The sequence below is a fragment of the Sporosarcina aquimarina genome, from assembly GCF_033253705.1.
GTDB lineage: Bacteria > Bacillota > Bacilli > Bacillales_A > Planococcaceae > Sporosarcina > Sporosarcina aquimarina.
The window spans coordinates 1-56364 of the sequence record NZ_JAUBDH010000005.1; the positions used below are offsets into that span (position 1 = coordinate 1).

At 41.1% G+C, this 56364-nt stretch carries 58 protein-coding genes, 19 tRNA genes, 2 rRNA genes and 1 riboswitch (1 of these 80 only partly in view); of the genes, 62 read left to right on the forward strand and 17 right to left on the reverse strand.

Annotated elements, in window-relative coordinates:
• From QT716_RS09005 to QT716_RS09105, 21 genes are all read left to right on the forward strand, one after another.
• Window positions 1-129: ribosomal RNA gene (locus QT716_RS09005) — 23S ribosomal RNA — on the forward strand; the annotation flags it as partial.
• 153 nt (window positions 130-282) lie between these two features.
• A 5S ribosomal RNA gene (rrf, locus tag QT716_RS09010) occupies window positions 283-398 on the forward strand.
• 23 nt (window positions 399-421) lie between these two features.
• Window positions 422-497, forward strand: a tRNA-Val gene (locus tag QT716_RS09015).
• 7 nt (window positions 498-504) lie between these two features.
• A tRNA-Thr gene (locus QT716_RS09020) sits at window positions 505-580 on the forward strand.
• A gap of 8 nt (window positions 581-588) precedes the next feature.
• Window positions 589-664 (forward strand) — tRNA-Lys (locus QT716_RS09025).
• A gap of 33 nt (window positions 665-697) precedes the next feature.
• Window positions 698-779 (forward strand) — tRNA-Leu (locus QT716_RS09030).
• An 8-nt stretch (window positions 780-787) separates the two neighbouring features.
• Window positions 788-862: transfer RNA gene (locus QT716_RS09035), tRNA-Gly, on the forward strand.
• Window positions 863-904: 42 nt separating this feature from the next.
• Window positions 905-981 (forward strand) — tRNA-Arg (locus QT716_RS09040).
• Between the two features lie 25 nt (window positions 982-1006).
• Window positions 1007-1083 (forward strand) — tRNA-Pro (locus QT716_RS09045).
• 12 nt (window positions 1084-1095) lie between these two features.
• Window positions 1096-1171 (forward strand) — tRNA-Ala (locus QT716_RS09050).
• A gap of 21 nt (window positions 1172-1192) precedes the next feature.
• Window positions 1193-1266: transfer RNA gene (locus QT716_RS09055), tRNA-Met, on the forward strand.
• Between the two features lie 6 nt (window positions 1267-1272).
• Window positions 1273-1349 (forward strand) — tRNA-Ile (locus QT716_RS09060).
• A gap of 18 nt (window positions 1350-1367) precedes the next feature.
• Window positions 1368-1460 (forward strand) — tRNA-Ser (locus QT716_RS09065).
• A 98-nt stretch (window positions 1461-1558) separates the two neighbouring features.
• Window positions 1559-1633: transfer RNA gene (locus QT716_RS09070), tRNA-Met, on the forward strand.
• Window positions 1634-1636: 3 nt separating this feature from the next.
• Window positions 1637-1712 (forward strand) — tRNA-Asp (locus tag QT716_RS09075).
• A 31-nt stretch (window positions 1713-1743) separates the two neighbouring features.
• A tRNA-Phe gene (locus QT716_RS09080) sits at window positions 1744-1819 on the forward strand.
• 5 nt (window positions 1820-1824) lie between these two features.
• A tRNA-Gly gene (locus QT716_RS09085) sits at window positions 1825-1898 on the forward strand.
• Window positions 1899-1904: 6 nt separating this feature from the next.
• Window positions 1905-1978 (forward strand) — tRNA-Ile (locus QT716_RS09090).
• Window positions 1979-1982: 4 nt separating this feature from the next.
• Window positions 1983-2057 (forward strand) — tRNA-Asn (locus QT716_RS09095).
• A gap of 7 nt (window positions 2058-2064) precedes the next feature.
• A tRNA-Ser gene (locus tag QT716_RS09100) sits at window positions 2065-2155 on the forward strand.
• Window positions 2156-2164: 9 nt separating this feature from the next.
• Window positions 2165-2236: transfer RNA gene (locus tag QT716_RS09105), tRNA-Glu, on the forward strand.
• 43 nt (window positions 2237-2279) lie between these two features.
• Here the strand turns inward: QT716_RS09105 and QT716_RS09110 are convergent.
• Both QT716_RS09110 and QT716_RS09115 read right to left on the reverse strand, forming a co-directional pair.
• Complete coding sequence (locus tag QT716_RS09110) at window positions 2280-3008, reverse strand: TraR/DksA C4-type zinc finger protein (protein WP_317935728.1); 729 nt, start codon at window positions 3006-3008, stop codon at window positions 2280-2282.
• A gap of 252 nt (window positions 3009-3260) precedes the next feature.
• A complete protein-coding gene (locus QT716_RS09115) occupies window positions 3261-4178 on the reverse strand; it encodes a 1,4-dihydroxy-2-naphthoate polyprenyltransferase (protein ID WP_317935729.1) in 918 nt (305 codons plus the stop codon).
• 157 nt (window positions 4179-4335) lie between these two features.
• Here QT716_RS09115 and QT716_RS09120 point away from each other — a divergent pair, with 157 nt between their 5' ends.
• From QT716_RS09120 to QT716_RS09140, 5 genes are all read left to right on the forward strand, one after another.
• Entirely contained in the window at window positions 4336-5724 is a 1389-nt protein-coding gene (locus tag QT716_RS09120; RefSeq protein ID WP_317935730.1) for an isochorismate synthase, read from the forward strand.
• On the forward strand, window positions 5717-7435 hold the full coding sequence (menD, locus tag QT716_RS09125; protein ID WP_317935731.1) for a 2-succinyl-5-enolpyruvyl-6-hydroxy-3-cyclohexene-1-carboxylic-acid synthase: 1719 nt from the start codon (window positions 5717-5719) through the stop codon (window positions 7433-7435). The genes QT716_RS09120 and menD overlap by 8 nt, the downstream gene beginning before the upstream one ends.
• Complete coding sequence (menH, locus tag QT716_RS09130) at window positions 7425-8249, forward strand: 2-succinyl-6-hydroxy-2,4-cyclohexadiene-1-carboxylate synthase (protein WP_317935732.1); 825 nt, start codon at window positions 7425-7427, stop codon at window positions 8247-8249. The genes menD and menH overlap by 11 nt, the downstream gene beginning before the upstream one ends.
• A 17-nt stretch (window positions 8250-8266) precedes the next feature.
• Window positions 8267-9085, forward strand: a complete 819-nt coding sequence (gene menB, locus QT716_RS09135; RefSeq protein WP_317935733.1) for a 1,4-dihydroxy-2-naphthoyl-CoA synthase — start codon at window positions 8267-8269, stop codon at window positions 9083-9085.
• Window positions 9086-9147: 62 nt separating this feature from the next.
• Complete coding sequence (locus QT716_RS09140) at window positions 9148-10602, forward strand: o-succinylbenzoate--CoA ligase (RefSeq protein WP_317935734.1); 1455 nt, start codon at window positions 9148-9150, stop codon at window positions 10600-10602.
• Window positions 10603-10642: 40 nt separating this feature from the next.
• On the opposite strand, the gene QT716_RS09145 is transcribed toward QT716_RS09140, so the two are convergent.
• Both QT716_RS09145 and yidD read right to left on the reverse strand, forming a co-directional pair.
• Window positions 10643-11617, reverse strand: a complete 975-nt coding sequence (locus QT716_RS09145) for a metal ABC transporter solute-binding protein, Zn/Mn family (RefSeq protein WP_317935735.1) — start codon at window positions 11615-11617, stop codon at window positions 10643-10645.
• Between the two features lie 92 nt (window positions 11618-11709).
• Window positions 11710-11937 (reverse strand): membrane protein insertion efficiency factor YidD, encoded by a 228-nt coding sequence (gene yidD / locus QT716_RS09150; RefSeq protein ID WP_317935736.1) that lies wholly within the window; start codon window positions 11935-11937, stop codon window positions 11710-11712.
• 104 nt (window positions 11938-12041) lie between these two features.
• On the opposite strand from yidD, the gene QT716_RS09155 reads away from it, so the two are divergent.
• The 6 genes from QT716_RS09155 (at window position 12042) to QT716_RS09180 (ending at window position 15858) form a co-directional block, all read left to right on the forward strand.
• Window positions 12042-12491, forward strand: coding sequence for a Dps family protein (locus tag QT716_RS09155; RefSeq protein WP_317935738.1), 450 nt, complete (start codon window positions 12042-12044; stop codon window positions 12489-12491).
• Between the two features lie 52 nt (window positions 12492-12543).
• A complete protein-coding gene (locus QT716_RS09160) occupies window positions 12544-12726 on the forward strand; it encodes a putative motility protein (RefSeq protein ID WP_317935739.1) in 183 nt (60 codons plus the stop codon).
• A 133-nt stretch (window positions 12727-12859) separates the two neighbouring features.
• Window positions 12860-14179: an NAD-dependent malic enzyme gene (locus tag QT716_RS09165; RefSeq protein ID WP_317935740.1), complete on the forward strand. Its 1320-nt coding sequence runs from the start codon at window positions 12860-12862 to the stop codon at window positions 14177-14179.
• A gap of 61 nt (window positions 14180-14240) precedes the next feature.
• Window positions 14241-14570, forward strand: a complete 330-nt coding sequence (locus QT716_RS09170; protein ID WP_317935741.1) for a transposase — start codon at window positions 14241-14243, stop codon at window positions 14568-14570.
• 54 nt (window positions 14571-14624) lie between these two features.
• Window positions 14625-15080, forward strand: a complete 456-nt coding sequence (locus QT716_RS09175; protein ID WP_317935742.1) for an NUDIX domain-containing protein — start codon at window positions 14625-14627, stop codon at window positions 15078-15080.
• A complete protein-coding gene (locus tag QT716_RS09180) occupies window positions 15070-15858 on the forward strand; it encodes an alpha/beta hydrolase family protein (protein WP_317935743.1) in 789 nt (262 codons plus the stop codon). Before QT716_RS09175 ends, QT716_RS09180 begins: the two co-directional genes overlap by 11 nt.
• A gap of 43 nt (window positions 15859-15901) precedes the next feature.
• On the opposite strand, the gene pckA is transcribed toward QT716_RS09180, so the two are convergent.
• Window positions 15902-17488, reverse strand: coding sequence for a phosphoenolpyruvate carboxykinase (ATP) (pckA, locus tag QT716_RS09185; protein ID WP_317935744.1), 1587 nt, complete (start codon window positions 17486-17488; stop codon window positions 15902-15904).
• Between the two features lie 168 nt (window positions 17489-17656).
• Window positions 17657-17776: riboswitch (SAM riboswitch) on the forward strand.
• A gap of 198 nt (window positions 17777-17974) precedes the next feature.
• Between pckA and metK the strand changes: the two genes are divergently transcribed.
• On the forward strand, window positions 17975-19177 hold the full coding sequence (gene metK / locus QT716_RS09190) for a methionine adenosyltransferase (protein WP_317935745.1): 1203 nt from the start codon (window positions 17975-17977) through the stop codon (window positions 19175-19177).
• A gap of 51 nt (window positions 19178-19228) precedes the next feature.
• On the opposite strand, the gene QT716_RS09195 is transcribed toward metK, so the two are convergent.
• Window positions 19229-19741 carry a gamma carbonic anhydrase gene (locus QT716_RS09195; protein ID WP_317935746.1) on the reverse strand — a complete coding sequence of 171 codons (513 nt, stop codon included), beginning with the start codon at window positions 19739-19741 and terminating at the stop codon, window positions 19229-19231.
• 106 nt (window positions 19742-19847) lie between these two features.
• Between QT716_RS09195 and QT716_RS09200 the strand changes: the two genes are divergently transcribed.
• From QT716_RS09200 to nhaC, 9 genes are all read left to right on the forward strand, one after another.
• The gene (locus QT716_RS09200; RefSeq protein WP_317935747.1) at window positions 19848-20642 is read left to right on the forward strand and encodes an alpha/beta hydrolase; all 795 of its coding nucleotides are present in this window, start codon (window positions 19848-19850) and stop codon (window positions 20640-20642) included.
• Between the two features lie 16 nt (window positions 20643-20658).
• Complete coding sequence (lepB, locus tag QT716_RS09205; protein WP_317935748.1) at window positions 20659-21186, forward strand: signal peptidase I; 528 nt, start codon at window positions 20659-20661, stop codon at window positions 21184-21186.
• A gap of 82 nt (window positions 21187-21268) precedes the next feature.
• On the forward strand, window positions 21269-21448 hold the full coding sequence (locus tag QT716_RS09210; protein ID WP_317935749.1) for a hypothetical protein: 180 nt from the start codon (window positions 21269-21271) through the stop codon (window positions 21446-21448).
• A 127-nt stretch (window positions 21449-21575) separates the two neighbouring features.
• Window positions 21576-23717 carry an ATP-dependent helicase gene (locus QT716_RS09215; protein ID WP_317935750.1) on the forward strand — a complete coding sequence of 714 codons (2142 nt, stop codon included), beginning with the start codon at window positions 21576-21578 and terminating at the stop codon, window positions 23715-23717.
• Window positions 23714-24088: a fluoride efflux transporter FluC gene (locus QT716_RS09220; protein ID WP_317935751.1), complete on the forward strand. Its 375-nt coding sequence runs from the start codon at window positions 23714-23716 to the stop codon at window positions 24086-24088. The genes QT716_RS09215 and QT716_RS09220 overlap by 4 nt, the downstream gene beginning before the upstream one ends.
• A complete protein-coding gene (locus QT716_RS09225) occupies window positions 24085-24450 on the forward strand; it encodes a fluoride efflux transporter FluC (protein WP_317935752.1) in 366 nt (121 codons plus the stop codon). Before QT716_RS09220 ends, QT716_RS09225 begins: the two co-directional genes overlap by 4 nt.
• A gap of 66 nt (window positions 24451-24516) precedes the next feature.
• The gene (locus QT716_RS09230; protein ID WP_317935753.1) at window positions 24517-26556 is read left to right on the forward strand and encodes a catalase; all 2040 of its coding nucleotides are present in this window, start codon (window positions 24517-24519) and stop codon (window positions 26554-26556) included.
• Window positions 26557-26650: 94 nt separating this feature from the next.
• On the forward strand, window positions 26651-27403 hold the full coding sequence (locus tag QT716_RS09235; RefSeq protein ID WP_317935754.1) for a thermonuclease family protein: 753 nt from the start codon (window positions 26651-26653) through the stop codon (window positions 27401-27403).
• Between the two features lie 310 nt (window positions 27404-27713).
• Window positions 27714-29111 (forward strand): Na+/H+ antiporter NhaC, encoded by a 1398-nt coding sequence (gene nhaC / locus QT716_RS09240; RefSeq protein WP_317935755.1) that lies wholly within the window; start codon window positions 27714-27716, stop codon window positions 29109-29111.
• 45 nt (window positions 29112-29156) lie between these two features.
• On the opposite strand, the gene QT716_RS09245 is transcribed toward nhaC, so the two are convergent.
• Window positions 29157-29687 carry an isoprenylcysteine carboxyl methyltransferase family protein gene (locus QT716_RS09245; protein ID WP_317936016.1) on the reverse strand — a complete coding sequence of 177 codons (531 nt, stop codon included), beginning with the start codon at window positions 29685-29687 and terminating at the stop codon, window positions 29157-29159.
• A 10-nt stretch (window positions 29688-29697) separates the two neighbouring features.
• Window positions 29698-30774, reverse strand: a complete 1077-nt coding sequence (locus tag QT716_RS09250) for a type III polyketide synthase (protein WP_317935756.1) — start codon at window positions 30772-30774, stop codon at window positions 29698-29700.
• 180 nt (window positions 30775-30954) lie between these two features.
• On the opposite strand from QT716_RS09250, the gene QT716_RS09255 reads away from it, so the two are divergent.
• Window positions 30955-31260, forward strand: a complete 306-nt coding sequence (locus tag QT716_RS09255) for an AraC family ligand binding domain-containing protein (protein ID WP_317935757.1) — start codon at window positions 30955-30957, stop codon at window positions 31258-31260.
• 56 nt (window positions 31261-31316) lie between these two features.
• On the opposite strand, the gene QT716_RS09260 is transcribed toward QT716_RS09255, so the two are convergent.
• Window positions 31317-31754, reverse strand: a complete 438-nt coding sequence (locus QT716_RS09260) for a YaiI/YqxD family protein (protein ID WP_317935758.1) — start codon at window positions 31752-31754, stop codon at window positions 31317-31319.
• A gap of 137 nt (window positions 31755-31891) precedes the next feature.
• On the opposite strand from QT716_RS09260, the gene QT716_RS09265 reads away from it, so the two are divergent.
• The 10 genes from QT716_RS09265 (at window position 31892) to QT716_RS09310 (ending at window position 39564) form a co-directional block, all read left to right on the forward strand.
• Window positions 31892-32122: a hypothetical protein gene (locus QT716_RS09265; RefSeq protein WP_317935759.1), complete on the forward strand. Its 231-nt coding sequence runs from the start codon at window positions 31892-31894 to the stop codon at window positions 32120-32122.
• 129 nt (window positions 32123-32251) lie between these two features.
• Complete coding sequence (locus QT716_RS09270) at window positions 32252-33634, forward strand: leucyl aminopeptidase family protein (protein WP_317935760.1); 1383 nt, start codon at window positions 32252-32254, stop codon at window positions 33632-33634.
• 235 nt (window positions 33635-33869) lie between these two features.
• A complete protein-coding gene (locus QT716_RS09275) occupies window positions 33870-34424 on the forward strand; it encodes a GNAT family N-acetyltransferase (protein ID WP_317935761.1) in 555 nt (184 codons plus the stop codon).
• A 43-nt stretch (window positions 34425-34467) separates the two neighbouring features.
• Complete coding sequence (locus QT716_RS09280) at window positions 34468-34863, forward strand: DUF4181 domain-containing protein (RefSeq protein WP_317935762.1); 396 nt, start codon at window positions 34468-34470, stop codon at window positions 34861-34863.
• A 58-nt stretch (window positions 34864-34921) separates the two neighbouring features.
• The gene (locus QT716_RS09285) at window positions 34922-35272 is read left to right on the forward strand and encodes a DUF2200 domain-containing protein (protein ID WP_317935763.1); all 351 of its coding nucleotides are present in this window, start codon (window positions 34922-34924) and stop codon (window positions 35270-35272) included.
• 241 nt (window positions 35273-35513) lie between these two features.
• Entirely contained in the window at window positions 35514-37784 is a 2271-nt protein-coding gene (locus tag QT716_RS09290) for an excinuclease ABC subunit UvrA (RefSeq protein WP_317935764.1), read from the forward strand.
• Between the two features lie 448 nt (window positions 37785-38232).
• Window positions 38233-38454, forward strand: coding sequence for a hypothetical protein (locus QT716_RS09295; protein WP_317935765.1), 222 nt, complete (start codon window positions 38233-38235; stop codon window positions 38452-38454).
• Between the two features lie 66 nt (window positions 38455-38520).
• Window positions 38521-38733, forward strand: a complete 213-nt coding sequence (locus tag QT716_RS09300) for a DUF6980 family protein (protein WP_317935766.1) — start codon at window positions 38521-38523, stop codon at window positions 38731-38733.
• A gap of 116 nt (window positions 38734-38849) precedes the next feature.
• Window positions 38850-39029 carry a hypothetical protein gene (locus QT716_RS09305; protein WP_317935767.1) on the forward strand — a complete coding sequence of 60 codons (180 nt, stop codon included), beginning with the start codon at window positions 38850-38852 and terminating at the stop codon, window positions 39027-39029.
• Window positions 39030-39144: 115 nt separating this feature from the next.
• Complete coding sequence (locus QT716_RS09310; RefSeq protein ID WP_317935768.1) at window positions 39145-39564, forward strand: hypothetical protein; 420 nt, start codon at window positions 39145-39147, stop codon at window positions 39562-39564.
• A 465-nt stretch (window positions 39565-40029) separates the two neighbouring features.
• On the opposite strand, the gene QT716_RS09315 is transcribed toward QT716_RS09310, so the two are convergent.
• From QT716_RS09315 to QT716_RS09325, 3 genes are read right to left on the reverse strand one after another with little or no spacing between them, the layout of a single operon-like run.
• Window positions 40030-41127 carry a Ger(x)C family spore germination protein gene (locus QT716_RS09315; RefSeq protein ID WP_317935769.1) on the reverse strand — a complete coding sequence of 366 codons (1098 nt, stop codon included), beginning with the start codon at window positions 41125-41127 and terminating at the stop codon, window positions 40030-40032.
• Window positions 41102-42244, reverse strand: coding sequence for a GerAB/ArcD/ProY family transporter (locus QT716_RS09320; protein ID WP_317935770.1), 1143 nt, complete (start codon window positions 42242-42244; stop codon window positions 41102-41104). The genes QT716_RS09315 and QT716_RS09320 overlap by 26 nt, the downstream gene beginning before the upstream one ends.
• A gap of 4 nt (window positions 42245-42248) precedes the next feature.
• Entirely contained in the window at window positions 42249-43724 is a 1476-nt protein-coding gene (locus QT716_RS09325; protein ID WP_317935771.1) for a spore germination protein, read from the reverse strand.
• A gap of 1165 nt (window positions 43725-44889) precedes the next feature.
• Here QT716_RS09325 and QT716_RS09330 point away from each other — a divergent pair.
• The 3 genes from QT716_RS09330 (at window position 44890) to QT716_RS09340 (ending at window position 47101) form a co-directional block, all read left to right on the forward strand.
• The gene (locus QT716_RS09330) at window positions 44890-45399 is read left to right on the forward strand and encodes an RNA polymerase sigma factor (RefSeq protein WP_317935772.1); all 510 of its coding nucleotides are present in this window, start codon (window positions 44890-44892) and stop codon (window positions 45397-45399) included.
• Window positions 45380-46021 carry a hypothetical protein gene (locus QT716_RS09335; protein ID WP_317935773.1) on the forward strand — a complete coding sequence of 214 codons (642 nt, stop codon included), beginning with the start codon at window positions 45380-45382 and terminating at the stop codon, window positions 46019-46021. The genes QT716_RS09330 and QT716_RS09335 overlap by 20 nt, the downstream gene beginning before the upstream one ends.
• A 558-nt stretch (window positions 46022-46579) precedes the next feature.
• Window positions 46580-47101, forward strand: coding sequence for a PBECR4 domain-containing protein (locus QT716_RS09340; RefSeq protein WP_317935774.1), 522 nt, complete (start codon window positions 46580-46582; stop codon window positions 47099-47101).
• A gap of 707 nt (window positions 47102-47808) precedes the next feature.
• Here the strand turns inward: QT716_RS09340 and QT716_RS16270 are convergent.
• On the reverse strand, window positions 47809-47910 hold the full coding sequence (locus QT716_RS16270) for a DUF1563 domain-containing protein (protein ID WP_144036124.1): 102 nt from the start codon (window positions 47908-47910) through the stop codon (window positions 47809-47811).
• 2 nt (window positions 47911-47912) lie between these two features.
• Here QT716_RS16270 and QT716_RS09345 point away from each other — a divergent pair, with 2 nt between their 5' ends.
• From QT716_RS09345 to QT716_RS09355, 3 genes are all read left to right on the forward strand, one after another.
• Window positions 47913-48107 (forward strand): helix-turn-helix transcriptional regulator, encoded by a 195-nt coding sequence (locus QT716_RS09345; protein WP_040286076.1) that lies wholly within the window; start codon window positions 47913-47915, stop codon window positions 48105-48107.
• A 1-nt stretch (window position 48108) separates the two neighbouring features.
• On the forward strand, window positions 48109-48582 hold the full coding sequence (locus tag QT716_RS09350; RefSeq protein ID WP_317935775.1) for a hypothetical protein: 474 nt from the start codon (window positions 48109-48111) through the stop codon (window positions 48580-48582).
• Between the two features lie 225 nt (window positions 48583-48807).
• Window positions 48808-49080, forward strand: coding sequence for a glycosyl transferase (locus QT716_RS09355; RefSeq protein ID WP_317935776.1), 273 nt, complete (start codon window positions 48808-48810; stop codon window positions 49078-49080).
• Window positions 49081-49549: 469 nt separating this feature from the next.
• On the opposite strand, the gene QT716_RS09360 is transcribed toward QT716_RS09355, so the two are convergent.
• From QT716_RS09360 to QT716_RS09370, 3 genes are read right to left on the reverse strand one after another with little or no spacing between them, the layout of a single operon-like run.
• Window positions 49550-50497 (reverse strand): TRM11 family SAM-dependent methyltransferase, encoded by a 948-nt coding sequence (locus QT716_RS09360; RefSeq protein ID WP_317935777.1) that lies wholly within the window; start codon window positions 50495-50497, stop codon window positions 49550-49552.
• Window positions 50494-51072 (reverse strand): hypothetical protein, encoded by a 579-nt coding sequence (locus tag QT716_RS09365; RefSeq protein ID WP_317935778.1) that lies wholly within the window; start codon window positions 51070-51072, stop codon window positions 50494-50496. Before QT716_RS09365 ends, QT716_RS09360 begins: the two co-directional genes overlap by 4 nt.
• A 52-nt stretch (window positions 51073-51124) precedes the next feature.
• Window positions 51125-52027, reverse strand: a complete 903-nt coding sequence (locus QT716_RS09370; RefSeq protein ID WP_317935779.1) for a cation diffusion facilitator family transporter — start codon at window positions 52025-52027, stop codon at window positions 51125-51127.
• A 279-nt stretch (window positions 52028-52306) separates the two neighbouring features.
• Here QT716_RS09370 and argH point away from each other — a divergent pair, with 279 nt between their 5' ends.
• Window positions 52307-53644, forward strand: a complete 1338-nt coding sequence (gene argH / locus QT716_RS09375; protein WP_317935780.1) for an argininosuccinate lyase — start codon at window positions 52307-52309, stop codon at window positions 53642-53644.
• Between the two features lie 87 nt (window positions 53645-53731).
• Here argH and QT716_RS09380 read toward each other — a convergent pair whose 3' ends face one another.
• Window positions 53732-54511, reverse strand: coding sequence for an enoyl-ACP reductase FabI (locus QT716_RS09380; protein WP_317935781.1), 780 nt, complete (start codon window positions 54509-54511; stop codon window positions 53732-53734).
• 175 nt (window positions 54512-54686) lie between these two features.
• Here QT716_RS09380 and QT716_RS09385 point away from each other — a divergent pair, with 175 nt between their 5' ends.
• Window positions 54687-55094, forward strand: coding sequence for a YugN family protein (locus QT716_RS09385; protein ID WP_317935782.1), 408 nt, complete (start codon window positions 54687-54689; stop codon window positions 55092-55094).
• An 89-nt stretch (window positions 55095-55183) separates the two neighbouring features.
• Window positions 55184-56364: the 5' portion of an NlpC/P60 family protein gene (locus QT716_RS09390; protein WP_317935783.1), read on the forward strand. The gene runs 373 nt beyond the window's last position; only the first 1181 of its 1554 coding nucleotides appear in the window; it begins with the start codon at window positions 55184-55186; the stop codon falls past the right edge of the window.

Sequence of the window (56364 nt, forward strand, 5' to 3'; positions counted from 1 at the left end):
CCTCAAGATGAGATTTCCCATTACGCAAGTAAGTAAGATCCCTCAAAGATGATGAGGTGGATAGGTCTGGTGTGGAAGCATGGCGACATGTGGAGCTGACAGATACTAATCGATCGAGGACTTTCCCAAATATAAGTTAAAGAATTGCATGATTATTTTGAGTTTCAATGTTGATTTTATCCAGTTTTGAATGAACAAAAGTTCTTTCAAAAAAGTATTGCATATTACATAGTATGTAGTATATAATAGTAAATGTCCTTGAAATAGGACATGCACACATTGTCTGGTAATGATGGCGAAGAGGTCACACCCGTTCCCATACCGAACACGGAAGTTAAGTTCTTCAGCGCCGATGGTAGTAGGGGGCTTCCCCCTGTGAGAGTAGGACGTTGCCAGGCAAGCGCAGCAATGCGTGATATATGGAGGATTAGCTCAGCTGGGAGAGCATCTGCCTTACAAGCAGAGGGTCGGCGGTTCGAGCCCGTCATCCTCCACCATATTTGTGCCGGTGTAGCTCAACTGGTAGAGCAACTGACTTGTAATCAGTAGGTTGAGGGTTCAAGTCCTTTCGCCGGCACCACTTAGTACGAGCCATTAGCTCAGTTGGTAGAGCATCTGACTTTTAATCAGAGGGTCGCAGGTTCGAATCCTGCATGGCTCACCATTTCTTAATTAGATTTAAGGACTACAATAATATGCGGGTGTGGCGGAATTGGCAGACGCGCTAGACTTAGGATCTAGTGCCTTCGGGCGTGGGGGTTCAAGTCCCTTCACCCGCATCTCCTATGCGGAAGTAGTTCAGTGGTAGAATACGACCTTGCCAAGGTCGGGGTCGCGGGTTCGAATCCCGTCTTCCGCTCCACTGTATAACCTTAAAATACTAAGTGAATCATTTTTCATATATGCGCCCGTAGCTCAATTGGATAGAGCGTCTGACTACGGATCAGAAGGTTGTGGATTCGACTTCTGCCGGGCGCGCCAACTTTTAACTCATAAGATTTAAACCCGGGAAGTAGCTCAGCTTGGTAGAGCACTTGGTTTGGGACCAAGGGGTCGCAGGTTCGAATCCTGTCTTCCCGACCATCTTTTCAAAGAGGGGCCTTAGCTCAGCTGGGAGAGCGCCTGCCTTGCACGCAGGAGGTCAGCGGTTCGATCCCGCTAGGCTCCACCAATTCACTTTAATAAATTTCTTGGCGGCGTAGCTCAGCTGGCTAGAGCGTACGGTTCATACCCGTGAGGTCGGGGGTTCGATCCCCTCTGCCGCCATCTAAAGGACCTTTAGCTCAGTTGGTTAGAGCAGACGGCTCATAACCGTCCGGTCGCAGGTTCGAGTCCTGCAAGGTCCACCAGTATTGCTTTTACCGTATGGAGGTATACCCAAGTTCGGCTGAAGGGATCGGTCTTGAAAACCGACAGGGGTGTCAAAACCCGCGGGGGTTCGAATCCCTCTACCTCCTCCATTTTTACTTCTTTTGTTACTTGAATATCAGTAATTCGTAACTTTGCATAAGACAGAACTTTGAGCGTCATTCAGACTATGTCTTCTAAATAACATTATCGCGGGGTGGAGCAGTGGTAGCTCGTCGGGCTCATAACCCGAAGGTCACAGGTTCAAATCCTGTCCCCGCAACCAAATGGTCCCGTGGTGTAGCGGTTAACATGCCTGCCTGTCACGCAGGAGATCGCCGGTTCGATCCCGGTCGGGACCGCCATTTTTCATACATAGTCAACATGACGATATGTGGCTCAGTAGCTCAGTCGGTAGAGCAAAGGACTGAAAATCCTTGTGTCGGCGGTTCGATTCCGTCCTGAGCCACCATACTTGCGGGTGTAGTTTAGTGGTAAAACCTCAGCCTTCCAAGCTGATGATGAGGGTTCGATTCCCTTCACCCGCTCCAATTTAAGGGCCTATAGCTCAGCTGGTTAGAGCGCACGCCTGATAAGCGTGAGGTCGGTGGTTCGAGTCCACTTAGGCCCACTATTCCGCAGTAGCTCAGTGGTAGAGCAATCGGCTGTTAACCGATCGGTCGTAGGTTCGAGTCCTACCTGCGGAGCCATATTTTCGGGGAAGTACTCAAGTGGCTCAAGAGGCGCCCCTGCTAAGGGTGTAGATCGCGAAAGCGGTGCGAGGGTTCGAATCCCTCCTTCTCCGCCATATTTGTTTGGCCCCTTGGTCAAGCGGTTAAGACACCGCCCTTTCACGGCGGTAACACGGGTTCGAATCCCGTAGGGGTCATACGTAAAAGTTCCTAGCTGCATTTGCAGCTAGGAACTTTTTTTTAGTTATCCGTGTAACTGTCTTTTCGCCGATAAGGGATATCTCCTAATTCTGACTCCAAACCCTCTTCATCCAGTTCTTGTTCGTACTCTAAAGTTGTATCTCCTCGAACGATACCAGATGGTTCGCCTTCCATGTTACTTGTTGCAATTACATCGATGTCCTCTGTACTTTCGTCTTCAACCGCAGTATCGTATAACGATTCATAATCATCGTGGTCGCCCGTAAAATCAGACGGGGTTTCAGATGTTCCTGACTTCGCAATTGCTTCAAAGCTGTCAATCCCATCCTCATATGCTCCATCACGTCTGTCAGCAAATGTATTTGGGTTCGCCATCTTCAATAAATCATCTTCCACTGGACGGTCGTCTGGAACTTCCTGGACAGCGTCCTCTACGCAGAATGTCGTATATGGAATCGCTTCTAAACGCTCGTAGGGAATTTCTTTGCCGCAAACTTCACAAACTCCGTAAGAACCTTCGTTCATTTTTTCTAACGCTTGTTCTACTTTCTCTAGTTCTGAACTAGCATGTACGTTAAGAGCTCTGTCTTTCTCACGATCATATAACTCCGTCCCCATATCAGCAGGGTGATTGTCGTAAGTGGATAGCTCCCCGACTTCTTCTTGGGCACTTTCTTCCACATCTGTTCTATTTTCTGTCGCTGTAAGATCGTCCTGCAAGCGAAGTAATTCTTTTTTTAAGCTAGTCGTTTGTTCTTTTGTTAACATTGTGGTCACGTCCTTTATGGATTTACGTTCTATTATGTTTCGAAACAGCAAATTTACTTACACATCTGCTGTTAATTCAATGATTTCCTTTTTAGCGATGTTATTAAACCTTTTGCAGGTCATTTGTATTTTTCTCATTATCATGGAAAAAGTACCTAACGAGGGGAATGTGTCTGTAATTAATAAGAAAAGCAAAGAGGCTGTTAACATAGTCAGTACTAACTAACGTGTTAACAGCCTCTTTTTAAGTTTTTAATTTGAGATCAGATGTCCTATTAATAATCCGATGGCAAGTAGCAGACAGAAGAACGTGTTTGTTTGTGCTGTGTACTTCATAGCAGGCATCACTTGCAAAGGAAGTTCAAATTTCTTGAAGATCTGAATAGCGGTTATTGGTTTCTTCACACATAGGATTACGAGAAGGCTCCAAGGAGTTAAACCGCCAAAAAGAACTAACGCAATAATCCATGCAAATGATAAAGTGAAGAATCCAATTTGAATACGGATTGCGTTTTCCCGTCCCAATAAAATAGCGAGTGTTTTTCTGCCGCCTAATTTGTCGCCTTCTAAATCTCGAATATTGTTTGCCATCATAATTGCAGCAACAAGGAGGACACTTGGAATAGACAATAAAATAGCGCGTTCAGTAACTGTGCCTGTCTGGATGTAAAATGCAATCAATACTAACAGCATCCCCATCACGACACCAGAGAATAGTTCACCCAGCGGTGTGTATGCAATCGGGTATGGGCCGCCCGTGTAGAAATAACCGATTGCCATCGATATTAAGCCTACGACTGCAAGCCACCAAGATGTCTCCATACAGATGTAAATACCTAGCAGAACCGAAACGCCATATAAAAACAATGCCAGATTTAAAATCGTCTTCGGATTTACTTTGTTTCGGACAATAGTTCCACCGATACCGACAGAGTCAGCTGTATCGAGACCGCGTTTGAAGTCATAATACTCATTAAACATATTTGTCGCCATTTGAATGAATACACTTGCTAGCAGCATTGCAGCAAATAGTAAGAAGTTCAGTCTGCCGAATGGCAAGGCAAGCATTGTACCTAAGAATACGGGAGCAAAAGCTGCAGTCAATGTATGTGGCCGAGTTAACTGCCACCACATTCTCCAGCCAGTTTCAACTTTAATTGTATCGTGCATTTCTTTCTCTCCTTCTTTTAAACATGCAAGTCTTATTGTACTCTATTCGGCACAATTACGGAATCCTTCAGGTTCTTAAAAATGCGCGGTTGCCTTATATCCGCTATAATGGAAGTAGAATTGGCACTGAGAGTTGGCCACAAGAGGAGAGAATACTATGAATCGGAAGCTTACGGACTTACCTAGCCGAGAAAGAACGGCAGCTATGCCGCATGTCCGCTTCTTTACAGAAACAATTGAGGCGGGCGGAATTTCACCGCTGTCTTTTTTTGAGGCAGGGGCGTTCATCCATGATTCGCATCGGTTTTATTGGGAAAATGCATCTAAAACGATGACACTCGTCGGGATTGGACATGCGTTGACGTTAACCGATGAAACTGGAACGGATCGCTTTGATACGATCGAATCCAAATGGAAACACTACTGCGAAGCACTTATTAAAGAAGACAAAGACATGGACCCTGTGCTGTTTGGCGGATTTTCTTTTGATGAAAAACGTTCCTCAGTTCCTTCAGAGTGGGAAAATTTTTCGAATGCGCTTTTTGCTGTGCCCACATTTCAATTGAAGATAGAAAATGGAAAAACACTTGTTGCGATTAACTTCATCTCTGAAGAATCTGAAACGGCTCTTCAATTTGAAGCACTGCGTAAGCAGCGTGACCATCTTATTCACATGGCTCAAGTACAAGAATCTATTACCATAGCAAAGCCAGCACTTACAGCGATGGAAGAGCTGCGAAAAGAGCAGTATTTAAAAGCAGTAGAACAAATTACAAAAAAAATCCAAAATGGGGAAGCTGAGAAAGTTGTCATTGCACGCAAGCTGGCTCTTCAATTTGAACAGCCGATCTCACCTGCTGCTGCACTGCATTCTGTTTCCAACGAGCAGCGTGACAGTTATAATTTTGGACTTGAGAATGGAACCCAATTCTTTTTCGGTGCAACGCCTGAACGTCTGATTGAAATTAAAGATGGACAAGCGTTTTCTGCCTGTGTTGCAGGCTCCATTAAAAGGGGAAGCACCGCTGAACAGGATAAGCAGTTTGGTGATGAATTGCTGGATGATAAAAAGAACCGCGAAGAGCATCAATATGTCGTGGATATGATTACGGGGGTATTCGACTCACTTTGTGCTTCCTATACAACGGCGACACGACCGAAGCTAATGAAGGTGCGGGATATTCAGCATTTGCATACACCTGTCCAAGGGCAATTGGGTTCAGAAAGCAGTATTTTTCAATTCGTAAAAGCTCTGCATCCGACACCCGCCCTCGGAGGAGTCCCAACGACTGTTGCGATGGAACTGATTCGACAGGAAGAAAATCTCGATCGAGGTTACTATGCTGCACCCGTAGGATGGACAGATGCTTCTGGGAACGGTGAATTTGCCGTTGCAATTCGTTCTGCATTGTTAGAACAAGATAATGCATGGCTATATGCTGGTGGCGGAATTGTCGCAGACTCAGATCCCATACAGGAATATGAAGAGACGTGGGTTAAATTCAGACCGATGTTACGAGCACTTGGAGGTTCTTTGAATGGATAATCGTAAAACGCTAACCAATCATGTTAGAAGGATGACAGAAAGCCTTGTGCGTATGGGTGTTGCGCAAGCCGTGATTAGTCCTGGTTCCCGCTCAACGCCATTAGCATACGCACTTGCATCTACGGAGAAGATCGATGTCCATTTACAAGTAGATGAACGCTCTGCTGGATTCTTTGCACTAGGGTTAGCAAAGGCTACTCAACAACCTGTCGTGCTGCTCTGCACATCTGGAACTGCTGCGTCCAATTATCATCCTGCAGTGACTGAAGCGTATTATGCCCGGGTTCCGCTCGTTGTAATTACAGCAGATCGTCCGCATGAATTGCGCGATGTCGGTGCTCCTCAAGCTATCCGGCAGATGGGGATGTTTGAACCGCATGTGAAATACGATGTGGATTTACCAATACCAGAAGATTCAGCTGCAGTTGACGATTTTTTGGAAAGACAAATTGCACGCAGTGTTGGTATGGCGGTTACAGAACCTAAAGGACCTGTCCATCTTAATGCACCATTTAGAGAACCCTTGCTTATCGATTTTGAACAAGAGCATCCTTCTGTCTCGTTTACAGAACGGATTGCAGGACATACTTCATTGACTTTGGAGCAAAAGAATCAAGTCAGTAAGTGGATTGGTTCTTCTGAACGTGGTGTATTAGTGGTTGGTGAATGGATTCCCGGTTTTGATAAAAAACAGGTTTGGTCATTTGCAGAAAGAATGAATTGGCCTGTTATCTGTGATCCATTATCCAATTTACGATCGGAAGTTCCAAAGTCTTGTCATCATTTATGCATTGATTCTTATGATGCTTTATTGAAAACTGAATCATTTGCAGTACAAGCTGGGCCGGATACTGTAATTCGAATCGGACCCCAGCCGGTGTCTAAGCCGCTTACGTTATTTTTGAAGAAAGTCCGACCTGCAAAGTTTATCGTTGTGGATGAGTCTCCGATTTTTCGTGATCCGCTAGGGATTGCGACGCACCATCTCCAAGTGAACGCGATGGAAGTACTGAATGTTGAAGCGAGTGCAAGTCAAGATGCTGCATTCACAAAAATGTGGAGTAAAGCGAATGAGCTTGCTTCCCATCTGACGGCTGGTTATCAGAGTGAAGGTGTACACGAAGGGGACTTCGTTCGTACATTGCTGAGCTATCTGCCAGACGGCAGTGATTTAATCAGCGGCAGCAGTATGCCGATCCGCGACTTAGACACTTACTTCCGAAAAACGGAACGGGATATTGCCATGTTCTCGAATCGTGGTGCAAACGGAATTGATGGTGTTGTTTCTACGGCTCTCGGAATTCAAACCGCTCGGAAAAGACCTGCTTGGCTCCTTATTGGGGATTTGTCGTTCATGCATGATGTAAATGGATTACTGATCTCGCGAATGAAGACAATGGATTTGACAATTATCGTAAGCAATAATGATGGCGGCGGTATTTTCTCTTATCTGCCTCAAGCATCTATTCCTAATCATTTTGAACAGCTGTTTGGCACGCCAACTGGGTTGTCATTTGCGCCGATTGCAGAAATGTACGGTATTCAATACAATTCGGTTTCATCCCTCGATCAGCTTGAAACGCAGTTGAAAGAAGACAAAACAGCGCCACTGCGTATTATCGAGATGATTTCGGACCGTGGACAAAATGTAACGGCTCACAGGGAATTATGGAATGCCATAGGGGAGGAGCTCGACCGTAATGGGCTCTGATACGATTATAGTGACTGGACATAAGATGCATGTGCAGCGGACAGGTGATCCGTCACTTCCTGCGATTGTATTCCTTCATGGATTTACTGGCAGCAGCGAGACATGGAGGGAAGTCATTTCACATCTTGGAGACGGTTTTCAGACCGCAGTAATCGATTTATGGGGGCATGGACGTTCTGACAGTCCCGAAAACAGTACGGATTATGAGATGAGAAAGCAGATAGAAGATTTGGAGCAAGTGTTCAGCCAATTGAATCTTCAGAAGTTCATATTAGTAGGATATTCAATGGGCGGGAGAGTCGCTTTAGGCTATGCTGCAGCTCATCCTGAACGAATTCAAGCATTGGTATTGGAAAGTGCATCGCCTGGCCTAAAAACGGAATCTGAGCGATCTGAACGTATGCAGCGAGATGCCAAGTTAGCAGGGCGACTGTTAACAAAACCGATAGAGGATTTCGTGGACTTTTGGGAAAACCTTGCTCTATTCAATTCTCAGAAAGCGCTGCCTGCTGTCAAACAAGAAGCAATACGCGCAGAACGTCTATCTCAAAATCCAAGAGGACTTGCGAACAGTTTGCTTGGAATAGGAACAGGCAGTCAGCCCTCTTATTGGGGAGTACTTTCTTCGCTGACATTCCCTTTGACGCTTGTTACAGGATCCTGTGATGCCAAGTTTGAAACAATCGCTGGAGAAATGAAGAACTCACTGAAAAACGTCCGACATGTCAGTGTGAAAAATGCGGGCCATGCAATCCACGTGGAAAAACCTGTGGAATTTGCTACAATAATAAATGAGGTTGCAAAACAAAATTGATTTCTAGGAGGAAAACCATGACACGACAATGGGAAACGCTTCATACATACGAAGATATTAAGTATGAGAAGTATAATGGAATTGCGAAAGTGACAATCAACCGACCGGAAGTACGCAATGCGTTCCGTCCGAAAACGGTAATGGAAATGATCGATGCTTTTTCTCGCGCACGTGACGACGAAAGTATCGGTGTCATCGTTTTAACAGGAGAAGGCGAAAAGGCATTCTGTTCTGGCGGAGACCAGAAAGTTCGCGGTCATGGCGGATATGTAGGAGAAGACGAGATTCCTCGTTTGAATGTTCTCGATCTGCAGCGCCTGATTCGTGTCATTCCAAAACCAGTTGTCGCAATGGTGTCTGGCTTTGCAATTGGCGGCGGCCACGTATTACACGTTGTCTGTGACCTGACAATTGCAGCAGACAACGCAATCTTCGGACAGACAGGACCTAAAGTCGGTTCGTTTGATGCAGGTTATGGTTCAGGTTATCTTGCACGTATTATCGGCCATAAGAAAGCACGTGAAATTTGGTATTTGTGCCGTCAGTATAGTGCACAGGAAGCTTTGGATATGGGATTGGTCAATACAGTTGTCCCTTACGAGCAGCTTGAAGATGAAACCGTTCAATGGTGTGAAGAGATGCTATCCATGAGCCCGACTGCACTCCGTTTTGTAAAAGCAGCGATGAATGCAGACACAGATGGTCTTGCAGGTCTTCAGCAAATGGCTGGAGATGCTACGTTGTTGTACTATACGACAGACGAAGCAAAAGAAGGACGCGATGCATTCAAAGAAAAGCGTAAACCTGATTTCGGTCAATTCCCACGCTTCCCTTAATGGTTAACAAACGAAAAGACTGCCTACTTGGCAGTTTTTTCTTATGGAAAGGAGAGGTGAAATTGATCCCTAATTGGTTGTTAAAACGTGCAGCGCTCACTCCTAGGGCACGCGCACTGAGTTTTGAAGGCAAAACGTGGACCTATATAGAATTGAAAGAAGAAGCAGTGATTCGAGCGAATAAGCTGAATGCACTGGGCTTGCAACGAGGAAATCGAATTGCTCTGCTAGGCGCGACTTCTGCCGAAATGGCAATGTTAATACATGGATGCATGCTAGCTGGCGTAGAGATGGTGCTTCTTAATGCACGGCTCACCGTTGAGGAAATAGAATACCAGATGAAAGACTCGCAATCGGATCTATTGCTCTTCGATGATGCGTTTAGTGAAAAGGGGCGTCAGGCAAATTTCCGGTCTGTCTCCTATACAAACTTTCTTGAACTCGAACCCATTCCCATGCAGCTTGAAAGTATGTGGGAAGAAGATCGGGTACTTACAATAATGTATACATCAGGAACAACAGGTTTTCCTAAAGGTGTACGTCAAACGGCTGAAAACCATACAGCTAGTGCGTTATCCGCAGTGTTGAACAGTGGATTACATGAAGGCGATGCATGGCTTCATATGATGCCGCTGTTCCATATCAGCGGGTTTTCGATTTTAGCCAGAGCCGTTCTTTATGGGACAGAAGTGCGGCTCTTCGAAAAGTTTGATGCCGCAGTGGCGGCTCAAGAAATTGTAAGTGGTAACGTTTCAGGAATGTCGGTTGTGGCGGTCACGCTTGAACGGTTATTGACTGTAATTGAAAATGATAACCTGCTGATACATCCTAAATTCCGAACTATGCTAGTGGGCGGTGGACCGGTTCCAGTTAGCTACTTAAAACGAGCTGGACAGTGCGGTCTTCCTGTCATGCAGACATATGGAATGACAGAAACGAGTTCTCAAACTGCTACATTGTCAGCTGAAGATGCTTTACGGAAACCGGGATCAGCGGGAAAGCCATTGTTTTTTACAGACATCCGGATTGAAGGTGCTGAGGAGCCATTTGACAAAGGTGAAATTCTCATTAAAGGCCCTCATGTGACGAAAGGCTACATTGGAAAGCATGTTGATAAGCAGGCTACAGAAAATGGATGGCTGCATTCAGGAGATATCGGCTATTTCGATGAGGAAGGCTTCTTATTTGTGTCTGATCGCCGTTCAGATTTAATTATTTCAGGCGGCGAAAATATTTACCCCGCAGAAGTAGAAGCAGTATTAGTTGAACACCCTAACGTCTTAGAAGCGGGCGTCTGCGCTATGCCAAGTGAAAAGTGGGGGGCTGTTCCAGCAGCATTTATAGTCGCTGCAAATACGGTTGACCTCGAAAGCTTAGACGCATTTTGTAAGCAGCAGCTTGCCTCGTATAAAGTGCCGAAAGCGTTTTATATTACAGATGAATTACCACGCAATGCTTCAAATAAATTAATGCGAAAGACACTCCGTGAATGTGTGGCGGAAATGAATGTAGAATAAAAGACAGCAGAGAAAACACTTCGTTTTCTCTGCTGTCTTTTTAATGCAGTGCTTTGGATAACACGCTACTATTTCGTCTCATTAAGGAAAGATAATCTTCATTATTCGCGATATCTTCTTTTGTGCGGACTGAAAGGTTGTGAAGAACGGCAGAATCTGCGCCGATTTCATTCTGTACCACTTTTGTAAGTTTGGAGCTGACGTTTTGCTCGAATAATATTGTTTTCACGTGATGTTCTTTTGCTTCTGTTACGATTTTTGTCAGTTCTTTTTGAGAAGGTTCATTTTGAGTATTTAGACCGGCAATCGCGATTTGTTCCAAGCCATATTCATTAGCTAAGTATCCGAATGCTGCGTGGGATACAAAAAATGTTTTAGAAGGGGCATCCTCAGCCATCGAAACGAATTCTTTATCCAATTCTTCTAAATCGGATTTTAACGTTTCAAAATTTGTATCGTACAACTCCTTGTTTTTGGGAGATTGCTCAATTAGACCATCTCGAACTGAAGCTGCTAATTCGATACTGAGTACAGGTGAAATCCAAACGTGAGGATCCACTTGTCCTTCTGCATGTTCGTGCTCATCATGACCATGGCCATCACCGTGCTCATTTCCATCATGATGGTGATGACCTTCCATTAACTTGGAAGGATCGATGTGATCAGCTACTGGAAGCAGCTTAACGTTTTGGTTGTTCAATGTTTTTTCTGCATTTTCAACAAAACCTTCAAGTCCTAGACCGATGTAGAAAAACAAATCCGCATCCGCAAGTTTCATCATTTCTTTTTGTGTTGGATCGAAGGTATGCTCGTCACTGCCTGCAGGATATATGGATTTCACCGTTACAGTATCTCCGCCAATTCGTTCAGCAAAATATTGCAGCGGATAAACTGTCGTATAAACAGACACTTTTCCATCGGATGATGCGCTGTCTTTCTTTTTTTCACCATTCCCACAAGCACCAAGACCGAGTGTTAATAGCAATAGTCCAATTAAAATTCTCTTTCTAGTCATCAATTTAATCCTCCAATACGTAATCATTACGATTTAAAAAAGTACCTACTCATCATACTAGAAGAATAGGTACTTGACAACTGAAAGAGTTATTAGACTTTTTCTTTCTTAGCAGGAACTGGATCGAACCCGCCTTTATGGAAGGGATGGCATTTTGAAATTCGGATAATTGTAAGGAAAAGTCCTTTAATGACACCATGAGTCTCGACAGCTTCAACTCCGTAATGTGAACAGGTTGGGTAAAACCTGCAAGAAGGGGGCGTAAGGGGAGAAATCATTTTTTGATAAAAGCGAATGAGTAGTAAAACTAACTTTTTCAAATGAACCGCTCCTAGAGAATTGTTACGTTTAGTTTATACCGTTTCGTGGTAAATTAACAGAGAGACGTATTAGATAAATCACATTGAAAAGAGGGTATTATATTATGTCAGCAGAACTTATTAAAGAATTGAATACACAGGTGTCTTCATGGTCAGTGATGTATACAAAACTTCATAATTATCACTGGTATGTAAAAGGAAAACAATTTTTCACTTTACACGCGAAGTTTGAAGAATTATATGATGAAGCAACGCAGCACATGGATGATATCGCGGAACGCATCTTAACGTTAGGCGGAAAACCAACAGCAAAAATGACAGAACATTTGTCTGAAGCAGTTATTAAAGAAGCTAGCGGCAATGAGAAGGCTGAAGAAATGGTAGCAGCTATTGTCAGTGACTTTGACGAAATCATGAAGTCCTTGAAGAACGGTATGAAATTAGCTGGCGATGCAGGTGATTTCATGACGGAAGATCTGTTAAATGCTATTTATCAAAGTGTAGAAAAGCATCAATGGATGTTGAATGCATTCCTTGGAGAAGACAACAATTAATAAGCAAACCTTTATAATTGGATGGTTGTACCGATAAGTAGGGGGAGAGGAGATGATTGTAATGGATATTTCATCAATCATGTCTAGTCAGCTGCGTAGTCTGCAGTCCACCGTGAAGCTTTCAATATTGGACAAGGCGATGACTTCAAATGCATCAGCAGCGGCTGAAATGCTTCAATCTATGCCAGAAGCATCACACCCTTACAAAGGTTCAACAGTAGATATTAAGGCATAAAAACAATGCATCTTTCCTTATCGGAGAGATGCATTGTTTTATGTACATCATTGTACTCTTCTACATCAATGTGTAAAATAGGTCTGTGATTAAAACATATAGCTTGTTCTATACAGGTAAAGGAGAATTCAGAATGCCAAATACACCCTATTTACGAAATTTAATTATTGAAACGCCATCCAAGCCTGGTAATTTCGCGAAAGTTGCATATGCCATTGGGCAGCTCGAAGGAGATATTGGCGATATCCAGACGATTAAAGTAGGTACTCTTTCCACCATACGCGATATATCTGTTCAATGTAATGATGTGGAACAACTCGACAAAATCGTAACAGCTATTAATGATATTGGCGGAGGAATACAAGTTCAAGCCATTTCTGACGATGTGCTTCGTGCACACGAAGGCGGAAAGATACATATGAAGAGCAAGGTTGGAATCCGCTCACTCGGGGATTTACGCCGTGTCTACACACCAGGTGTTGCGAATGTCTGTAAAGTGATTGAAAAAGATCCACAGCAAGCTCAATTTTTCACGGGTATTTCAAATACTGTAGCAATCGTAACAGATGGGACAGCTATTTTAGGGTTAGGTAATATCGGGCCCGTTGCGGGTATGCCAGTAATGGAAGGAAAATCCGTCTTGTTTGACCAGTTTGCAGGTATTAGCGGGATTCCAATTTTACTTGATACAAGTGATCCAGACAAAGTGGTGGAAACAGTGAAACATATCCACCAAGGTTTTGGCGGAATCTTACTAGAGGACATCGGTTCTCCACATTGTTTCGAGATTGAAGAACGTCTGAAAGCTGAACTGGATATCCCTGTTATGCATGATGATCAGCATGGGACAGCAGTAGTCGCACTTGCTTCAACACTTTCCGCATGCCGTCAAGCAGGGGTGAACCTGGAGGACTCCGTTGTCGGGCAAATCGGTTTAGGCGCAGCAGGCCTGGCAATTAGTCGTATGATGATGGCATACGGTGTTAAAAAGATGCAAGGCATCGATATGAACGAAAGCGCATTAGAGCGGTTAGTATCACATGGTGGGTCAACAGCAGAATCATTAGAAGAAGTAATGGCAACGAGTGACATTGTTATTGCGACAACGGGTGTTAAAGGGCTGATCAAACCGGAAATGGTACGCCCTGGACAAATCATTTTGGCTTTGTCTAATCCTCACGCTGAAATTCAGCCTGAAGTTGCACTAGAAGCAGGCGCTGCTTTTGCAGCTGATGGTCGACTTGTAAATAATGTACTTGGATTCCCTGGAATCTTCCGTGGTGCACTGAATGCGAAGACGAACAAAATCACCTACGATATGCTAATTGCAGCTGCACTTGCAATTTTGGATTCAACGAAACACGGTGATCTCGTACCGCATCCGTTAGACCCGAATGTCCATCAAAACGTAGCGGAAGCAGTTGAAAAAGTTGCCAATTTAGCATCGATATGACGAATAGCACATACTTGAGCTGCAATTGCCCATACTATTTCAAAAAAAGGATGGGATTTCAATGGCAGATGGAAAATATACAATGTATGTATCAGTTGTTCACCAGTCGATCAATATGCATCAGCACGACTCGCCTTACGAGTTTGAAGTGCAAATACCTAAAGATTACGTAGAAATTTTTAATCATTTGTTTGATCAGACAAATGAGCTGGAATTCATCAACTTCTTGCGTGCGCATTTACCTTATGTTCCATATCATTATGATCGAGATAATCACAAAATTGACCGGCGATTACACAAAGTATACGCACTCATCCATGAATTTACGGATAAGGATTCGCAGGCATTCATTGAGGACCTTCCTTTTTTCAGGCAACCTGTAACGAGGTAAAGAAGTGTACGTATGCAGCGGGTTCGCCTGTTCGATTAGATAGGATGTGCAGTCATGTTAACATTTGACGACTTAAAAGGAAGTCGGGTTGAGCTCGTCTTCGGTGAACAGGAATTAGAGGCGCGTCATGTTTTGGTAGTCCTGAAACATGATGGAAAATGGCTGCTTACAACTCACACGATTCGTGGAGTTGAATTTCCTGGCGGGAAAGCTGAGCCGGGGGAAACAATTGAAGATGCTGCTGCTCGTGAAGTAATGGAGGAAACAGGCGTCACTGTAACCAATCTCGAAAAGTTTGCGGAGTATGTTGTGTACACGGATCCGCCGTTTTGCAAAGCAGTCTTTACTGCAGACTTTGTTGACTTAGATATTCATGCAGAGCGTTTTGAAACGGAAGGTGCACTTTGGTTAACGGACGACGAATTGGATAACTGTGATACGTTAAGCTTCCATATGAAAGATAAAGGGATGAAAGAAATAAGAAATTGGGTTGAGCAACATGCTAAATGACGCTCAAATCGTTTCTAAACGTGACTATCCGTCGCCTACCCCTTCTATCGCACTTACTGAAATCACGTATATTTCTGGCGGGTTAAAAGTAAAAGGAATGCTTGCTGAACCGAAAAAAGATGGCGAATATGAAGGAATCATCTATTTAAGAGGTGGAATTCAACATATTGGGATGGCGCGACCTGCCCGGATTGCACAATTTGCAAGTCAAGGTTTCGTTGTATTTGCTCCATACTATCGAGGAAACCGCGGGGGAGAAGGTCGGGATGAATTTGCTGGTGAAGACATCCTGGATGCTGTTCATGCAGTGGATGTACTAAAACAGCGTCCCAAATGGCGAGATGGCCGCATTCACTTATTTTCTTTTTCAAGAGGCGGCATAATGGCGCTCTGGACTGCTATTTTGCGTGAAGATATTACCTCTACAGTTCATTGGGCCGGTGTTTCCGATGTTGTCTTCACGTATAATGAGCGGGAAGATATGAGACGTATGATGAAGCGAGTGATCGGCGGCTCACCGAATAGTGCACCTGAAGCATATCGAGAACGAACTGCGCTATTTAGAATGGAAGAGGTCAGTGCCCCAGTTTTAATCATCCATGGAATGAAGGATGAGAATGTTTCGTTTGAACAAGCCATCCTGTTAGAAGATGCACTGCGTGAAGCACAAAAAGAGTATGAAACGTGGTATTTTAAAGACTATACACATCACTTTCCTTCAGGGCACAATGCGCAAATTGTGCGGGATCTAACGAAATGGATGAGCGAACAGCCATAGAAAAAGAACCTTCCGCTATGGAAGGTTCTTTTGTCATAACCAATTAGATGATGGGTCCGCCTTTTTGAATGATATCATTTGAAACGTGAGTGAATTTCTTGAAGTTCTCTTTGAACAGGTGGGAAAGTTCTTTCGCTTTCGCATCGTATTCTGCTGGGTCGCTCCAAGCGTTGCGCGGGTTCAACACTTCAGTTGGAACTCCGTCAATCACTTTAGGAATTTGAAGTCCGAATGTAGCTGAAGTTTCTGTTTCTACGTTATCAAGTTCTCCTGAAAGCGCTGCACGTACCATTGTACGAGTATGTTTTAAGCTCATGCGCTTTCCAACACCATAAGCTCCGCCCGTCCAACCTGTATTAACGAGGAAGACACGTGAATTGTGCTCGTCAATTTTCTTACCTAACATGTCAGCGTAAACTGTAGCAGGCAATGGAAGAAAAGGTGATCCAAAGCAAGTTGAGAACGTAGCTTCTGGAGAAGTAATCCCGCGTTCAGTTCCAGCTAGCTTGGATGTGAATCCGCTAAGGAAGTGATACATTGCTTGTTCTTTGTTTAGTTTAGAAATTGGAGGCAGCACGCCAAAAGCATCTGCCGTTAAAAAGATAATCGTTTCAGGATGCCCAGCAACTGATGGAAGAATAATGTTGTCTATGTTATCAATTGGGTAAGCCGCACGAGTATTTTCTGTTAGTGTATTGTCATCGTAGTCTGGCTTACGTGAATCCCGATCAAGCACAACGTTTTCTAAAACCGTACCGAATTGGATTGCACCGTAAATTTCAGGCTCTTTTTCTTGAGATAAATTAATGCACTTCGCATAACATCCGCCTTCAATATTGAAGATACCTTGGTCAGACCAACCATGCTCATCATCGCCGATTAGTTTGCGGTTTGCATCTGCAGATAGAGTCGTTTTGCCAGTACCTGACAATCCGAAGAATAGAGCTGCATCGCCTTTTTCTCCAACGTTTGCTGAACAGTGCATAGAAAGAATCCCGTTCTCAGGAAGCAAGTAGTTCATGACAGAGAAAATAGATTTCTTCATTTCTCCTGCATACTCAGTTCCGCCAATTAACACAATACGTTTTTCGAGTGAGATGACTACGAATGTCTCAGAATCCGTACCATCTACTGCAGGATCTGCTTTAAGTGAAGGCGCAGCTAAAATTGTAAATTGTGCTTCATGAGTTTTAAGTTCTTCTTCTGAAGGTCGGATGAATAATTGATGAACAAATAGGTTTTGCCATGCATATTCATTGATGACTTGAATGGAAAGTTGTGAAGACTTATCAGCCCCAGCGTAGCCTTTAAAGACAAATAGCTCATCTTTAGGCTGTAAGTGATTCAATACTTTGTTGTAAAGAGAATCGAAGTGAGCTTCTGAAATCGGACGATTTACAGCTCCCCAGTCGATTTTGTCTTTTGAAGCTGCTTCTTCAACTATGTAGCGGTCTTTAGGAGAACGGCCGGTATATTTCCCGGTTTGCGCAGTAACGGCTCCATCTGCTGATAGCTTCGCCTCACCTCGTGAAACTGCTTTTTCGACTAATACTGGTACAGAAGGCTGTAATGTAATATTAGATCCAGAAAGAAGTTCTTTGAGTCCATTATCTATTTTCGCTGAAATCATAGGTAGATACCGTCCTTTTCATTAATTACCCTTAATCGGGCTGTCTTATTTTGAATTAGTATAACACATTAAGAATAATAAACTATACTAATTCAAAACTCAAGTGAGAACCACAAAAATATTTGACAAGATTCGAGTTTTCTCGTAGCATAGATAGATGAACGGATACTCTTATCCCGAGTCGGCGGAGGGACAGGCCCTATGATGCCCGGCAACCTGCATGGACGTCCTTGTCTATGAAAAGGTGCCAAACCTGAAGCAGGGTACACACTCCCTGGACGATAAGAGTGAAAGGTGCCTATGATATCATGCCTTTCCTCATGTATGCACTACGTGAGTGGAAGGCTTTTTCTATTGTTTGTTTGCCTTTATCCTTGTGAACGTTGAACGTCGCTTCTCTTCAGGCGCGGGACGAAACTGGGAAAACGAGAGTACCGTATCACGAGTTCGCTGTAGGGGAAACTTGCGGCTGAAGGAGGAAACCATATGACAAATCGACGACTGTTTACGTCTGAGTCAGTTACAGAAGGCCATCCCGATAAGATGTGTGATCAAATTTCAGATGCAATTTTGGATGCGATTATCGAGAAAGACCCGAATGCGCGTGTCGCATGTGAAACAACTATTACAACAGGATTAGTTCTTGTAATTGGAGAAATTACAACGACTACATATGTCGATATTCCTAAAGTGGTTCGAGAAACCGTAAAGGAAATCGGCTATACGCGTGCGAAATACGGTTTCGACTATGAAACCTCATCTGTTCTAACCTCGATTGATGAACAATCACCCGACATCGCGGCAAGTGTAGATTGTGCACTGGAAGCGCGTGAAGGGTTAATGGATGATGAAGAACTAGAGTCAATTGGTGCAGGGGACCAGGGACTCATGTTTGGATATGCGTGTAACGAAACAGAGGAATTGATGCCTCTTCCAATTAGCCTTGCGCACAAACTTTCACGTCAGCTTACAAAAGTGCGGAAAGAAGAAACACTGGACTACTTACGTCCTGATGGAAAAACACAAGTAACGATTGAATATAATGAAAAGAACGAACCAATCCGTGTGGATACGATTGTTATTTCTACGCAGCATCATCCTGAAGTGACACTGGAGCAATTGCAGCGTGAAGTCAAACAGCACGTGATTGACACTGTTGTACCAAAGAACTTACTGGATGAAGAAACAAAATACTTCATCAACCCATCTGGGCGTTTTGTGATTGGCGGTCCTCAAGGGGACGCTGGTCTAACTGGACGTAAAATTATCGTTGATACGTACGGAGGCTATGCTCGGCATGGCGGCGGTGCGTTTTCTGGTAAAGACGCAACCAAAGTCGACCGTTCAGCATCTTACGCAGCACGTTATGTTGCTAAAAACTTAGTCGCTGCAGGTCTTGCGGATCGCTGTGAAGTACAGCTGGCGTATGCAATCGGTGTGGCGAAGCCTGTTTCGATTTCAGTTGATACATTCGGAACGAGTGATATCCCAGAAAGCCGTCTTGTGGAACTTGTTCGAAGTCATTTCGATCTACGTCCAGCGGGAATTATTAAAATGCTCGATTTGCGTCGTCCTATATACAAACAAACAGCGGCCTATGGGCATTTCGGCAGAACAAATATCGAGTTACCGTGGGAACAGACAGATAAAGCAATCGTATTGAAAGAAGAAATCAGCCAAGTGAAATAAAACACAAAAGCAAGATAGCCGCGTCGCTATCTTGCTTTTGTGTTTTCTATTTTACTTTTGCAGCTGCTTATAAGATTTCCCTTTTTCTACATAACTTGAAACGATTCGCTGCATATCCAAACGGTCCTCATCGCTAAGCGGACGAACTACTTTTGCGGGTGCACCGAGTGCTAACATGCCTGCAGGAATGACTTTTCCTGGAGGTACCAGACTGCCTGCACCGACAAAAGCACCTTCCTCAATTATGGCTCCGTCTAAAATGGTTGAGCCCATTCCCACTAACGCCCCCTTTTTTACAGTGCAGCTATGTAATGTAACTTTGTGACCAATTGTAACGTCATCTTCTATGATTAACGGATTGTCAGGGCTTTGGTGTAAACAAGACAAGTCTTGAATGCTGACGCGCTTGCCGATTCGGGTAGGGGCGACGTCCCCACGGATAACAGTGTTAAACCAAATAGATGAATCGGCTCCAATTGTCACATCTCCAGTAATCACGGCAAAGTCTGCTACAAAAACAGACTCATGGATGTCTGGCCAAGTATTATTGTAAGGATAAATCATGAAAGTGCCCTCCTAGTTGTGCTTTGATGTATAATAATCCTATCAAAGTTTTAGGCCTTGTACAAAAAGGAGAGCTAAAGAAGCTGAGTAAATGGAGGGAAGCGCTATGTGGAAATGGGAAGCAGATGGTCAAGCAAAAGCAGTCATTGTAATTGTACATAACGCCTACGAAGACCATCAGAGATATGCATGGCTCATTCAACAATTACGAGGTTCTGGGTTCGATGTAATTACAGGTGATTTACCAGGGCATGGACCCGAAGAAAAAAGTAAACCGCATGATGAATCTTTTGAATCATATGTTAGTTTTATAAAGAAAATGATGGATGCAGGTTTGAAAGAAAGTGTGCCTGTTTTTGTATTGGCACATGGATTTGGTGCACTTCTAACCATTCGGTTACTTCAGCAGCAGCGACTGGAATGTGCAGGAGTCATCCTGAGTTCCCCTTGGTTATCGCTTGTTCACCATCCGCCAAAGTTTTCATCGATCCTTACTCGTTTGTCCTCCTCCATGAAGATTGATCATGGAATTACGTTTGACATGCTTACAAGGAATTCAGAAGAACGTCCTAAAACACGTATTGCATCTGACGTTATGTCGACTGTAACAGGCGGATGGTTCAAAGAATTGAATGCGTTCATGAAAAGCAGTGTTCAATCAGAACAATCGATTCAAGATGTACCGCTTTTAGTTCATACCGGTGGAGAAGATCGAATTACAGATATCACGATTACAAAGAAGTGGCTGAAGCGTCAAAACTTAACGGAATTCCAATTCAAGGAATGGCGGCAGTTGTACCACGATGTCTACCAAGAGCCGGAGCGAGAAGAGGTTCTAGTCTATACAAAGTCATTTATAGACAATGTGCTGCGTTCACTCGGCTATGTAATCGAAAATTAACAAATGGAGGTGCACTATGGAAGCAGAATCTAAAAAAGAATTTTGGTCATGGGGGAAATCACTAGTCGTTGCGGTCCTTGTAGCGTTTTTAGTTAGACAATTCCTATTTACACCAGTAATCGTTTCTGGTGAATCGATGGAGCCTACTTTCCATGACAACAATCGGGTCGTCATTTCAAAAATTTCATCACTAGATCATTTTGATAAAATTGTTTTCCATGCTCCGAATGCAAAAGAGGATTTCATAAAACGGGTTATTGGGCTGCCAGGTGATACGATCCGAATGGAAAATGACGTACTTACCATCAATGGAAAAGAATATCCTGAAAAGTATTTGGACTCAAACAAAGAAGCTTTGCCAGAAGGACAAAATTTAACGCAGGACTTTGAAGTTATTGTTCCTGAAGGGCAGTTGTTTGTAATGGGAGACAACCGTACAAACAGTATGGATAGTCGGATCTTTGGAAGTATTGAAGAGGACTCTGTCGTAGGTAAAGTGAAGTTCAGATTTTATCCGTTTACTGAAATGGGTAATCCGAAGTAACCGACTGGTGAAAACTACCTGTGTAATTATTGACACTGAATGACATACTATCCTTAAACGCGTGACAAAGGGAGTGAATGTAGTGTCTACAAACGAGTCAGGTAATGAGCACAGAACGAAACAAGCAAAAGAAAGCACGAGTGGTGTAGAGTACACAGACGAACAGCGAAAAACGAATGAAGTCGCTTCAACTGCTTATACGGGCAGTGCAAAAAAGAAAATCGATCTACAAAATGACCGTCTCGAAACAGGCGGATTTTAACGACAGTAATCCAAAACGATCCAACCTCTGCTGAAAATATGCAGAGGTTTTTTATGTCGTTCTTTACTTATTTTTGTACTTTTTGTGATAAGTTTAAAGGACGTAATCTTAAGGAGATTTGATGTAGATGGAAGATTTTTTTGAACGGAAAAAAAGACAACTGAATATCCGATTGAATGATGTGCAAAAACAGGCAGTTCTCGCAGTAGATGGCCCGCTGTTGCTTCTGGCATGTCCAGGTTCAGGCAAAACAACGACGATTATTATGCGAATCGGTTACCTCATTGAAGAGTTAAATGTTCAGCCAAAACGCATAAAGGCCATTACTTTTAGTAAAGCGTCTGCGAACGATATGAAAAAGCGGTTCCGAACGTTATTTCCGGATTTACCAGCAGCTGATTTTTCCACAATTCATAGTCTGGCATTTACCATTTCAAAAAAATGGCTGTCAAAACAAGGGCGGAAATTCACTTTGTTGGAAGGGTATCTTAAACAAAATGCATTAAAAGCTGCATGTAAATTCGTATTGAATGAAAACGCTACAGAAGACCAGCTAAATTCACTCTCTACGCATATTAGTCTCCTCAAGAACCAAATGATTCCGTCAGAAAACTGGACAGAAAAAGGAGAACCATTTGAACGGGCAGCAAAAATTGCCCGACGATATGAAACGATGAAAGAAGACACTGCCGACATGACGTTGCTCGACTTTGATGATCTTTTGTTAACAGCTGAAGAAGCGATGCGAAGTGACGAAGAGCTCGGTATGGAGTTTCAATTGAAATACGATTATATTTTGACTGACGAGAGCCAGGATACTTCCCTTGTACAGCATAAAATTGTGGAACACTTGACGGCTATGCATGGAAACCTTTGTGTAGTGGCGGACGATGATCAGTCCATATATGCGTGGAGGGGGGCAGATCCTGATTATTTGATGGATTTCAAATTGGTGTATCCAGAAGCAAAGTTGTTGAATATGGAACAAAACTATCGTTCATCTAAAGAAATCGTCTCGACTTCTGCAACTTTCATCCAACGGAATACAAAACGCTGGGAGAAGAATATGCATACTGAAAACGGCTCAAAAGGTGCCATTCAGTTAAAACGATTCGATACAGCGAAACGTCAATTAGACTATGTGACCTATGAACTTCTGGCGGAAAAGGACTTAAGCGAAGTTGCAATATTATTCAGGAACAATTCGTCATCCACCCCATTTGTCAACGAGCTGCACAGGCGGGGGATACCGTTTTATATGAAAGATGCAGATGATAAATTCTTTTCTCACTGGGTTGTTGAAGACATATTGAACTTCATGAGGTTAAGTTTTAATGTGGAACGAAAAGATATTTTTGCGAAAATCGCCGGTAAGATGAATCTGTTTGTATCACGATCACAATTGCAGCAATTTGAAAATAGTACAATCAAAGGAAATGTGTTTGAAGCATTTCCGCAAATGACCGATTTAAAGGACAGTCAAGTCCGTAAAATTGAAGCATACGGGGAAGTGTATAACAAGATTTCTGATATGCGACCTGCACAAATTATTCGGATCATCCGTTATGAATTGGGATATGAGGAAAGCTTAGTCAGTATGGCTAGTAAGTTCGGTTACCGCGCAGATAGTTTAAAGGGAATTTTAGATACACTTGAAGGTATTGCAGAACAGACACGAACGATGGTTGAGTTTGCAGAGCAATTGAAAACACTGGAACAAGCAGTCCAAGAGGCGAAGCAAGAGCCAAGTGATCAATCGGTTACACTATCTACCTTCCACAGTGCGAAGGGATTGGAATTCAAGCGGGTGTTCATGATTGACTTGCTCAAAGGCGTTATTCCTTCTGAAGAGGATATATTGGATCGAGCAGCATTAGAAGAAGCCCGACGCTTATTTTATGTCGGGATGACACGGGCTAAAGAACGGCTGGAGCTACTGTCCTATTCAATGGAGGATGGCAAACCAAAAGAAGATTCAAAGTTTGTCAATGAGGTCAGGGGAATCCTGTTGCCAAAACCAAAAAAGTCTATATCCCCAAATGCAAGTAAAGCTGTTCGAGCACCTAAATCTATTCCCATTAATCCGCATGGCATATCAGATCGTAATTTGTTAGCGAAGGGAGCGCTAGTCAAACATCGGGTATTTGGCAAAGGTCAGATTTTAGAAGTAAGTGATGAATCGATTGAAATTCGATTTACCTCAGCTACTAAACGATTAGCTTTGCAGCCTGTGCTTGAGAAAAGAATGCTGGAAGAGGCAGAACTATGAAAACAATCTTAGCAGTAGGTGCAGCAGGAGCTGTCGGTGCCGTTGTGCGTACACTAATCGGATTTGTCCTTCCAGCAACAAATGGCTTTCCAACTGGCACGTTCATCGTAAACATATCGGGTACGTTCATTCTCTGCTTCTTAGTTGAACGGACGCTGCATTTGACGTTAGTGAATAAGACTGCCTATGATGCGATAACTGTAGGTTTTTTAGGGGCATTTACAACGTTTTCCGCGTTTAGTTATGAAACTTTTACATTGTTTGAATCGAATCTTGCAATGGCAATTGTCTATGTTCTTTCAAGCATTGTTCTAGGGTTATTCGCCGGTGCATTCGGTTTTCGACTTGGCGGAAGGGGGAGAACCGAGTGACAGTACTAAACTTAGCGGCAGTCGCGATCGGCGGATTTTTTGGTGCGATTATCAGATACCAATTATCAAAGAAGCTGAATACGTCAAAAAATATTCCGTATGGCACGGCTCTAGTCAATCTGCTGGGCTGCCTTCTGGTAGGTTTTGTGTTCGGATTGCAGTTATCGACTGGGCTGACGTTTTTGCTAGTATCAGGACTTGCCGGTGCATTGACGACATTTTCAACTTGGTTGAAAGAAATACTGGGTATGTCAAAAGTTCACGAAATAGGCAAAGCCTTTCTCTATCTGACAGCATCTATTGTTCTCGGTTTCGCATTTGTTTACATCGGGTTTACAGGAGGTTCTTTTTTTCTAGGTTAACAGTTTAGGAAACGGCTGTTCGGGAATAGATTTGAGACTGATATTCTCGAATGGAGGCGGAGAAACTTGCAAAACGAACACGAAGATCAGAACAAAAAACACCGACAACTTGAAACGTTTAGAACGGATGACAAAAACAAGTCACTTACAACGAACCAAGGCCTGAAAGTTTCAGAAGATGAGCATTCGTTAAAAGCAGGAGAGCGCGGACCAACACTTATGGAAGATTTTCATTTCCGTGAAAAAATGACGCATTTTGACCACGAACGAATTCCAGAGCGGGTAGTCCACGCTCGCGGTTATGCGGCGCATGGTGAATTTGAGCTGTATGAATCGATGAGTGAGTATACGAAAGCTGACTTTTTACAAACGCCAGGAAAGAAAACACCCGTATTTACACGCTTCTCGACAGTTGCAGGCAGCAAAGGTTCCGCTGAAACCGTACGGGACGTTCGCGGTTTTGCGGTGAAGTTTTACACGGATGAAGGGAACTATGATTTAGTAGGAAACAACATGCCAGTATTCTTCATACAAGATGCTATAAAATTCCCGGATTTAGTGCATGCAGTTAAACCGGAACCTCATAACGAAATGCCGCAAGCAGCGTCAGCACACGATACATTTTGGGATTTTGTTGCAAACAACCAAGAATCTGCACATATGATCATGTGGCACATGTCAGATCGCGCAATACCACGCAGTTTCCGGATGATGGAAGGATTCGGCGTCCATACTTTCCGTTTCGTAAATGCAGAAGGGAAGTCCCACTTTGTTAAATTTCACTGGAAACCAAAATTAGGTGTTCATTCACTCGTTTGGGATGAAGCGCAGAAAATCAACGGGAAAGACCCTGATTTCCACAGAAGAGACTTATGGGAAGCGATTGAAGATGGTGATTATGTCGAATGGGAACTGGGCGTTCAGCTAATCGAAGAATCCCAAGAATTCGACTTTGACTTCGATATTTTAGACCCGACTAAAATTTGGCCGGAAGAAGATATTCCGGTTAAAATCATTGGGAAGATGACTTTAAATCGTAATGTCGATAATGTATTTGCAGAAACAGAACAGGTTGCATTCCATCCAGGACATGTTGTCCCAGGAATCGATTTCTCAAATGATCCTTTATTGCAAGGGAGATTGTTCTCTTATACCGATACGCAGCTGATTCGTCTTGGCGGACCGAACTTCCATGAGCTCCCTATCAACCGTCCAGTCTGTCCATTCCACAATAATCAGCGGGATGGATACAGCCGACAGACGATTAATACAGGGCAAGTAGCTTATCATAAAAATTCAATGGCGGACAATACACCGTCTACTTCTACTGAAGAAGAGGGCGGATATGTCCACCATCATGAAAAAGTGGAAGGCCGCAAAGTCGCTGCACGCAGTGACTCATTCAAGGATCATTTCTCTCAAGCGAAATTGTTCTGGAATAGTATGTCCGTAGTCGAGAAGAAGCATATTGTAGACGCATTCAGTTTTGAAGTAGGCAAAGTCAAAAACAAAGATGTCCGTCAGCAGGTGGTCGATATGTTTGGAAATGTCGACAACGGATTAGCATCTGCAGTTGCACATGCGGTAGGAGTACACGCACCGAACGGCAGTGAAGAAAGTACTGTTACAAAAGAGTCACCGGCGTTAAGTATGGAGAACAAAGCAAAATTGCCAGATACACGAAAAGTGGCAGTTCTCGTAGGCGACAAATTCGATGATGAAGAAGTTGAGACTACTGTGAAAACATGCCTGGATGCCGGCATGAATGTCGATATACTTAGTGAAAAATACGGCACGTTAACAGGACAGAACGGTCTTGAAGTAGAAGTGGACGAAACTTTCCTGACTATGCATGCTGTACTATATGATTCTATTGTAGTAGCAGGCGGAGAAGCTGAAAACCCGCAAAAATTCAAGATGGATACGATTGATTTCCTGAACGAAGCATATAAACACTTCAAACCCATTGGCATCCTTTCAAAAGGGCAGCCTTTTGCAGATGCATCCATTGTGGAAATGACGGACGGTGTTCTTTCCTATTCTGATGAAGACTTCACAAACCAATTTGTGAAAGCAGTGGCCGAACACCGTCACTGGAATCGATAAAAACGAAGCAGCTGTCCTTATGGCAGCTGCTTTTCTTTCGTTCGATAACCTGCTAAACTTGTAAGGATAACGTAATGAGTGAGGAATGAAAAAAATGGCACACAGAACAAAGAAATCTGGTAAAACTAAAGGCAGTTTGTCTGCAATTCTAGTAGCGATCCTACTTGCGGGCGCTTACTATTTTCTATTTGATGAACAAGATACTACACCAACACGAGATGGCCTGATCCCCGTTGAGTTAGTGAAAACAATTGACGGAGATACGATAAAAATCATGTATGAAGGCAAAGAAACAAACGTCCGATACTTACTCATTGATACGCCTGAGACGAATCATCCAAGACTTGGGAAACAGCCATTCGGTGAGGAAGCGAAGCGCAGAAACCAAGAGCTCATGAACAGCGGAAAGCTGGAAATCGAATTTGATATTGGTCAGAAATATGACAAATATGACCGCCTACTCGCTTATATTTACATAGATGGAGAAAGTGTGCAGGAAAAGTTACTGTCAGAAGGTCTCGCCCGTGTTGCCTATGTCTATCCGCCGAATACTCGACACGTGGATGAATACGAAAAAATCCAAAACGAAGCGAAGAAAAAAGGGATTGGCATATGGACATTGGAGGATTACGCAACTGACCGAGGTTTTGACAGTGATACCTATCCGATAAAAGGAAATTCAACTTCAAAACCTAGCACCAAAAACCCAACTAAACAGCCAAGCGAAAAATTTGCGAACTGCACAGAGCTGCGCAAAGTCTATCCGAATGGCGTGAAAAAAGGTCATGCTGCGTATAGTGAACAAATGGATGGAGACAAAGACGGAGTCGCTTGCGAGCCTAGGTAATGGCAAGCGATGACTTGACAATCTTAAATGACATGGTAAGATTTCAATAATCATTCGAACTAAAAGTAAATAAACATTCATAGAGTTGATGAAGTAGTAGACGAAGTATGCAGCATACAGAGACTGGATAGATGGTGAAAGTCCAGGCACTTCGTACATGAATTACGTCAACTGGAACCTTTGAATCCAATGAAGTGGATGAGCATACCTAGGCTTGTCAACATGGGTGGTACCGCGGAGAACTCCTTCGTCCCTGTTTTAGGGGATGACTGGAGTTTTTTTGTATGTACAAGCCAAGGGGGAAGAAACCATGTTTCACATTCAGCCATTGATACAGCCAACATTTAAAGAATCTGCTTCATTAATATTTTTGATCATTTTAATGATCAGTGTCAGCATTATCGGATTCGGAGCTGTTCCACACTTACCCATTCTAGCAGCGATATTAGTGCTTCTAGGATATGGATTGCTCAAAAAAATACCTTATCGAAAATTACAAGATGGAATGACGGAAGGTTCAGGAGCAGGTATGGCTGCGGTATTCTTGTTTTTCTTCATCGGTATGCTGATAAGCAGCTGGATGATGAGTGGAACGATTCCAAGCCTTATCAATGCTGGATTTCAACTGATCACACCCTCCTATTTTTATGCGATAGCTTTTACCGTAACCGCAATAATCGGAATCTCAATCGGAAGTTCGTTGACAACCGTAGCAACAGTGGGAGTTGCGTTACTGAGTATGTCGGGTGTTCTCGGACTGTCACCTGCAATTGCTGCTGGTGCTATCGTTTCAGGTGCATTCTTTGGCGATAAAATGTCCCCTTTATCCGATACAACCAACCTTGCTTCTTCACTTGTCGGAGTGGACTTATTCGCTCATATCCGAAATATGATGTGGACAACGATTCCAGCGTTCATCCTTTCATTCGGGATTTTCGCAATATTGTCGCCTGCCGCAGGAGAAGCAAAATTGGATACAATCCGTTCATTCCGAGAGGCGTTGGCTGAAACGGGACTCGTCCATTGGATTTCGTTTTTGCCTCTCGCCGTCCTCATTGTTTTCACTCTGATGAAAGTTCCAGCCCTGTTAACACTGGCTGCGAGCACAGCGTCAGCAGTTGCAATTGGATGTATGCTTCATGCCTACAGCGTCGAACAAGTATTAGCGATACTTTTTGAAGGGTTCACATCAGAAACAGGCGTAGAAGCAGTTGACAGTTTACTTAGCCGCGGTGGAATTAGCAGTATGTTTTTCACGATCACTCTTGTCATTCTTGCCCTCAGTATGGGTGGTCTTCTATTTAAACTAGGAATTGTCCAAACGCTGCTCGCAAAGGTCGAGCAGTCGCTGCGATCGGCTGGTTCAGTTATCGGTGCCTCAGCATTGACTGCGATTAGTATCAACGTTCTTATCGGTGAACAGTATTTATCCATCTTGCTGACGGGTCAAGCATTCCAAGGCCAGTTCAAAAAGCTTGGGCTTGCTAGTAAAAACTTGAGCCGGGTAATGGAAGATGCCGGTACGGTCGTCAATCCGCTTGTGCCATGGAGCGTGTGCGGTATTTTCATTGCGGATGTATTAGGTGTTCCAACTGTTGAGTACTTTGGCTTTGCGTTCTTCTGTCTGTTCTCACCTATTTTAACAGTCGCTTTCAGTATGTTCGGGAAAACATTGACGTATGAAAAACCTTCAAGTGATTCAAATTAATTAGAAATGAAAAAGCAGTGACCCTATTATCGGTCACTGCTTTTTTCATTCCAATGAAAATTTCTCTTTGTAATTGGTCGCATCTTTCAATGCCCGCTCTTCCTGGGGGATGCGGACGGACATCATCCATGCATTTAACAAAGTGAAAAGGATTGCTGTGAAATAAGCTCCAAAAATCATCGGCAATACGAGGATTTCCATTGCAACAATGAAATAGTTCGGGTGGCGGATAAACTTATATGGACCTTTCATTACAACATCGGCACCGGGAAGAATGATGATTTTAGTGTTCCAATACTTTCCGAGAGAAGCCAGACACCAAACTCTTAGGACTTGTGTGAGTAAAAAGAGTGTCAGCAGAATACCCCATATTGGAGAAAGACCGGGCTTTCGAATTACAACTTCAAGCAGTAAGGAAACAAAAAATGCGGTGTGAAGTAAAACGATGGCAGGGTAATGCCGGGCACCGACTTCGTATGCACCTTGAGCTAACATGCGTTTCTCGTTATTTTTCGCAATGATTAATTCTGCAAGCCGCTGAAGGATTACAACCGATAAGACAATCCAGAAGAACAATAGATCCACCTCATTCCCATTTCAACAACTGAAGTTCACCACAAAAACCTGGTCCGAGAGCTGCTAGTACACCATACTCCCCTTTAGAAGGTCCAGCTTCCATAAACTCTTTTAATACATAGAGGACAGTGGGAGATGACATGTTTCCATTCATTCTCAACACATTCCTTGATATCTCTGTCATGGAATTATCGAAATTGAGAGCTGTTTCATAGGCTTCTAACACTTTTTTACCACCTGGATGAGCAACAAAGTGAGAGATGTCTTTGTCTGTCAGGTCATGAGAGGCTAAAAACTTATGAACGAAGGGACCAAGCCAATCGCTAATGATGACAGGTATACTTTTTGAAAAAACGACATACAACCCGCTGTTTTTTACATCCCAGCCCATAACATCTTCAGAGTCAGGCATTAGCTTGGATGTTGTTGCAACAATGGAAGGGCGGACTTGTTTTGTTCGTAAATGAGATTGGTCACCCGCGACGAGTGCACAAGCTGCGCCGTCAGAAAACAAAGAGACACCGACTAGGTTACTTTTAGAGTAATCATCCTTCTGGAAAGTTAGACTGCACAGTTCGATTGCCAGGACGAGTACATTCGCGTCCGGGTAGGCCATACAGAATTCGTTTGCACGGCTCAATCCTGAAGCACCTCCCGCACAGCCAAGTCCCCAGAGCGGAATCCGTTTTACATCATCTCGAAAGGGTAGATTATTCATAATACGTGCATCTATACTCGGAGTCGCAATTCCTGTACTGGAAACAAAAATAATGGCATCAATGTCTTGATAGTCCACTTTCTGTTCCAGCATATCGGATTCCAGACACGACGTAACTGCCGCTGTTCCGTAGTCAATTGCATGGGATATGTACAACTCATTACGTTCTTCAAAATCGTGGGCTTGACCATACCATTCAAGTGGCATGCAGACGTTTCGCTGTTCAATGTCTCCATTTTGAAACACGGTTAATAACCGTTCAATATCTTTAAATCGTCCACTGAAAACGGAACGTGATAATTCAACGGCCTCTTCTTGTTTTATAAGATTGGGCGGCAGATGGGTACTGACGGATAAAATCTGGGGCATGTATGAACCTCCTATTGTCTTTACTATGATAATTTCCTAATTTCATGCAATTCAAACTGAATTAAACACTAAATAGGTAAATTAATCTGAAGTCTTGTACACTATAGAGAACAAGGAATCGTGCACATTTGAAAAAATCTGTAGAAAAACGATTCCACTATACAAAATGAGAAGGGATAGATGGTTATGAAGATGATCGAGACACCTAGTAAATTAAGCAGTAAAGCGAAATCGGTTGAACAAGTTTGTGCGATTCCAAATGCCAAAGTATTGAATATCCAATTACGCGCAGGAGAAGAAGTGGCTGAGCATGACTCGGACAAAGAAGTGCTGATCATCGTTAGAAAAGGTAAAGTCCGGTTTACGGTTGAAGGTACTCCGGTTACTGTTTCAGAGGAGAATATCCTGCACATGGCCCCTTACGAAAAACATAGTCTATTCGCAGAGACCGATGTGGATATCTGTGTCATGCAAATTAAACCATAACGCAATCATAGTATGTTTGCTTTTGGTGTAATATGTTGCTTATCAAACGGGATTACTTAGTCTTCATGTGAGATTAGTTTGGTAAGACTACTTTGAAACGCTTCGTTTTGTTCAGCGGAGCGTTTTTTAGGACCTTTCAATCGTCCTCCCGCTTGACGTACTTTTTGGGCGAAGTGACGTGAGAAAAGTAACTGATCAATGTTAGCATCGGTATACCACCGTCCGTTTTGGTCAATTGGACGTCCGCCTTTAGCGAGGGCCATGGCAGCAAGTCCATAATCTTGTGTCACAACAATATCTTTGGCTTGAATTCGGTTCACAAGGACAAAGTCAACAGCATCCGCACCTTTTGATACAACAATTGTTTCAGCGCCTTCCCGAATCATCTCATGAGCGGTATCGCATATGAGCAAACAAGGAATTTGATTGGCCTTTGCAGTGCTGATCGTGATATCCACAACAGGACATCCGTCTGCATCGACTAATATTTTCATGTATTTTTCACCCCATTTATGTAAGCGTATCACAGCAGACTTATTAAAATCATTTTTTCAGTCTCTTTCATGTTTTTTAATCAGTCTGCTGGGGAATACTTGTTAAAAAGCATGTAATTTTAGAAGGAGTGGATTTTGTGAAAACCCCTGAAAATAGTCAAATGACAGTGGAAGAGGCGGAAGAGTATGGACGTCAAATGGATGCCAAAAACCGCGAATTAGAGAATACACATTACTTGGAAGAAACACCTGTGGAGGAAAAGAAAATTACCCCTCCGCTTTCCGAGGAAGAAATCAAGAAACGCACTGGTGCCGCTAATTATGAAAATGTCCAAGGACCAGGGGCCATGAACTCCGTCAATAGTTAAACCACTCCTTTTATTTTAGGGTGGTTTTTCTTTTTTGCTTTCAATTATTAGAATCCTCTAATTTCACATGATACACTGATGAAGGTGTCACAGTTACATAAATAGAATTGTGGAATGGGGAGAAGCTGAATGTCACAAGTAAAATTGCTATTTTCAACAGACGAAGTAATTCAACAAAATGAGGATCTCAAAAACTTTGTAAACCAATTACAAGCAGGATCAGGAAGTACTGTCTTTTCAGAAGGCAAACAATGGTTTGTATTGAAAGTAAAAGAAGGCAAGCACGGATGCTTAGAAACTGTTCGCTCAATCGCCGGAACAGCAGCAAGAGAATTGAGCCGTGCAAAAGTATCATCTGCAACACTAGAAATGGAAGCACTTAGTAAGCAATTTTCAGGTGCTGACAAAGACGATGCAGCCACTGCTTTCACAGAAGGATGGCATTTGGGTGCTTATCAGTTCTTAGCTTACAAATCCAACGCAGAGCCATTCTGTACAAAACTAACAATTGAAGGGGCTTCTGAAAAAGCTGTTCAAACAGGCGTTCAGCGTGCCGAGGCTGTTTCATATTCACGGGATCTGATGAATGAATTATCGGATGTTCTAAATCCAGAAACTTATCCAGAACGTTTAAAAGAACTCTTCCAACAGTCAGATGCAAAAGTTGTTGTCCATGACAAAGCCAAGCTGGAAGAAATGAAGATGAATGGTGTTCTTACTGTTGGCAGAGGCAGCCGTTATGCGCCATCGTTTGTGGAAGTTTCCTATTGCACCAATCCATCCAAGCCGCTTGTCGCTCTGGTTGGTAAAGGTGTCACGTTCGATACAGGAGGCATCAGCTTGAAAAGCGGGAAAGACTTAAGTGATATGCGTATGGATATGGGCGGCTCGGCTGCGGTTGCAGGCGCTATGAAATTACTTGTAGAGAGCGAAGCGGACGTCAATGTTGTCGCACTGATTCCAATGGTTGAGAATACACCGGACAAGACTTCTGTATTACCGGGTGAAGTCATTCAATACAAGAATGGTCATACCGTACAAGTTGGCAATACCGATGCTGAAGGCCGATTGATATTAGCGGACGGACTTCTTCGTGCCGGTGAACTGAATGCAGCCTACGTTGTGGATATCGCGACATTGACAGGTTCGATCGAAAATGCTCTTGGTTCAGACATCGCAGGTGTGTTTGGCGATGAAGAACTAGCAGCGAAGATGAAAGAAATTGGTGCGAAAAACGGAGATGCAGTGTGGCCAATGCCACTAATCGATGCATATGATGAAACCCTGCAAAGTGATTATGCAGACTTCAATAACATTAGCTCCCTCAGCTTTGCAGGATCGATAACGGCAGCACTATTCCTACGCCGTTTCGTTGCTGCAGATACACGATGGCTGCACGTGGATATGGCGGGTATGATGCAAAAAACATCAAACACTGGCTATTATCCGAAGACTGCAACGGGCTACGGTGCTCGGTTGTTGGCGGATTATGTAACTGAAATTTCGAAGTAAACGCACTTAATCGAACGATTAAAACGCATTGGATTCCGCAATGCGTTTTTTGCATGGACTAGTTTTTCAATGCTAGTGGTAAAAACAGGGTAACTTTATATACCATGGAATGTTACAATAATACTGTCAATTTGAAAGAATGATTTTAATGAAACAACTCATTTATCATAAACAAATTGCAATTGGAAGAGATAGGTTCACTATTTTTTTAATTAATATAAGATAGGGGTTTATTATGTATTACGACAATGACATAAGTATTCGTCCAGTGGAGAAACGTGATTTGTTGAGATTATGGGAATTGGTCTATAAAGAAGACAAGCCCGAATGGAAAAAGTGGGATGCGCCTTACTTTCCCCACAACTCAATATCCTATGAACAATTCATGAAGGAAACTGCAGCAAGTTGGATTGGCAAAGAAGGTTTTTGGGTAATCGTTGTGGATGACATTGTAAGGGGAATCGTTTCCTATTATTTCGAGGACGATCAGCAGAAGTGGCTGGAAATTGGTATTGTTCTTCATGAATCCGGAAGTTGGAACAAAGGCATTGGAACACGAGCTTTAAAACTGTGGCTGCCGCATGTTTTTAAAACAATTCCTGTACAAAGGGTGGGCTTAACGACTTGGTCGGGAAATGAACGAATGATGCGTGTAGGAGAGAAAATCGGGATGCAATTGGAAGGCCGCATGCGAAAAGTCCGATTTTACAATGAAACCTATTATGATTCGATTCGTATGGGAATCTTACGGGAAGAATTTGAAACCTCACCTTTGTATGTCCATTCTTAAGTATGATTGAAAATTGAGGTGATGATGTATGTTGAACTATGGAATGCCGCCAGGATTTTGGACAGAACTCACTCTGCTGCTTGCAATCACTATTTTACTGGTGGGTATTATTCCTGCTATATTTCGGTATGGAATGAAAGCTGATAAAAAGAAATGGTTTTCATACAATCATATAAATAGGCTACATAAAAAGATCGATTGGACACTACGTATATTAGCCATAATTTCTATGCTAGTGAGTGCAATTCTTTTTTATAGGGAACCTTTTCTCATCCCTTTAATTCTTGCGATTTTAGGTCTAAGTCAAATTAGCACCCAGGCATATATCGAATGGAGATTCTCGGAAAACAGAAAAAACTACCAGGTGTCACTTATCCAACTTGCCTTAACCTTCATTGCCTATGCAGGTGTATTTTATTGGTTAAGACATTTCATGTAAGAATTAGGATTGGTTATTACTTAAATTGTTGTTTAACTTAATGAAGGCAGGGATGTGAATGACGAAACATAAGATTTATACGATGAGTTTCGCAAAAGTGTATCCACTGTATGTGAATAAGGCAGATAAAAAAGGCCGTTCGAAAGAAGAAGTAGATGAAATCATTTGCTGGATGACAGGATTCAATCAACAACAACTAGAGAAGGAATTGGAGAATCAGACAGACTTTGAGACGTTCTTCGCACATGCACCAAAGCTTAATCCATCACGAACATTGATTAAAGGCGTGGTCTGCGGAGTCAGAGTAGAAGAGATCGAAGAATCGACAATGCGGGAAATTCGTTATTTAGATAAGCTGATTGACGAATTGGCTAAAGGGAAAGCGATGGAGAAAATATTACGTAAATAATTGTGCATTCTATAGTAAGCCCACTTTGAGAGTTTATCAAAGCGGGTTTTTATTTTGATGAAATGCAGGGAGCAGAATTGAATAGCCTTACAAAATGAAATAGCATTTAGTAATTTAGTTGGTGTGATTTTTTGAAAAAAGGGAAACCCTTTACATAAGAAGTCTATCTTCATTGAATGGAAAAAACGTCATGAAAGTTTGAAGTAAATTCATACATATGTTGGTTAGGGAGGTTCGTGTGATGAAAAAAACTAAAGATGAAATCATTTTGCGAGGACTGCGGGAAAATAATTTAAAAAATATCGATTTAAACATACCGAAAGAAAAGATTAATGTCTTTACTGGATTATCCGGATCAGGAAAAAGCTCGGTAGTCTTCGACACACTCGCTACCGAGAGCAGACGTCAAATGACGATGAACTATCCGCTGTATGTCAGAAACCAAATGCCAAGATACGAAAGGCCGCATGCGGATCTGATGCAGCACTTGAGTCCCGTGGTTGTAGTGGAACAAAAACCAGTTGGCGGCAATTCCCGTTCCACAGTCGGCACTTATATGGATATTCATCCATTAATACGGCTCTTATTCTCACGCATCGGAAGCCCGTCGATAGGATCTGCTACAGACTTTTCGAGTCAAAGCTCCTTCGGTAAATGTCCTGAATGCAACGGATATGGGGAAGTAATTGCGCCAGATAAGGATAAGCTGATTGACTTTGATAAGTCTCTTCGGGAGTACGCTGTCCGTTTTAAACCGTTATCCCCATCTGGATGGCAGGGAAACTGGATGATGACGGGCGGGTTATTTGACCCAGATAAACCAATCAAAGACTATCCAAAAGAACAGTATGACCTGTTAGTATATGGCCCTCCTGAAGGTGAACGAGTATTTGCGCCGTTTCATACGAAAGACGGTCCGCATGATCACGAATGGGATGGGTTGCTGCCGAGATTTACACGTCTTTACATAAATAGAGATGTATCGAAGTTGAAACAAACATCACAAGAAGATGTCTTGGCTATGTCTACTCATACATTATGTCCGACGTGCCATGGTTCCGGTTTAAACCCGAAAGTGCTGAAGTGTAAAATTAATGGCTTTAACATTGCAGAGTATGATCAGTTAGAACTGACAGAATTACTGACTGAACTTACGAAGATTACAGATCCAATCGGCAAGTCCATTGCACAACAGGCGATTCCGAACGTCCAGCAGCTTGTTGACTTAGGCTTAGGCTATTTAAGCTTATCAAGGAAAATGGGTACACTTTCCGGCGGAGAAGCCCAGCGGGTAAAAATTGCGCGTCATTTAGGCAGCAGTCTCAATAACATCACGTATATCTTCGATGAACCAAGCGCCGGACTTCATCCTGAAGAAATCAGTATGTTACTGCAGATGCTTGAAAGTCTAAAAGAGAATCATAATACTGTGGTCGTAATTGAGCATAATTTAGCTGTCATTAAGGTGGCGGATGAAATAATTGAGATGGGACCGGGAGCTGGTGTTCAAGGCGGAGAAGTGATTTATCAAGGAGAATTGTCAGGGTTAAAAAATTCTTCTAGTATAACGGATCTCACTCATAAGCCAGCGGTCAATAAAAATCCAAGAGCGGCAGAGAGTTACTTTTCGATGAAAAATGTAACAAATAATAACCTGAAAAATGTAAGAGTGGAAATTCCTAAGAATGTATTAGTGTCTGTATGCGGTGTCTCTGGTTCTGGTAAAAGTTCCTTAATGTTTGAAGCCTTCTCTGAAAAGTATCCTGAAACGATTGCGGTGGGTCAAGGCAGTATTGGAACATCAAGCCGTTCCACGCTCGCTACCTATATGGGAATCATGGATGATATACGTAAGATTTTCGCAAAAGCAACAGGACAGCCAGCAGGGTTATTCAGCTTTAACTCATTAGGAGCCTGTCCGGTTTGTGACGGAAAAGGCGTCACGACACCTGACGTTGCATTTGCAGATCCAGTAACTGTTACATGTGAAGCATGTGACGGAACAAGATATTCAGACGAAGCACTCTCTTATAAATACGAAGGTAAAAATATTGTGGAGATTTTAGAGCTCACGATTGAAGAAACCAATAATTATTTTGACATGCCGAAAATCGTGAGAAAGGTGAACACATTAAAAGATGTGGGACTCGAGTATCTGACATTAGGACAAACTACAAGTTCTTTAAGCGGTGGGGAAGTACAGAGACTGAAATTAGCAAGCTATTTGAAAAAAGAAGGACAAATCTATTTGCTGGATGAGCCGTCCCTAGGATTGCACACGAAGGACAACGACAAACTATTAGATGTTTTCGAGAACCTTGTAGACAAAGGCAATTCTGTAATTATTGTGGAACACAACTTAGACTTTATCGCAGCGAGTGATTGGGTAATCGAAATGGGTCCTGAAGGAGGAAGAAAAGGAGGAAACGTACTCTTTGAAGGTACACCGGAAGACATGCTGCATGCAGATACAGTGACGGCGAAGTGGCTGAAGCGCGAAACTGGAGCATAGATAAACAGTCGCTGCATCGTTATCTTTTGCATTTGTAGCACTGGTACTAGTTAAAGTATGAAAAAGGCTGCAGATACATTTTGAGAAATGTATCTGCAGCCTCTTTTTTATGAGATTAATCTATTACGAGACAGTCATCCACAAAAGGGTTTTGTATTGTCACAGAACGGCTACAAGAAGATGGGAAATTAGATTACATCTGTTGCATCTATAGTTTAAAGAGTTGCAGTCTTAACAAACGCTTGGGTTTTGTTATAGTTTTACCTAGTGTTTTATGTTATTGATATATAACCAAAAACCTTGGAAGCATCCGAAAAACCCAAACAATCCTCGTTCATATTCAAATACTCAATTAAATGGAAATATGTTACACTAAAAAGAACGGCTGATTATTCAGTTATTAAATAGCAGATTCATCATTAAGAATGGAGTAACTGATTAGTGGGAGTTGAGTAAACTGGCTAAAACAATAACTTTTTCATTTACAAGTAATGCATTCGAAAGGACAAAGGCAACAGAGACATTTACTTTTGAAGAATTAGAGATTAAGGAAAGTCTGAGTGAAAAAGAATTAGGAATTAAACTCGATCGAATTCATCAGGCGTGGATTTGGGATAAACTTAATGTATCGGGGAATATCGTTATAGATAAACCTGAAACATTTCAATAAGGCGTGTCTTATAATCAGAGGCGTTGGCGGTATAAAGTTTGTTCATCAAACGGGCCAATTTAACCAATGAAAGGGAAACTAATTTTGAAAAAACATTGTTGTGAAGATATGACATATCATGCGAATTTTGAATGTGAACTACATGAAACCCCATTTGATTGTCCTGATAAAATAATCATTTATGAAGAAAAAGATAATGACTATGCTCTAATCATTCACGATGGAGGTACAGCAAGGATGAGTATTAATTTTTGTCCCTGGTGTGGTATGAAGCTTTGAATATTAGTACTTATTACTATAAGGAGGCGCATTTGCGGAATAAGAGCTGCGCCTTAATTGAGTCAGATTGCAAAGTTAAGATAAATAGAGTTCTTACATAAAGGAGGTATGAAATAGTGAAGAGACCGTTTGGAATTAGATTGGCTGGTTGTGTTTATGCGACAAATGATGAGGATTTAAGCGAAGAAGAGTTTTCTAATGCCTTTATTGAGTTTATCGAAGAAAAAGGATGGTATTTCGGTGGGGGGCTTTACCAGATAGACGAAGAGGGGAATGTTATCCCTGATAATGAATAGGTTGTATTACAAATGGAAAGCGATTGCCGAAGAAGCGATTTCGTTTATATAGCGATCGGGCCATTTTGCATAGTAAAGTGAAATTACTTTTCATGCAATAGTTAGAGGTGATTAAATGGATTTTCTTTACACTGCCAATTGTAAGATAAACGAATACGATGACGTAGAGATAGTTGTAAAAGATGGAGAACAGATTTTTCATTTCAGGGTTGCTTTAAAAGATATTGTTTTGCCTGAATTTTTCTCGAATATGACACGACTAACGCAGGGCAAATCTAACAGTTTTTCAGTCGATGGATTTTCCCTTATGACTTATTATAAATTTACTCGAAATGGCTCATATGTGGATATTCAGTTGAAGGACAGTCATATCCGAAAGAGCTATCGATTCAAATTTGAGCTATTTTTAAAAGCAATTCACGGTGCATTTAAAACGTATTTGCGAGAGCAAAGATTAAAGGGTGAACCGGAAGAGAATGTCGATATCCTGATTCGTTGGGAAGAATTCGAGAGGGCGTTAAAACTGTTCAGCTAATGGACGCGTTTGTCTTACAACATTGTGCTGCAATCAGGGCCAGATTGTGGAGCAATGCCTTTAAAGAAAATTGCATTTATAGGTTAAAATTTAGAAGACATAGTGAATTATCCATCTTTCCTACCGCGCTTCGCTTGCTCCCTGTAGAGGATTAATCAGAGTTTCACTCTGATCATCCTCTACAGGACAACTAGCAGCTATGATGTATACATAGGTATTTGACGTGACTTATTTGATCGTTATTTCTTTCAACTCTGCCGAATTTAAAATACGTGCAGTAAAAGAGAATCTTATAGTTGAAGGTCCTTCTCAAATCTTTATCGAAAATGATTTTTCATTTATAGTATTTTCTATTGGGTTTTACGGTGGGATTTAAATCGCTTTTTTATTTCTCTAATAAGCAATCTGTAGTTTTTTAAAAAGACTTTACCATACACGTGAGTGCGTTTTTTGCTTTTAATGTAATTAACTTTTTGCGTTTGAATCCGTCAAAGGCTTAATATTAATCTGATAATCAATCTTAATGTCCATCTTCTCGAAAAGTTCAATCCATTTTTTTTCATCCATTGGTTTTGAGAATGGTTTTAATGTATGAATGCCTAACTGTAATGGATCCACATTCAATTCTTGCATCTTTATTACTAGTTCTTGTGTTTGTTTTTCAAGATTGGATTGGATATCTTTTTTCAAATCTTCTAAATCCTTTGGGTCAAATAATTGCTTTTCTCCCCGGTATTCTTCAATTCTTGAGTCTATCTTCACTGTATAGGTCATTGTAGACAAGCTTTTATTGATGTCCACTTTCGTTTTAGACCTAACATGACCTAGAACAACTTTTAATTCTGGGATCGGTAAAACTGCTAGGTAGTGATCGTTGTGTAACAGTTGGAAGATACGATCATCAAAAGTTGTTATTATTTCAACTAGTTTATCATTTTGAAACAGGGCAGTACCTTCATAGCTGATAGCGTCATTTTCTATTTTGAATACAGGTAAGAAAGGATCTGAATAAGGAGTATATAACAAATTTTTAAATTCATGCAGATTAACGACACTTAATTCTCCCTGATTTTTTACCTCATAGTGCTTCAGCATTCGGTAAAAAGAGTAATCAAGATTTTCTTGTTTGTCCAATTGATTTTCCAAGTATTCTTCAAAATTTCCTTTTACGATAACTAAATAGATTCTCAAAGAAATATCCGGATCAGTCAATAACACATTAATAATGGACATAATCCCCTCGTTTCTTCCGAGGTCTTCATTAATTATCAGCATTCGCATTTGCCCAGATTTCATTTCCTGGTGGAAGTTTAAATTAAAACTCCTTAGTACCTCCTTTATTAAGCTTACTTCTTGCGTCATTACACTCTTTTTTTCTTTGCTTAGAGAAGGCAAAATCGTACTGATTTTTATTTTACCTTCATCCCCTTTACTAAGTGATAAAAATGTGACTGGAGCAAGCTCTTCAATAATGTTATTTTCAGTAAAAGGGGCACATCCAGTTAACCATAATGCCATAAATATGATTGACAATTTTTTAGCCATCTTCTTTCGCAGTCTCATGTTTATTAACCCCCTTTATCTTCATCACTACGACAAGAATAATTGGAACCACTAAGTAACTTAAGCTTCCTGCTAAAATTTGAAGATTAAGTAAAATAACCTGCTTTTCATCTGACTTCCAAATCCATTCATTCACAAGAACCATTCCAATTAAAATAATGAATACACTGAATAAAAAGCCTGCTCGACTGGGGGGTCTCTCCATTTTCCCATTAGCTATTTTAGATGCTCCATAAAACAACAGTAGAAAAATTGAAACCGCAAAGACGATATTAAATAATTCCAAAGAAAGCATGACCATATCAATACGTTCAATTACTGGATTTTGAAAATAACGGGCCATAGTGACAATTGGAAATTGACTTTTGCTTAAATAATTGGAACCGAAATAGAATAAGGACGCCATATATAAGAATACATACTGTATAACAGTTAGAGCATTGCCATAAGACAAATAGCGAAATGTCTTATTATTTGTTTTAAACCACGGTCCCAAAAATACCAGAAATTCAGGCCCTGAAAATGAAGATAAAATTAGAAATATTCCTTTCCAGGAACTCGCACTGAATTCCATTGGAATAATCGGATACAAATCACTGAGTTGAGCTATTGGAGGAAAGAAGAAAAAAGCAAAGAATAAGAACATCCAAAATGTACATAAAAATGAAATCACGACAAAACGTATAGTTTTTTCAACGCCCTTCCATGCTACATACAAAGAAGACAACAGAATAAAAACGATAAGCCAATTTGAATCTGTAGCTGGAAACATAAATATTTGAACCATTTCCGAGAATCCTAACATAATCACGAAAAGTTTAAGCAGGATAAAGAACAACCCGATGAATGAGAGGAGACGTACAAGTTTTTTTCCGAATAATTGGACAAATCCGTTGTATCCTTCGCTGGAAATCCGAGTTAAAAACCATTTGGATAAAAGAAGAATGTTTAGTTGAGACAATATGCCGACCGCTATAATTACCCAAATCATATATGAATGGATCAAAAAACTTGGCATAATCAAAAAAAAGTAAAGCATTTGGAGGCGATTTACCATCAACATGACATAAAACCCATTAAAGGTTTCATTCTTATTAAATAATTGAATGGCTTCCATCAGTTCATCTCCTAGTTTGATATCTCTTCATCTTCAGCGGTTTAAGATGTTCTGGACGCTCCTTCATTTTGACTAAAGGCCCTCGAATGAATAGGTCAAGCCAATCTTTTCTGTAGAAAGGGGCAACAGGGGATAAATATGGCTGCTTGAGTGAAGACAAGCCATTAAGGTGGGCTAAAACGATAATCATTGCCAGAACAATCCCTACTATCCCAAGAAACGAAGAAAATATAAGAAGAATGAATTGAATCAATGAATTCGCCTTTGTCACAAGGTAATTAGGAACAAGAAAGGATCCGATAGTTGAAATCCCTACCATGACAATTAGCACCTGACTTGCCATACCAGCCTCAACTGCTGCTTGACCAATTACAATGCCCCCAATAACCCCAAGCGTTTGACCAGTCTTTGTTGGCATCCTTAAACTTGCTTCTTTTATAATTTCAATAAAAATCAACATGATAAATGCTTCCCAAAAAGGAGTGAACGGAAGCTTGCTCCTTGATTCCACCAAGACGAAAAGTGTTTGTAAAGGAATCATTTGATAGTGATGAGTTGTTAATGCCACGTAGAATGGGATCAATGTGATAGACAGAATAAAACTTACATATCGGATGATGCGCAAAAAACTGGCGACTACCCATCGATTAATATAATCCTCTGGTGATTGGAACAAATGAAAAATAGTAATTGGGGCAACGAGAGCAAAAGGTGTATTGTCTACCAGAATCGTAATTTTTCCTAATCCCAGAGAATAAGCAACAACATCAGGTCGGTCAGTTTGCTGAAACTGAGGAAAAATACTGTCTTGATGTTCCTCCATGAAAGCCGCTACTTGAGAAGAGTCAACGAAGAGATCATGATTAATTTCCGAAACCTTCTTTTTGGCGGTTGAAACAAATTCTGGATTGGTCAGCCCTTCTATGTACAATAAGACCACATTTGTCTCACTTAAAGAACCAACGGTGAACTTCTCTGTTTTCAGATCATGTGTTGGAAGACGTTTACGAATGAGTGTAATATTTTGTTCCAGCTGTTCACTGAAGCTGTCTTTTGCTCCTAAAAGGATGGTTTCAGTATCGGATGGTTCAATTGTACGTCCAAGTGGATTTTCTAAAGGGATAGCGAACCAAAGGTTTGACGAAGAGTCAAATAACAAAACAGATCCTTTAAAAAGCTGCTTATTTGCCTCATTCAAAGTGGAAATGGAGTTTATTGTTGAGTGAACATTGCATTCCTGAATGGATTGTTTGGAGCAGTTAGATAAAGGTTTTACAATGCTTTCATTTAATCTTTCTTGGTCAATCAGAGTTCTTACGTAGATAAGATCAACTTTTTGATTTTTAGAAATGTTGATTTCTACAAATTCCGCATCATCCATTTGAACGAGGGCTTTTTTTAGAGTCTCTACTGATAATTCTGATTCCGCGTTTGATTGAGAAGCAGGCTTATTTTCATCTGATTGTTTTTTCCAAAACATGCACATTCCTCACTTCTATATGTTAAAAAGCATTATGGGAAGAACGGTAAAATTCGATATTAATTCCATTGTTGGCTCTTTAAGTTTAAAATATACACTAAATTAATAAGATGCAGAGGCATACCCTTACCTTGTTAACAGGAGGGATTATATGTTAAAAAAGGATATTGGTTATTAATGGAATACTTATAGTGGCCGTTGCGAATAAGGATGAACCAGAACCGTTATCTACTAAAGAACGAGAATTACAATTTTCTACATTGATTACGGTAACTGAAAAATTATGAGAAAAATGGGGATTTTGAATCTACAGTAATTTCGAACTTGGAGATAGAATTGAAGGTAAAAGTTAAAGAGAATAAAGAATATTTTAATTCAGTAAAAAGGGATTTTGAGTCCATTGCAAAAAATGTAATTAAATCGTTGTCGACATAGATATAAACACGTATTCGGAAATATAATACTGAGTATCAAAAACCCATTATCATTCAAACTTCAATAAAAGGTTCAGATAAAGATGCACATAGTTAGCAATGGAAATTGAAGAGACAGTGAATGAAATCCTATATTTTAAGGAACTATATTCTATATCTAATATTGACTCTTATGAAATTAAAGTATTAAAAGCCAAAAGGAAATTAGTAAATTAGTCAATATATTGGCACCCATGTTCAACTAACGGGCGCATTAGTCGTATAAAAGTGCGCCAGAATCGGGCCAGATGGATAATGTTAAGAGGTGAAATATGAAGTATGTAGTTGGTATGTATATTGTCATGGCTATAATGGTAGCTGTAAATTTGATAAGTGAATTTACTCTTAAAGGCGAGTACTCGGCTATTGCCAGTTGGGCCATAGTCATGCTTTTTCTCTTAGGATGTGTTCTTTTTGCTAATGCAAGATACTATTTGTCGAGAAAGTAAGTACAGCAAAAGGGCGCGATTCAAGAAAAAAGGTCATGTGCCAAATTTGTGATCCGCTTTGTATAGACAAAAGAAGGTTTTATAAGTAACTAGTATGTGGAGACAATTGAGCAGGACCACATACTGGTTTTTTTGTATTTAAAAGATAGTTTGAGGATTGGAATAATCTTAGTAGAACAAAAAATGAAAAACCGTTAGCAATTGATGACAGCTTGCGTCTAAGTATGAAAGCGAGGTGAAGAGATGGCTAGAAATGAGTGGTTTGACGATTACTATGATGCTGTCTATAGCTATATTTTACTGCAAGTCAAACATATACAGACTGCAGAAGATTTAGCACAAGAGACGTTCATCAAAGTCTTTTCCAATGAACATCAATTCAACGGGCAATCATCTAAGAAAACCTGGATTTTCCGGATTGCCTATACAACAACGATGAGCTACTTCAGAAAGAAACATCCGATTCTGCACTTTATAGACCTACCTAATCACACAGCTGCCCATAGTTCCACGGAAGAAATTGCACTGCTCAACACCCAACAAAAGCAGTTTTACGAAGCTCTCAGTCGTTTAAAACCCAGTTATCAGCAAGTCATTACATTACGTAAAATCCAAGAGTTTTCTACAAAAGAAACGTCTACCATACTGAATTATTCAGAAGGAAAAGTGAAGATGAGCCTATCACGCGCCCTAAAGGCGTTCAAGAAGGAATTGGAGAAAGGAGGTTTTACGATTGAAACACTTATCCGATAGCGAGATTAATCAAGAATTAAAATCTTTGAACATGGCCGTCCAGCCATCAAGCGAGCAAAAAAGGGAGGCAGAAATCACCATTTTTCAGCAAGCATCAGTTAAGTCAGCCGCACGTCCATCGAAATGGATACCCATTTTCGTATCCTTATTGCTATTCATCTCTTTTGCAGCCGGAAGTTATGTACTTATTTCCCCCTCGTTGACAGGATCGCCCGCGGATACAGCATCGAGTGAGGATTCCTTGAATGTAACAGAGTCTTGGAAGAATAGTTATTTGAGACAAACAAGAAATACAGATAATAGTCTCTTTGTACTCATTACAACAGAACATAGCCTAACTATCATAAATGAGATGGAATCGGCTACAACTGAGATTGATGAAAAAGTTGAAGATGGATTTGCAGAAAAAAATAAAAGCGTCTCCACTCTTCCGGAACCTTCCTTACCCACTGGTGAATTTGATAATTTTAAGATGGAAAAGAACGGTGACCAGTATACCTTACAAGTGAATGGCGACAATGGGTTCACATATCATTTTACAAGAATAGATCCTCGAAAGTATGAAGGGGAAGAAGGAGTTATATACGACACCTCACTATTTATCGAAGACGAAGTGGAATGACATAAAACCTGTCCGAATAGTACATCTGGGTTGCATAAATGGAAAGGGAAACATGTGAAGCATAGTTGTGCTAGAATTGGGGGCCGATTCCAGTACAGGATGTGCCCCCTGACCTAAACAAGTTTACAAAGATTTACAATAAATCAATTACCCTTTCATAAAAAAGAAAGACTTTCAATTGGGCACTTTAACCAATGAAAAGTTAAGGTGAAATGAACTGCGCTTTCTACATCCATTTTAATCTTTTCGCATATAATGATGGAACATTGGTCATGAATAAAATTCTCAGCAGAGGATAGGCTAATGGACATCAGGACGCTTTTATGATATCCTGATGGTAGAAATATGGTGTTGATTAGGCACCATGAAAACTTGATACTCTATCTGGACTTCGGGTGCCAGACGTTGGCAAGCAACATAAAAACTTGATACTCATTCCAGACTTCGGGCGCTGGATGTTGGCAAGCAACATAAAAACCTAATCATTATATTCGAGAAGAAGAGAGGGAGTAGTTCTACTTACCTCTCTTCTTTTTGATTGAAAACAGGTGATTTATTATGATGAATGACAATAAGACAATTATGAAGTTACAGCAAGGCCTTACTGCATTTGAACGTGTAGTGAATAAAGAAATTCATTATGTTTATTTTAAAGAAGGACTTTACCAAGAACTTGTTTTTAAACCGAAAAAAGCTAACTTTATGCACTTGTGCGGTGTGGAATACCAAAATCCGATAACTAAGCAGATGATGAAACCAACTCAGTTTTATGCAGCTCTTAAGTCAAACAAAGTATCTCCAAAAGGAATACTTAAAAAGTCATTTACTGATCAAAAACTTCAGATTATTAACTGTCTAGAAGATTTAACAAAATGCACGGTTAGTATAATCGATGAACGCACAGTTTATTTAAATTTATCATTTCAAAAGGCTATTAGGAGTAGAAAGCAAATCTTCTGCTTGTCGCTTATCAGCACACAAAATGAAATTTACGTTCCTAATTCACTTTTAAACTTGCGATCTGACAAAGGAAAAAACATTCATAAAGGATATCCTGTATCCTGTATGCTGTATTTATAGTATAGACGGACCCACCATGAATAGAACTATCTTATGTGAAGTAGAAGAATTCGACCCTAGCACATACTTTGGAAAGATGAATACATAATTAGTGAATTCTGTTCTAATGTGTAGTAGATTTCACAATTAACACTCTGTGATAGTGATATAGGATAAGGACTTGTGTGTATGATACTAACCATACATGCAAGTTCTTTTTGCTATGCTCTCAAACGTTCACAGACATTTGTGTACATCAAGTAGACAAACCTATAAGGACAGTTAATTAATTTACTTTTAATCATCTGCTGCAGTCGCAATAACCGTTTAGAGGTGCGATTTTAACTAGAGGTTGAAGTTATTGAAATATCAGCAGAAACCTTGTAAGCATCCGAAAAGCCTAAACAATCTCCATTCATATTCCAATACTTAATTAAATGGAAATATGTTACACTAAAAAGAACAGCTGATTATTCAGTTATTAAACAAGGGCCATTATCTAGCATGCAAATTGTTACTTTGCGCTACAGACGAACGCTTTCCGAGGGGCATGGCTTGAGCCTCCTCAGTCGCAAAAAATGCTCCCTGCGGGGTCTCAAGGCACACGCTGATTCCTTCGGAGTCGTCCGTCTTCCGCTTCAAACAACGAGTGTAGTTATTATAAAGCACGCATTCAAGAATCGGGCCATTTATCGGAAGAAAGTTTTAAACGCTAAAAAGTATGGAATTTATTCTTTACTTTTTAGCGTTTTTTTAATTGACTTTAAGAAAATGTAATGTAATGTATAAGTTACATAAGTAATATATATATTGCAAGAAAGTAGAGGTATCTATGAAAAATAACGTGAAGATAGCTCGGATAAAAGTTTCTATGAAACAGGATGAATTAGCCACAGTAACTGGAGTAACCCGACAGACGATTGGTTTAATTGAAAAGGGAGACTATAATCCAAGTCTGAATCTTTGTATTGCAATTGCAAAAGCATTGGATAAAACACTTGATGAATTATTTTGGGAGGTAGATTGAAATGGAAAAAACGTGGGTTGCTAACTTATTATCAAAAGATGAATATAGGGAAAAACGATTTCTGTATTTTGTAGCTGAATCAGTATTAATTTTAAGTATATTGCTCTTTCTATATTTAATTGTTGATTCTTTTTTAATAGATTTAAATGTTCCTGGAGATGTGATGGCACTTATTTCTTTAGGGTTTTTGAGTATTTATATACTTTTGAGATCGACCTTGACGGGTATTGAATATCCTGAAATTGCAACAAAAGTAAGATACAAAAAGGAAAAACGTTCTAAAGTTTATGGATCGATTCGTTTCGGAATCCTATTTATAATCGTTTATGGTGTATTTAAAGGAATTCCAGCTAACTTACAAGAAGTAGTAAATGTTATTGGACCAGCTACATTAGCAACAATATTTTTCTTTCTTTTAAATTATATTTCTTTGAGAAAGTCATATAGTAAAAACCGAAAATTGCTAGATGACTAACATAATATCGATTGTGACTTTTTAAGGGTTTATTCTGGAATCGGGGGCAATTCTTTAACAAGGATTTGTCCCCTTTTCGGAAACGGGCAATAATATAATAGATTTTTAAATTAGGGAAGTATTTTTATAATAAATGGAAATAAAAAAGTGGTTTCTTAATATTACACGAAACATAAAAGTGTTTCTCGCTTATAAAATTCTGTTCACGGTACAGGGGGGAATCTCTTGAGAAAGTTATTAATTATTATACTTGTAGTTTTCTTGTCTGGTTGTGGCAATACTCTTGTTGCAGAGTTTGCAAGAGTTAATGAAATTAATGAAAACTCTATAATAATAGAAAATGGAGGAGGAGAAATTAAAGAAATAGAGGTTCCTTCTGATTATGATTTTACTTTCAAAAAAAATACAGAATACTTTTTCAGATACGAGATTCTACACTCTAATAAAGCTGTTTTAGTTAACGTCGAAACTATTGAAAACCAAAAACTTCAAAGTTAAGCATTTAGGAAGTATTTTTTATAAAACGACAAACGTCTATTTACACTAAGCTTTAATACAACTATTTAGTTTGTCCTATCTCAAAGTGAAGTTTTGTGAAACAATCGGGGACGTTTGTGCAATATCATAAGCCTAATTTTACGTTCAAAATATAGGAAGTAGACTTTTATTATTCAAAATACGTGATGACATATACCATAACATTCGCAATGGTACACTGTTGGTAAAGTCCGTGACAAACGTTAGTAAAAACTATACTATTGCTGGTACAATCTCGTTGAACCTATTTGTATGCTATTTTTGTCTCATAATACTGGTCGGGGTACAGTTTGACTGCGGTGGCATGATGGGGTGAGGAAGCTTTATCCGATGAAAATTAAAAATAGTTGCATTGATAGAAGATAGTTTCCTTATAGAACAAAACAAGCCAGCCTAAATTAATAGGCTGGCTTGTTCATTTACTTTTAACTTACCGACAAACCACGACTTCTCGTTCGAAGTGTGCTTTTTTGGCGATGCATCGATCTAGGATTTCAAAACCGGCTTCCACCAATAGATCATCCATCGATTCAATCGTCACAATTACTAATTTGTCTGTTAACGATCGGGCAGACTGCAAAATTGAAGCCTGCTGTTCACGGGTGACGTGTGTGTATAGATTATAAGGCATGTCAATTACTGCTGCATCATAATGACCGGGTGCTTCTTCAATCGGTCCGGGTGTGACGTTTCCACTTAGCCCGAAATGCTTGATGTTTTTCCGGGAACCCAGAACGGCAAGTGGATTGATATCCCGTCCATCCATATCGATGCCCATCGACAATGCCTCAACGAGGACATTGCCAATCCCGCAGCATGGGTCAATTGCTTTTACGCCTTCAGGGTGCGGCACCGCGATATTTGAAACAGCACGTGCAACACGTGTACTTAGTGCTGTTGAATACATTTCAGGCTTTTTAACGTGCTGACGCCATACGGATATGCTCTCAGTCAAATAGCCGAATAAATATTTCTGTCCAATTTGAACAACACCGTATAAAATATCGGGATGAAACATGTCGGCTTCCCCTGGTATAGCCATTCCAATTGTCCGTTCGATTTTCCGGCGATCCGGATGAGGAATTTTCGCGGTTTCACCGAGTGCCATTGTATTGAGACAACGTATAAGAAAACGTTGTCCGTCATCAGTGAATTTGGAAACATAGTCTGCAATTTCTTGAATTGAATTACAAGTAATCAGCACATCCAACCGTTCCTTCATGAAAGGACTTCGGCTTGGGTCAATGGAGATTTCGCTGAAGATGTAGTTTTCCTGCGTATCTTTATCAAAAAATGCACGCATTTCAAGTCGACACAACTCACGTTCATCGGTGTGTCGACTGAATGTATATAGGTGATTGACAGGTGTATTACTCACGCTGCATCCTCTAATTCAACAAGCATGTTAAAGACAAATTCATAGACAAGTTCAAGGGTTTCATCGAATGACTTCGTTTCAGCAAAACCATCCACATAATCCATTGCGATATTTACGTCCCATAACCCATCATCTGCTGAAAACATAAGGCTGCGTGTACCCGCTGCTGTTCCGAGTTTTGCGTCGATATACTTTTTAAGCCATTCTCCATGCTTTTTTTGGACTTGAAGCCCGAATAATGCAGTGATTGTGCCGAATACATCATCCATTTCAATTACGACACCATCTATACCTATTGTTGCAAAAGCTGGCTCTTCAGCAAACATATAATTGTTTGGATGAGCTTTTACATAAGAGACGGCGTGGTCGCCTGTGTTGGCAGGTGTTTCAAGTAGCTCATCGGTTTCTTTGTTAGAAAAGCTATAGGATGGTTTAAAAGCAGGTGCCGGAAGTACGTTCATATCGGATGAAAGCAGTCCTTTCCTCTCAAGGAAATCCTTTTGCTTATCATTCAACGCAATTCCTTCTTTTGCAGTGTGTTCTTCAATATAATTGTTCATCCATTTTGTAATCATTCATCACAACTCCTTCAATACTCCCCAGTATACCTTAAATGGTGGACGGCAGTCACTCGATCTCTGCGTACCAGGGGTTCACGTGAATCAGGACTTCTCCAACATCGGGGTTTGCCTCTTTGATAGCGTTTCGAAGCGAACTTGTAACATCATGTCCTTGCTGGATTGTTAGGTCCGCTGCAATACTTACTCGGATGTCAACAAGGACATAGTGACCGTGTTCCCGTGCGCGCAGACGATCGATGCGTTTTACTTCTGGGATTTCTTCTATTACTTTTTTAAAGCCCAAAATTCGTTCTTCACTCACTGTCTTTTCCATTAGAATGTCAAGAGCTTCTTTACCAATATGAATTGCCAGACGGAAAACAAGAATCGCAACGATCAATCCAGCGAGTGGATCCCCGTAGGAAAGAATAGGGATATCATAGTGAAACCCGATTAAACCGAGTCCAATACCGACTACTGCTGCAAGCGAGGCATACACATCTGCAAGATGATCATAGGCCGTGGCAATAAGACCTTTACTGTTTTCTTGTTTTCCTATTTTCATCGTATAGAAATAAAGTGCCTGTTTCCAAATCATAGAAACGATTGCTGTTATCAAGGCAAGAACGCTAGCTTTAGCGGGCTCTTCGAAGAATGCGAGAATAGCTTCGACAGCGATATAAATAGCTGCGGCTCCAAGGATTAGTCCGACAAGTGCTGAACTGATAACTTCTGCTTTTCCGTGCCCGTACGGATGATCTTCATCAGGGGGACGCTTGGAAAAACGCATGGAAGTCAATGCTGCAGCAGATGCCACAACATCTCCTGCGTTGTGGAATCCGTCTGCTAACAAAACTGGACTATGAAAAAGATAGCCGACAATGATTTTGAGTACAGTTAGAAATATGTTGCTGATCAAGCTAACCCAAATTGCGATGAGAGAAGAAAGCGAATGTGCCGTGTTCGTCATGTGTAAAGCACCTCCATAGAAAAAAGTTGCAGAGAGGAAACAAAAACCTCTGACGTAGTTTTGTCAGAGGTTTGGATTGGAAATTTATAGGATTGGTTATTAATAAGCATTATATACATAGGGGTCACTCGCTTCCCGTTAGTTGCGTATCTTTAAGTATACCTCTTTAGAACGTGCATTACAAGTTCAGAACGAAGAAGAGAACATTGCAAAAAACTTATCGTTGTATTATAATTCATTCATTATAATAATTATACATACCGATGGAGGTTGAATTACATGAAACTTTGGGGCGGAAGATTTTCTTCTAAAGAACACGAGCGCATGGAACAATTCAATACGTCATTACCTATAGATAAGCGACTGATTGAGCAAGATATTGCAGGGAGTCTTGCCCATGTGACAATGCTCGTTCACTGTGATTTATTGACACCTGAAGAAGGTGAATTACTCACGAAGGGATTAGAAGAAATTCAGCACGATATCTTTTCAGGTAAATTGACTATCGTAGGAGACTACGAAGACGTGCATTCGTACGTTGAAGTCCAGCTAACGGAGCGAATTGGTGAGACGGGAAAAAAATTGCATACCGCACGCAGTCGAAATGATCAAGTTGCAGTCGACATGAGACTCTATGCTAAATCTAAAGCACAAGAAGTTTCCGGTCTGCTGCAAGTTCTCATGGACTCATTGACTGCTAAAGGGCAAAAGAATGATGCCATTATGCCGGGATATACACATCTCCAGCGCGCACAAGTCATTACATTCAGCCACCATGTAGGAGCATACGTTCAAATGTTTTCAAGAGATAAGAAGCGAATTGAAAATGCTGCAGAACTTTTGAATGAAAACCCGCTAGGCTGCGGTGCATTAGCAGGAACGACACATGAAATTGATCGAGATGTGACGACGGCGTTACTTCGCTTTGCAAAGCCTGTGGATAATTATATCGATGGTGTGAGCGATCGGGATTATCTGTTAGAGTTAATGTCCGATTTCTCCATCATCATGATGCACTTAAGCCGATTAAGTGAAGAACTGATTTTATGGAGCAGCCAAGAATTTAAATTCGTTACAATGTCTGATGCGTTTTCAACAGGCAGCAGCATCATGCCGCAGAAAAAAAATCCAGATGCGGCAGAGCTGATTCGAGGCAAAACAGGGCGTGTTTACGGTTCACTATTTGCTTTACTCACAACATTGAAAGGATTGCCGCTAGCCTACAACAAAGACATGCAAGAAGACAAAGAGCAGTTTTTCGATGCAGTCGACACAGTTACGGATTGTATTGACATCATGTCCAGCATGATTGATACGATGGAAGTCAATGCCGACCAAATGCGTAACGCTGTAAAAGCAGGGTTCCTGAACGCGACAGAAGTTGCTGACTACTTAGTCAGCAAAGGCACACCTTTCCGTGACGCACATAGCATCGTAGGTCGTCTGATCATCTACTGCGAACAACAGGACAAAGGAATCGAAGAACTAACCATTGCGGAACTGAAAAACTTCAGCGCGTCTATAGAAGAAGATGTATTTGCCTACATCGACTACGACGAGATCCTCAACAAAGGCACGAAGAAATTTATGAAAGCGGGCTCTTCGGTTAAACAGTAAGCCCACTGAATGTGAAGTGAAAAAGGCTGTCCAGAAATCAGTTATCACTGACCTCTGAACAGTCTTTTGAAATACGATAGGAAACCGTTATCCCATGATGTTATAACCAGCATCCACGTAGACCACTTCGCCAGTTACTCCGCTTGACAAGTCACTCAACATTACCATACTCATCTTCGCGACTTCTTCGAGCGTAATGTTTCTGCGCAGCGGTGCTTTTTCTTCAATTTGATGAAGAATCGTATTGAATGAAGGAACACCTTTCGCAGATAACGTACGGACGGCACCAGCTGATACCGCATTCACACGGATATTCTCTTTACCTAGGTCATATGCCAAATAGCGCATCGATGATTCAAGAGCAGCTTTCGCAACACCCATCACATTGTAGCCATCCAGCACACGTTCAGCTCCAAGATAACTCATCGTAATTATGGATCCGCCTTCAGTCATATAACGGCGTGCTTCACGAGCCGTCGCAACAAGGGAATAGGCACTCGTATCTTGTGCAAATGCATAGCCATCGCGAGATGTTTCAACAAAGTCATTGTGCAGATCTTCTGCATGTGCGAATGCTACAGAGTGAACAACGCCATGAATGACGCCTACTTCTGATCCGATTTTTTCAAATGCAGCACGGATGCTTTCATCTTCATTCACGTCGCATTCTGCAACTAACCGTGCAGCCAATTCGTTTTTCTCAAGTGCTTTTTCAAGTTTTGCCAAAGAACGTTCTTTACGGTAAGTGAAAATGACGTTTGCACCTACATCAAAAAGTGTTTTAGCAATTCCCCAAGCCAAGCTCCGTTCGTTCGCAACGCCCATTACCACAATATTTTTCCCTTTAAGTTTCAGTAGATCTTCCATTAGAAAGCGTCCCCCTTGAAAATAGTTCTAGTCTATTTGTTTAGTTAGCAGTCAGTATCAATACCTGGTCACAAAATGATTATAGCACAAGTTGATTTAACCATTCCAACGTTAGTATGAATCATGATACGAAGGCGATACTAAGAACAATTAGTTCAAGAAGGAGTGGTTCACAATGATCCGATTAAAAACAGGTTTGGAAGGCAGAAAGACACGCTTCGGAAATATGCGAGAACGTCTAGAAGAATCCGGTTATCATCTAGGAGGGAATTGGGATTATCATACAGGCTACTTTGATCGAATCCTAAATCGGGAAGAAGGGGAGACGCTTTACATTCGCGCTCCATTTGATGTGATCGCGGGAAGATTAGACGAAGACAGTGCTTCCATTAAATTTAGAACGCCTTTCCTTATTAAACACGTCGTCAATATAGGATTTGACTCTGAAGATAGTTCTTTGTTGACGTCTACTTTTAATCAATTTCAAGAACCGGTTGACAAAGATGGAAGAATTCCAGATAAGAAAAAATGGCAGGAAATTGGGGTTAGGGAAGTAAATCGATTAATAGCGATATTAGAATAAAAAAGATTTCCTTGTTTTCAGAAAAAAGTCTATACACCGGTCTCCTATTCGTGTACGGTTAACGTATAAAATCGTTCAGGAGGCTTTTGATGATCAAGAGAATATTCTTCCCGTTTCTTGTCGTTGCACTTTTATTTACAATGGCCATTCCCGCTTCTGCAGGAAAAATTTTTAGTGATGTTGGAGAACAATTTACTGCAAAAGCAGAACTTGAATTTCTAGCCGAACAAGGGATTGTCACATCAGGCCCCACTATTGCATTTGGCATTAACCGATCTATTACACGATTGGAAGCATCTGAAATGCTCGTACGCGCGCTTCATTTAGATACAACAAATCGGCCATCACCATCACTTATAGATGTAAAAAAAGACAATCCGGGATACGATGTCATTGCGACGGTTGTAGATGAAGGAATTATTCTCGGGAACTTAAAAAAAGAATTCAATCCAAAAGCACTTTTAACCCGGGCGGAAATGTCAGCAATTTTAGTTCGCGCTTTTGACTTGAAATTGCCTAAGTCAGCTAGTCCTTTTAAATTCGTCGATGTAGACCAAAAAAGTTTTGCGGCATCAACGATTCGTATTCTTTTTGCGAATAACATTACATTTGGATATCCTGATCACACATTCAAACCTACAATGACACTAACACGAGCTCATTTTGGGATCTTCCTAGCTAGAATCATGAATCCTAAATTCCAGGATTCACTCACTTGCTACACTCCGGTTTCCAAAAAGACACATCATGTAAATGTTGCAGTTACGACACTTTGGAAGTCTCCTAATTTAGCTCGAACAGTGGATCGTCCAGCTGTTTCAACGCCTTCGGATATTGGAAAGTGGACGAAAACGATGACCATTCCGCAAAAACAATGGCTCGTTGGAAAAACGGAAACACAAGCGTTGTATGGACAGGAAGTTGAGGTTTTATCGACTTCGGGTGACTGGATGCAGGTAGCTGTGAAAAATCAGTATTCACCTAAAAATAAAGCCGGTTATCCAGGCTGGGTCCCTAAATCACATATTCAAGCTTCTTACTCAGACTACGCACAGTGCAATACAGTGTTAGTAACAAAGCCGACTACTACGCTTTATCAAGATAAGTCGAAGAACCGTCCATTCATGGAAATAAGTTTTAATACAAGTCTTCCAATTCTTGAAGTGCAAACTGGTTGGGTTAAAGTTCAGACACCGCTCGATGGTGTCAAGTATGTTCAAAAACAAGATGTTAAAGTTGTTGAAAAGGGAAAAGGATTGGCTAAACCGAC

Bases quoted from the DNA above. Each gene is read 5' to 3' on its own strand.
- QT716_RS09350 (WP_317935775.1), top strand. From the start codon at position 48,109: ATGGAAAAAACGTGGGTTGCTAACTTATTATCAAAAGATGAATATAGG.
- menH (WP_317935732.1), top strand. From the start codon at position 7,425: ATGGGCTCTGATACGATTATAGTGACTGGACATAAGATGCATGTGCAG.
- QT716_RS09255 (WP_317935757.1), top strand. From the start codon at position 30,955: ATGGTTATGAAGATGATCGAGACACCTAGTAAATTAAGCAGTAAAGCG.
- QT716_RS09145 (WP_317935735.1), bottom strand. From the start codon at position 11,617: ATGACTAGAAAGAGAATTTTAATTGGACTATTGCTATTAACACTCGGT.
- QT716_RS09285 (WP_317935763.1), top strand. From the start codon at position 34,922: ATGACGAAACATAAGATTTATACGATGAGTTTCGCAAAAGTGTATCCA.
- QT716_RS09370 (WP_317935779.1), bottom strand. From the start codon at position 52,027: ATGACGAACACGGCACATTCGCTTTCTTCTCTCATCGCAATTTGGGTT.
- QT716_RS09175 (WP_317935742.1), top strand. From the start codon at position 14,625: ATGTTAACATTTGACGACTTAAAAGGAAGTCGGGTTGAGCTCGTCTTC.
- QT716_RS09380 (WP_317935781.1), bottom strand. From the start codon at position 54,511: ATGGAAGATCTACTGAAACTTAAAGGGAAAAATATTGTGGTAATGGGC.
- QT716_RS09165 (WP_317935740.1), top strand. From the start codon at position 12,860: ATGCCAAATACACCCTATTTACGAAATTTAATTATTGAAACGCCATCC.
- QT716_RS09250 (WP_317935756.1), bottom strand. From the start codon at position 30,774: ATGCCCCAGATTTTATCCGTCAGTACCCATCTGCCGCCCAATCTTATA.
- QT716_RS09120 (WP_317935730.1), top strand. From the start codon at position 4,336: ATGAATCGGAAGCTTACGGACTTACCTAGCCGAGAAAGAACGGCAGCT.
- QT716_RS09180 (WP_317935743.1), top strand. From the start codon at position 15,070: ATGCTAAATGACGCTCAAATCGTTTCTAAACGTGACTATCCGTCGCCT.
- QT716_RS09385 (WP_317935782.1), top strand. From the start codon at position 54,687: ATGATCCGATTAAAAACAGGTTTGGAAGGCAGAAAGACACGCTTCGGA.
- metK (WP_317935745.1), top strand. From the start codon at position 17,975: ATGACAAATCGACGACTGTTTACGTCTGAGTCAGTTACAGAAGGCCAT.
- QT716_RS09300 (WP_317935766.1), top strand. From the start codon at position 38,521: ATGAAAGGGAAACTAATTTTGAAAAAACATTGTTGTGAAGATATGACA.
- QT716_RS09275 (WP_317935761.1), top strand. From the start codon at position 33,870: ATGTATTACGACAATGACATAAGTATTCGTCCAGTGGAGAAACGTGAT.
- QT716_RS09325 (WP_317935771.1), bottom strand. From the start codon at position 43,724: ATGTTTTGGAAAAAACAATCAGATGAAAATAAGCCTGCTTCTCAATCA.
- pckA (WP_317935744.1), bottom strand. From the start codon at position 17,488: ATGATTTCAGCGAAAATAGATAATGGACTCAAAGAACTTCTTTCTGGA.
- argH (WP_317935780.1), top strand. From the start codon at position 52,307: ATGAAACTTTGGGGCGGAAGATTTTCTTCTAAAGAACACGAGCGCATG.
- menD (WP_317935731.1), top strand. From the start codon at position 5,717: ATGGATAATCGTAAAACGCTAACCAATCATGTTAGAAGGATGACAGAA.
- QT716_RS09340 (WP_317935774.1), top strand. From the start codon at position 46,580: ATGATGAATGACAATAAGACAATTATGAAGTTACAGCAAGGCCTTACT.
- QT716_RS09365 (WP_317935778.1), bottom strand. From the start codon at position 51,072: ATGATTACAAAATGGATGAACAATTATATTGAAGAACACACTGCAAAA.
- QT716_RS09260 (WP_317935758.1), bottom strand. From the start codon at position 31,754: ATGAAAATATTAGTCGATGCAGACGGATGTCCTGTTGTGGATATCACG.
- QT716_RS09155 (WP_317935738.1), top strand. From the start codon at position 12,042: ATGTCAGCAGAACTTATTAAAGAATTGAATACACAGGTGTCTTCATGG.
- lepB (WP_317935748.1), top strand. From the start codon at position 20,659: ATGGAAGCAGAATCTAAAAAAGAATTTTGGTCATGGGGGAAATCACTA.
- QT716_RS09115 (WP_317935729.1), bottom strand. From the start codon at position 4,178: ATGCACGATACAATTAAAGTTGAAACTGGCTGGAGAATGTGGTGGCAG.
- QT716_RS09320 (WP_317935770.1), bottom strand. From the start codon at position 42,244: ATGGAAGCCATTCAATTATTTAATAAGAATGAAACCTTTAATGGGTTT.
- QT716_RS09310 (WP_317935768.1), top strand. From the start codon at position 39,145: ATGGATTTTCTTTACACTGCCAATTGTAAGATAAACGAATACGATGAC.
- QT716_RS09345 (WP_040286076.1), top strand. From the start codon at position 47,913: ATGAAAAATAACGTGAAGATAGCTCGGATAAAAGTTTCTATGAAACAG.
- QT716_RS09200 (WP_317935747.1), top strand. From the start codon at position 19,848: ATGTGGAAATGGGAAGCAGATGGTCAAGCAAAAGCAGTCATTGTAATT.
- QT716_RS09170 (WP_317935741.1), top strand. From the start codon at position 14,241: ATGGCAGATGGAAAATATACAATGTATGTATCAGTTGTTCACCAGTCG.
- QT716_RS09270 (WP_317935760.1), top strand. From the start codon at position 32,252: ATGTCACAAGTAAAATTGCTATTTTCAACAGACGAAGTAATTCAACAA.
- QT716_RS09330 (WP_317935772.1), top strand. From the start codon at position 44,890: ATGGCTAGAAATGAGTGGTTTGACGATTACTATGATGCTGTCTATAGC.
- QT716_RS09160 (WP_317935739.1), top strand. From the start codon at position 12,544: ATGATTGTAATGGATATTTCATCAATCATGTCTAGTCAGCTGCGTAGT.
- menB (WP_317935733.1), top strand. From the start codon at position 8,267: ATGACACGACAATGGGAAACGCTTCATACATACGAAGATATTAAGTAT.
- QT716_RS09315 (WP_317935769.1), bottom strand. From the start codon at position 41,127: ATGAGACTGCGAAAGAAGATGGCTAAAAAATTGTCAATCATATTTATG.
- nhaC (WP_317935755.1), top strand. From the start codon at position 27,714: ATGTTTCACATTCAGCCATTGATACAGCCAACATTTAAAGAATCTGCT.
- QT716_RS09215 (WP_317935750.1), top strand. From the start codon at position 21,576: ATGGAAGATTTTTTTGAACGGAAAAAAAGACAACTGAATATCCGATTG.
- QT716_RS09280 (WP_317935762.1), top strand. From the start codon at position 34,468: ATGCCGCCAGGATTTTGGACAGAACTCACTCTGCTGCTTGCAATCACT.
- QT716_RS09220 (WP_317935751.1), top strand. From the start codon at position 23,714: ATGAAAACAATCTTAGCAGTAGGTGCAGCAGGAGCTGTCGGTGCCGTT.
- QT716_RS09235 (WP_317935754.1), top strand. From the start codon at position 26,651: ATGGCACACAGAACAAAGAAATCTGGTAAAACTAAAGGCAGTTTGTCT.
- QT716_RS09110 (WP_317935728.1), bottom strand. From the start codon at position 3,008: ATGTTAACAAAAGAACAAACGACTAGCTTAAAAAAAGAATTACTTCGC.
- QT716_RS09290 (WP_317935764.1), top strand. From the start codon at position 35,514: ATGAAAAAAACTAAAGATGAAATCATTTTGCGAGGACTGCGGGAAAAT.
- QT716_RS09195 (WP_317935746.1), bottom strand. From the start codon at position 19,741: ATGATTTATCCTTACAATAATACTTGGCCAGACATCCATGAGTCTGTT.